Source organism: Cohaesibacter intestini (genome assembly GCF_003324485.1).
Taxonomy (GTDB): domain Bacteria; phylum Pseudomonadota; class Alphaproteobacteria; order Rhizobiales; family Cohaesibacteraceae; genus Cohaesibacter; species Cohaesibacter intestini.
Genome location: NZ_QODK01000006.1, coordinates 115,344 through 173,014 on the forward strand (window position 1 = coordinate 115,344; position 57,671 = coordinate 173,014).

Here is a 57,671-nt window from a genome sequence, read left to right on the forward strand (position 1 = left end):
GGTCGTTGGCGTTCAGCCTGCGCGTGGCTATAATATCGATCCGAAGGAAACCTATCACGATCCGGATCTGGTGCCACCACACAATTATCTCGCCTTTTATGTCTGGCTGCGCGAGAAATTTGGCATGCACGCGGTGATCCATGCGGGCAAGCATGGCAATTTGGAATGGCTGCCCGGCAAGGCCTTGGCCTTGAGCGAGGCTTGCTATCCCGAAGCAATTTTGGGCCCTGTGCCACATCTTTATCCGTTCATTGTCAATGATCCCGGCGAAGGCTGTCAGGCCAAGCGGCGGACCAGTGCGGTGATTATCGACCATTTGACGCCACCGCTGACGCGCGCCGAATCCCATGGGGCTGGCGAAGAACTCGAAGCCTTGGTCGATGAGTTTTACACCGCCCAAGGGGTGGATCCGCGGCGCTCGGAAAAGTTGCTCGAAGAAATCCGCTTTCTGGCCACCCGCACCGGCCTTGACAAGGATGCCGGGGTGGCGATGGATGATGACAATGAAGCCGCGTTGCAGCAGCTCGACGCTCATTTGTGTGACCTCAAGGAGCTGCAAATCCGCGATGGTCTGCATATTCTGGGGCAATCTCCGGAAGGCAGCTATCGCACGGACCTGATGGTGGCGATTGCGCGGGTGCCGCGTGGCAATGACGATAAGGATCATTCGTTGCATCGCGCGATCAGTGATGATCTGGGCCTTGTCCTTGCCAATGAATGCTTCAATCCGATTGACTGCGATTTTGCTGCCCCTTGGGACGGGGCAATGCCAGAGATCCTGCAACAACAGTCTGAAGCCCTGTGGCGTCATGCGGGGGATGCGGTGGAACGGATTGAGCTGTTGGCCCAAAAGCTGGTGGCCAAGGAAATCTCTTGTCCCGCTGATTGGCACAAGGCCAAAGCGGTGCTTGACTGGATCGATCATGAACTGACACCGACTATTGCTGCCTGTGGCGTCGATGAGTTTCGTCATTTGAAGGCTGGCTTGTCCGGAGCTTTCGTCCCTCCCGGTCCGTCGGGCGCCCCTACCCGCGGTCGTCCCGACGTTTTGCCGACAGGGCGGAACTTCTTTGCTGTTGATGTGCGCTCTGTGCCATCAAAAACCGCATGGACGATCGGTGAATTGTCGGCCCAGCGGCTTTTGGAACGGCATTTTCAGGATGAAGGCGAATGGCTTCAAGCAATCGTGCTGACCTGTTGGGGCACCGCCAATATGCGCACCGGCGGGGATGACATTGCCCAAGCGCTTGCCTTACTTGGGGTACGCCCGGTTTGGGAATCCGCTTCGGGCCGCGTGACCGGCGTTGAAGTGATCAAACTGTCCGAGTTGCAAAGGCCGCGCGTTGATGTGACCTTGCGAATATCCGGCTTCTTCCGCGACGCCTTCCCGCATCAGATCGACTTGTTTGACAGTGCGGTCCGTAAAGTTGCGGCGTTGGAAGAACCTGAGGATGCCAACCCGTTGGCTGCCCGTGTCAAACGTGAACGCGCCGAGGCTGAAGCCAAGGGCCTGTCTGGTGATCTGGCCCAACGGCAAGCGACTTTCCGGGTGTTTGGCTCAATGCCGGGGGCCTATGGTGCTGGCCTTCAGGCCCTGATTGATGAAAAGATCTGGGACAAGCGCTCTGACTTTGCCGAAGCGTTTGTTGCTTGGGGTGGCTTTGCCTATGGCGCTGGCGATTTTGGTGGTGAAGCAGCCGACCATCTCAAGACCCGCTTGTCCAAAGTGGATGCGGTCATTCAAAACCAAGACAACCGCGAGCATGATCTGCTTGATTCTGATGATTATTATCAGTTCGAAGGTGGTCTGGCAGCCAGTGTAGAGACCTTCAGGGGATCCGCGCCTAAGGTCTATCACAATGACCATTCGCGGGCTGAGCGCCCAGTCATCCGGACGCTTGATGAAGAAATTGCCCGCGTTGTGCGTGGTCGTGCCTCGAACCCCAAATGGATCGCAGGTGTCATGCGTCACGGCTATAAGGGCGCATTCGAGATGGCTGCAACGCTCGACTATCTCTTTGCCTTTGCCGCAACCACCAATGCGGTTGGTGACCACCATTTTGACCAATTGTACGAGTCCTATATCGAAGACGAAGAAGTCGCTGACTTCTTGAAAGAGAAGAACCGGCCCGCCTATGATGATATGGTGGACCGTTTTCTGGAGGCAATTGAGCGCGGCCTGTGGGTCCCTCGGTCCAACAGTGCCGCCTTCATGTTGGAAGACAGCCAGCAATCTCGACAATCCGCTGGCGCATTTGAGGAAATGAATGGATGATCAAAAAACAACTGACTGAAGAAGAGCAAAATGCCCGTCACGCAGAAAAAATGGCCAAGAAAAAAGCCGCTCGTGACAAGATTCTGGCAACCAAGACCATCGAGAAAGGTCTGATCATCGTGCATACCGGTAAGGGCAAGGGGAAATCCTCTGCCGCGTTCGGCATGGCGTTCCGGTCGCTGGGTCATGGCCACAAGATTTCGGTCATCCAGTTTGTCAAAGGGGCTTGGAATTCTGGCGAAAAGGTCATGCTCGAGAAGTTCCCCGATCAGGTAACCATCAAGTCGATGGGCGAAGGCTTTACCTGGGAAACGCAGGACCGTCAGAAAGACATCGAGAATGCGCAAGCTGCCTGGGCGGCTGCCAAGGCGGAAATTCTCAATCCTGAGAATCAGTTCGTGCTGCTTGATGAACTCAATATCGTCCTGCGATACGATTACCTGCCCATTGAGGAAGTGGTTGATTTTCTGGTCAATGACAAGCCTGAGGACACGCATGTGGTCATTACGGGCCGCAACGCCAAGGATGAGTTGATCGAAGTGGCTGATCTGGTGACAGAAATGACCCTGATCAAGCATCCATTCCGCGACGGAGTGAAGGCTCAGGAGGGCATTGAGTTCTGATCATATCGTATAATTTTCTGCGATTTGATTTCACTCAAGTCATAGGTTTGATCAATGGATTAAGCCTTAGTCTTAGGTAGTTACACGTTCAAAAACTATACCTAAAGATAAATGCAAATGGGATCGCCTTTGGTGCCGTTGACGGGACTAAGGGGCGGTTCTAAAAATGATCGCATGATGGTTCTTATTTGCCCAGGCGCGGCAATGAGATGAAAAGGGAACATGGTGAGGCGTACCCAACAGGGGCTGAATCCATGGCTACCCCCGTAACTGTAAACGGATAGCCGGCATCTCGGTATACCACTGATCCTTTCGGGATTGGGAAGGTGAGATGCTCGAGCCAAGACCCGTGAGCCAGGAGACCTGCCATCAGGCCGTCGCATGAGACAATCGTGTCGCATGTGGCACTCTTAACAAGACGCCGGGGTGTGCGTTTGGTGAAGAGCGGGTCTGGCAGCGTCACACTTGTCAGGGTCCTTCCCCAAGAAACTGAATACCTCCATCGCGTCTCCAATAATTGGCAAATTGCCAAAGGAGATTATCGTGCTTAAAACGCTTTCCGCTTCCTTCATAGCAGCGACCATGCTTCTGTCCTCAGCAGCGCAGGCTCACTTCCAGCTGGCGTACACGCCGGAAGTCAATCTGAAAAAAGCAGGCAATGTACCGTTCAAACTGATTTTTTGGCACCCGATGGAAAATGGCCATGCCATGGAAATGGGCAAGCCAAATGCCTTCTTTGCGGTTTTCAAAGACAAGAAAATCGATCTGATGGACAGCCTGAAGCCGATCACCTTTAAAGGCGCAAGCAACGAAGCTGCAGCCTTCGAAGGCACCCTGAAAGCCAAACGCAATGGCGACTATATCGTCGTTGTCGAGCCAGCGCCTTATTATGAAGGCAGCGAAGATATCTACATTCAGCAGATCACCAAGTCCTACATCAACAAAGGCGGCATTCCGACCAACTGGAACGAACCCGTTGGCCTGAAGACCGAAATTGTTCCGCTGAACAAGCCAACCAACATTCTGGCCGGATCGACCTTCACCGGCCGCGTTTTGGCCGATGGCAAGCCGGTCGCTGGCGCGGAAATCGAAATCGAATATCTGTCTGCTGAACCCGACATGGAAACAAATGCCGCAACCGAGCCAAAAGCTGGCGGCATGCCTGGTGGCGCAATCGTCGCACTCTCCGACGACAATGGCTATTTCTCCTTCGGCATTCCAAAAGCCGGTTTCTGGGGTTTTGCTGCTTTGGGGTCCGGTCCTGACACCGAGCATGAAGGCAAAGAAATGTCTCAGGATGCTGTCATCTGGATCCGGGCTTATGATGTCAAGTAGTCCCTCCTCATTGGTGAAGGAGCCAAGTCATGCATATCATTGATGGCGCCCTGACCAACGAAGTTGTCATTGCCGGTGCCGCCCTGTCTGTGGGCGGCCTGGTAATGGGCCTTCGCAAACTGGATATGGAACTGATTCCGGCAGCCGGTGTGTTGAGTGCGACCTTTTTTGTCGCCTCGCTCATTCACGTGCCGCTCGGATTCTCCAGTGTACACCTGATCATGAATGGACTAGCTGGTATCATTCTGGGCTGGGCAGCCTTTCCTGCCCTGTTTGTCGGTCTGTTGCTGCAAGCGGTGTTTTTCGCCTTTGGCGGCATCTCTGTACTTGGCGTCAATGCCCTGAATATTGCTGGTCCGGCGGTGATTGTCGGCTTGTTGGCCCGCCCAATGATCCTGCGTGCGGCCTCTGCCCGCTCTGTTGCTGTGATTGGTGGCATTGCCGGTGGGTTGGCTGTTTCGCTCACAACCTTGTTTGTGGCAATCAGCCTCGGCTTGTCGGGTGAGACATTTGTCGCCGCCGCCAAACTGGTTTTCATTGCCCATATTCCGGTGATGATCGTTGAAGGATTGTTGAGTGCTGCTGCGGTTTATCTGATCTATCGCGTCAAGCCAGAACTCTTCCATGTTATGAGCCAAAAATCATGAAACTGAACAAACACATAGTCTCGATTGCCGGTGGGGCGCTGCTGATGGCCAGTGTCATGGCACTGCCTGCACAGGCCCACAAGGTGGTTGTTTCCGCCTATGCCGAGGATACCTATATCGAAGGGGAAATCGGCTTTTCCAGCGGCGACATGGCGGTTGACACCGTTGTCGAAGTTTTCGACATGGACGGCAACAAGCTCGGCGAGACCAAGACCGATGAAGATGGTGTCTTCCAGTACACGCCAAAACAAGCCATTGCGTTGGAATTCCGCGCCAATCTGGGGCAAGGTCATATTGCCACCTACCAGATGGAAGTGGATGAATTGCCGGACATCTTTTCTTCTGACGATGTAAAGGCAGAGAACAAGCCAAACGACAAGATCGTTGCTTCGAGCACAACTGCCGAAGCAACTGCATCCCCAACTGCTGGTACAGCTGTAGACCCTGCCCTTTTGCAGGCGATGATCAGCCAAGGGGTGCAAAGCGAGTTGAAGGCCTTCAAGTCCGACATCGCCTCGGCGGTCCGCCGGGAAGTCAAACCCCTCTACAAGGAAGTCGCCGCCTACAAAGAAAAGAATGACATGCAGTCCATTCTTGGCGGTGTAGGTTATATCTTTGGTCTCTTCGGGGTTGGCTTCTATCTGGTTGCCCGCCGCAAGCAAACCAATAGCAACAACTGATGGCATTACGTGGAGCACGTGCATGAGTGATTTGCTGGAACAGGCCGGCCAGATCAAAACCGAACAGGGAATGTCGCAGGAGGCAATCAAGCTTGTCTCCAACCGACTATGGATCCGCCAATTGGATCCGCGCGTTCGGGTTGTCAGTGTCGCCGCTTTTGCGATCACTGCGGTTCAGCTGACCAGTATGTCCATTCTGGCATGTGCTCTGCTGTTTGCCGTCATTCTGATGACTCAGGTGCGGTTGCCCTTCTGGTCAACCGCCAAGCGGGTTGCAATGATGGATGGCTTCATCGCCTTTCTGCTGGTGATGTTGCCCTTCACCACGCCGGGCGAAACAATGTTTACGCTGTGGGGCTTTGCTGCCAGTTATGAAGGCCTGAATCAGGCGGTTGTCATCCTGCTCAAAGCCAATGCGATTGTGATGGTGACCATGTCGCTGGTTGGCACGCTGGAAGCGGTGACGCTCGGCCACGCTTTGGCACGTCTGAAAGTGCCTGAGGCGCTGGTCCATCTTCTATTGTTCACCGTGCGTTATATTGAAGTTCTGCATGCGGAATATCATCGCCTGCGGACAGCCATGAAATGTCGCGGCTTTGTGCCAACCAACAGCTGGCACACCTATCAAAGCGTCGGATATCTGGTGGGCATGCTGCTCATCCGGTCTTTCGAACGCTCTGAACGCATCATGAAGGCGATGAAATGCCGGGGCTTTCAGGGGCAGTTTCATCTGCTCGACACCATGGCCTTCACCCGGCGCGATGCTCTTTTCTTTTCTTTTGCCTGCTTGGTGATGATTTCCATGCTGATGATCGAGGTTTTAAATGGCCCCGTTGCTTGAAACCGACAATCTGCATTTTGGCTATCACGGCTTTGCGCCCTGTCTGAACGGAGTGTCCTTTGCTCTGCATGCGGGGGAACGGCTTGGACTGGTTGGTCACAACGGCGCGGGCAAAAGCACTTTGCTGCATGTGCTGGTGGGGCTGAACAAGGCCAGCGCCGGACGGATCGGCGCGTTCGGTCGTGACTATCAGACGGAAGAGGATTTTCGCCTGCTGCGCCGCCGGGTCGGGCTGGTCTTCCAAGATCCCGATGACCAGCTTTTTTGCCCCACCGTTGCAGAAGATGTTGCCTTCGGACCGCTTAATCTGGGCTACAGCAAGGAAGATGCAATGAGCATCGTCGATGAGACCCTTGCTGCGCTTAATCTGACGGAATTTCGCGATCGCGTCACCCATAAATTGTCTGGTGGACAGAAGCGGCTCGTGTCCCTTGCCACCGTGCTGGCAATGAAGCCGGACATCCTGTTGCTCGATGAGCCGACCAACGCCCTAGACGAAAAGACCCGTCTGCGTTTGATCGAGATCCTTGTGTCCCTGCCCCAAGCCATGATTGTTGTGTCTCATGACAGGGCGTTTCGCGAGGACGTAGTAACGCGTACTATTCTGATGGAGGGTGGACAAATCAGCTAAGGCCCTTTGCCTGTCAGTGCCGCAGCGTTATGCTTTGTCCAACTTTCGCAGTGCTTCCCGTGACGGAAGCTGAAAAACAAGTCAGTGCGGTTGATCCAAGTCGGAGACCAAGTCTGACCTGCAGGAATGATTACCGTGTGGGAAACACAGTCCCCATATGATGCTCTCTCCCTGCTTTTATGATTGATCAAGGTGCTCTGTGTCGAGTGCCCTTGGTTCCGTGCAACCCAATGTCGGCCGCTCCATCCGTGCGGTCCAAGGGATAGAGACCAAAGTTATGGCGATGCGCCACCTACATGATGCTGATATCGGACTAAGCCCACCTGGCGGCGTGCAAGTTGCCCGCTGTGAGGTGTTTGTTGATGGCTTGTGGGTATCTGCGCGTCTGGCTCCTCTCTCTTCCACGCTTTATCCCGCCCTTATCAACATGCCGTTCAATGGCAACCAAGACCGAGCATTTTGAGTTTGTAATGTCCCATAGTTACGAAAAAGATCCGTTTGCAATTTACGAGCAGTCCTTTCAGATCATCCGTGATGAAACAAGCGCAGCGCTCGCCAACCTGCCGGAAGATTTCGAACCGATTGCCGTGCGGCTGATGCATGCTGTAGGGATGACCGATCTAGTGCCAGATTTACGCTTTAGTGACGGAGCGGTCCAAGCGGGTCTGACAGCCCTGAAGGCGGGCAAGCCAATCCTTGTGGATACGCAAATGGTGGCTGGTGGCATCACCCGCCGGTTCCTGACCAAAGCCTATGGCGGGTCGGACAATGCAGTGATGGTGACGCTGAACGACCCTCAGGTACCTGGTTTGGCAAAGGAAATGGGCACGACCCGTTCGGCAGCGGCGATGGAGATGTGGCGTCCTCATCTGGAAGGTGCCGTTGTGGCGATTGGCAATGCACCGACCGCACTGTTCCGATTGCTTGAAATGGTTCGTGAAGGTGCTGGCAAACCAGCCCTCGTCCTCGGCTTTCCAGTTGGCTTCGTGGGAGCTGCAGAATCCAAACAGGCCCTAGTTGATGAAGCTGCCGGGCTCGGCCTTGATTACATGGCCCTTCTGGGGCGTCGCGGCGGAACGCCGCTTGCCAGTGCTGCGGTCAATGCCTTGGCCATCGCTGCCCTTGGAGCAAAGGATCAACCACGCGAAAATCTCGGTTGATTGAGTGATAGAATGAATGATGTAGCAAAAGAGCCCTGGTTGAGTGTGATCGGCATTGGCGAAAGCGGTGTCGAGGATATCAGCAAATTCGGCTGGAGCCTGTTGGCACAAGCTGAGTATATCCTCGGTGGTGCCCGCCATCTGGCGATGGTGCCCGATGACCTCGCCCCTGAGGCCGAACGCATTGTCTGGCCATCCCCTCTGTCGGAGGTTTTTGCCCGCCTTAAACGCCTGCGGGGCAAAAAGGTGGTGGTTCTTGCCAGCGGCGATCCGATGTTCTTTGGCATTGGCGGCACCTTCTCACGGCATTTCCCGTGGGAAGAAGTGCGGGTCCTGCCCTTCCCCAGTTCCCTGAGCTTTGCCGCCAGCCGGATGGGATGGCCGCTCAACAAAACCACATTGCTTACCATCCATGGCCGCAATCCGGCGGCCTTGCTGCCGCATTATCTGCCCGGCGCAAAGTTGCTGATCCTGTCCAAGGACGGCACGTCGCCGGCCACCGTTGCCAAGCAACTGGTGGAGCGCGGTCTTGAGCAAGCGTCCATTTCGGTGCTCGAGCATCTGGGTGGTGATGAGGAAAAGATCATTGCCAGCAACGCCACGGCCATTGCTGCGGGAGGCGACGCGTTCCGCTTTGCCGATCTCAATGTGATCGCCGTGTCTCTGCCGCAGGAAATGCCTTTCTGGCTGCCGGTTACACCGGGCCTGCCCGACGATGCCTTTGATCATGACGGCAAAATGACCAAACGGGATATTCGCGCCAGTGCAATGGCCAAGCTCGCCCCGCGCCCCAATGCGCTTTTGTGGGATGTGGGCACGGGCTGTGGCTCAATCGCCATTGAGTGGCTGCGGGCCCATCCGACCTGCCGCGCTGTTGGCATCGAACCTCAGGAAAAGCGGCGCGCCTATGCGCTTCACAATGCCGAAATGCTGGGCGTGCCCCATTTGCGGCTGCTAAATGGCACAGCCCCTGATGGTTTGCGCGGTGAAGAAGCCCCCGACGCGATTTTCATTGGTGGCGGGCTGAGTGCCGACGTCGTCAATTTCTGTCTCAAGGCCTTGAAGCCCGGTGGTCGTCTGGTGGCCCATGCGGTCACGCTGGGCTCCGAACAACTCCTGCTCAATCTTTATCAAAGCCATGGTGGTGATTTGACCCGTCTGTCGATCGCCAAAGCGGAGCCGGTTGGCCCGCTTCATGGCTGGAAATCTGCAATGCCCGTGACCCAATGGGTCTTTCTCAAACAATAGATGTGTCCTCCCAAGACCAGTTGATCGAAGAGAAAACAATGAACAAGAATGGTAATGGCAAACTTTATGGGGTCGGCGTTGGCCCCGGTGACCCGGAACTGATCAGCCTGAAGGCTGCCCGATTGATTTCTGCAGCCGACATTGTGGCCTATCCCGCACCAGAAGGCGGAGAAAGCTTCGCCCGGTCGATCGCGAAGGCCCATATTTCCACCGCTTGCGTCGAAATCGAAATGCCGGTGCCCATGAAAACCGAGCGCTTCCCAGCCCAGACGGTCTATGACGCAGGCGCCAAGGATATTGCCGAGCATTTGCGCGCCGGTCGCGACGTGGTGGTTCTGTGTGAGGGCGACCCCTTCTTCTATGGCAGCTTCATGTATTTGCATGATCGCCTGCATGATGAGTTCGAAATTGAAATCGTCTCTGGCGTCTCCTCGCTGGTGGCGTGCGCTGGTCGTCTGGCCCAGCCGTTGGCTGGTCGCAACGATGTGCTGACCATTCTGCCCGGACCGATGGAAAGCGACGAGTTGGAACGCCGTCTGGCAATGGGTGGGTCCTTTGTCATCATCAAGGTTGGTCGCCATATGCCACGCATCCGCGCCATCCTTGAAAAGCATGGTCTGTTGGCCAATGCCGGTTATGTTGAACGCGCCACATTGCCAACGGAAAAGGTCATGCGCCTTGCCGATGTTGATGACAGCTGCGTGCCTTATTTCTCAATGATCCTCATTTATGACGGAGGCGAAGCATGGAAAAAGTAAATCGCACCAATGTGATCGTCTGTGTCACTTCGGGCACGGCGGACCTCGCCAAATCGATCCGCAAGATCCTGCAAGGGGCGGGTGAAGTGGCCCTTGTCCACGGCAAGGAAGGCACCGATGGCGTGGATCAGGTCTTTTCTGACAGCATTCTTCACATTCGCTCCCTGTTTGCAGAAGGCAAGAATGTCATTGCCATTTGCGCCAGCGGCATTGTCATCCGGGCTGTTGCGCCTTTGCTCGACAGCAAGTTTGATGAACCCGCTGTTCTGTCCGTCTCTCGTGATGGGGCCTCTGTGGTGCCGTTGCTGGGTGGCCATCATGGCTCGAACGATCTGGCCCGCCTGATTGCGGAAGGATTGAAGTCCCACGCCGCTGTCACCACCGCTGGCGATTGTAAGTTCAGCATGGCAATTGATCATCCGCCAAAAGGCTGGAAGCTGCAAAATGCTCGCGCTGCAGGCCCGCTGATGGCCCGCATGGTCAATGGTGAAGCGGTTTCGGTTGCCGAAGGCCTTGATTGGGTCAAGAAAGACAAGTTGACCCTTGCCGACGACGCTGCCATCCGCCTTGAAAATAGTGTGAAGAAAGCCTCTGGCGCAGATGCGCTGGTCTATAGCGCCCAGAAGCTGGTGCTTGGGGTTGGCTGTGAGCGCGGCGTTGCAGCCGAGCATCTGATCGACCACATTACCAAGGTGCTGGACGACAACAATCTGGCCGTTGAAGCTTTGGGTTTGATTGCGTCCATCGACGTGAAAATGGATGAAGCAGCCATTCATGCGGCAGCCAAGCATTTTGGCGTCCCTGCCCGCTTCTTCCCTGCGGCGGAGCTTGAAGCCCAGAAAGATCGTCTGGCCAATCCATCCGATGTGGTTTTCTCGGAAGTTGGTTGCCATGGGGTGGCCGAAGGCGCTGCCTTGGCAGCAGTTGGGGCTTGCGGTTCCCTGCTGGTCGAGAAAGTCAAATCCGACAAAGCCACTTGTGCTGTTGGCATGGCGGTCGCTCCGTTCGTTGGCGATCTGCCGGGCAAAGCGCGCGGTCGTCTGTCTGTGGTCGGCATTGGGCCGGGCCAGTCGGAATGGCGCACGCCAGAAGCCACCAACCGGATTGCCGAAGCTGAAGAGCTGGTTGGCTATGGTTTTTATATCGACCTGCTTGGCCCGCTGGGTGAAGGCAAATCGCGCAGCGACTTCCCGCTGGGTGGCGAAGAAGATCGGTGCCGCTATGCGCTCGAGCAGGCAGGCAAAGGCAAAAATGTTGCCCTCATCTGCTCTGGCGACGCTGGCATCTATGCCATGGGCGCACTGGTGATGGAATTGCTCGACCGCGAAGCTGACAATGGTGGCGTGTCGGACGATGCCAAACGGGTTGAGCTGATCAATGTGCCGGGCATTTCGGCGCTTCAGGCCGCTTCTGTGCGGTTTGGTGCCATTCTCGGCCATGACTTCTGCACCGTGTCCCTGTCGGATCTGCTGACCCCTTGGGAAACCATCGAACAACGCCTTGAAGCGGTGGCTTTGGGTGACTTTGTGGTGGCCTTCTATAACCCGGTCTCAATGAAACGTCGGACCCAGCTGGCCCGTGCCAAGGAAATTCTGCTGACCAAGCGTCCGCCGGAAACCCCTGTATTGCTGGCCTCCAGCCTGGGCCGTCCGCAGGAAAATCTGCGCATTCGTACGCTTGGCGAGCTGGAAGTGGATGAAGTCGACATGATGACCGTTGTGTTGGTTGGCTCGTCCCAGTCCCGCATTTTGCAGAACGGCGACCGGTCGGTCGGTGACAATGGCTGGATGGCCTATACACCGCGCGGCTATGCCAAACGCATCGACGCCGACAAAGAATGAAACATGGACAGGAGACGGGCGGCAATTGCCCTCTCCCATCCCCTGACAGGAATTGAAACATGACAGTCTATTTCATTGGCGCCGGTCCCGGTGCGCCTGACCTCATCACCGTTCGTGGCCTCAAGCTGATCCAGTCTTGCCCGGTCTGCCTTTATGCCGGTTCGCTGGTGCCTGAATCCACCGTTGCTGAAGCTCCAGATGGCGCTTTGGTCAAGGATACGGCTCCGATGCATCTCGACGAGATCATTGCTGACATCAAGGAAGCCCATGACAAGGGTCAGGATGTGGCCCGGGTCCATTCTGGCGACCCATCAATCTATGGCGCGATTGCTGAGCAGATCCGCCGCCTTGATGACCTTGGCATTCCATTTGAAGTGGTACCAGGTGTGCCAGCCTTTGCTGCTGCGGCGGCTGCTTTGGGGACCGAGTTGACCGTACCGGGCATTGCCCAGACCATCATTCTAACCCGCACCGCAATGAAGTCTTCTTCCATGCCGGAAGGGGAAAGCCTCGATAAACTGGGCGCATCTGGTGCGACCTTGGCCATTCATCTCTCGGTCCGCAACATCCCGCAGATCGAGCGTGACCTGATCCCGCATTATGGCGAAGATTGCCCGGCTGTGGTTGCTTATCGCGTCGGCTGGCCAGACCAGTCCTTCATTCGCGGCACCTTGTCTACGATCCGCAAGAAAGTGCGCGAGGCCAAAATCACCCGCACGGCATTGATCCTTGTCGGTCCGGCCATGGGTGCCAAGGGGTTTGCCGATTCCAAACTCTATGACGCTGACTTCTCGCATGTCCTGCGGGTGGGAACAAAGGGCGCAGTCGAAGACGACGCGTAAAGCGGAAACCATCGAAAACCAGCAACGTTTTATGGGAACCAACTTCGACGCCCGGCCCCGGTGAGTTTTCTCTCCGGGGTTTTTTTACTCGCATGCCAGCGTTGGTCGTGCGTGAAACTGAAATGGTGCCGCGCAATCAAACGAAAACGGCCAATAAAAAGGGTCAACTCATCTGAGCTGACCCTTTTTGTGTAATTTTGACTGCGGCGCGGGGCATCTTCAGGTTTGAAGTCTCACGAATCTGCGTAACTTGGAGCGATGATATGGGCAAAGGATCCGTGCACCGATCCGACCTTTTGCCCCATGGCACCAACATCGCGACCCGTGGCTGCTTTCGCGTCGAACAGCGGCTCGGCCTCTCCCATCCAGGTGATCTGGGAGAAGTGGAACTCGTGGGCATTCAGGTCCTGTGGCCACGGTAAGTTTGATTTGTGACTAAGTTTTCTATAGCCTAATTTTAACTTAGGCTTATTAAAACTTGTGCTGATTGGCAGAAGGTCCAACATCGGGAATGCGACACCCTCTTTCGAGGTGATCTCACGCCCCAGCACCATATAGCCCCCGCATTCGCCAAAGATCAGGATATTGGCTTTAGCAGCAGCCTTCATGCTGGCCTTGAAATGGCTGGCAGCATCCAGCTGTTCAAGATAAAGTTCGGGGTAGCCGCCGGGCAGATAAATTGCATCGGCCTCAGGATTTGGAATTTCGTCGGCAAGCGGAGAAAAGAACGAGATTTCAGCACCTTGTTCCCGCCACTCAGAAATCAGATGAGGATAGATGAAGGTAAAGGCAGCATCCTTGGCGATGGCAATATGGCGCCCCAAAGGGGCCAACATGTGGTCGGGACCTGCTGACGCATGTTCATTGGCCAGCGCGCCTGTCTCGGCGATCGACAGCATGTGATCAAGGTCGACATATTGACCTACATGGTCGGCGATGCGATCAATTTTGTTGGACAATTCATGATGCTCGCTGGCCTGCACCAGCCCCAAATGCCGAGAAGGCAACGACAGATCATCCGACACGCGCACTGCGCCGACCACCGGGATGCCGATCTTGTCAAAGGAATCGCGCAGCATGCCTTCATGGATTTCGCTGCCAACACGATTGAGAATAACGCCGCCAATGGTGACATTTGGGTCATGCATCTTGATGCCATTGGCGATGGCGGCTGCGGTTTGCGCCTGCCCCTTGACGTCCAGTACCAAAATAACCGGCAGGTTGAGGATCCGGGCGAGCGACGCCGTTGACCCCTGCCCGTTGGCCGCGCCGTCAAACAGGCCCATCACGCCTTCGACAAACAGCATATCAAAGCCCTTGGCCTGCTTGTGACTGCGCGTACGCAACGCCTCTGGCGCCATCGCCCAAGGATCGAGATTGATGGAGGGACGGCCAGACGCAACCGCATGAAAGGCCGGATCAATATAATCCGGCCCGGTTTTCGCCGGCGCCACCTTCAAACCCTTGCGGATGAAGAGCCGCTGAAGGCCGAGCGACAGGGTTGTTTTGCCTGAATTGGAACTGCTTGCCGCCAAAATCAGACCGGGTGTGCCTGTCATTGGCCTCATGCGTCTACGGTCTCATGCAGAGCTGGCGCTGCCAGTGGATCGGAAATCAGCTCCTTGCCATATTGCACATGGCCGAGCCAATCGAGCCCTGCACGCAGTTTGACCACATCGCCAATGACAAACAGGGCTGGTGGTGCAAGATCGGTTTTCTCAAGGTCTTCAACGATTTCACCAAGCGTGGATACCAGAATGCGCTGCTCCGGTGTGGTGGCATTGCACACAACAGCTGCCCCCTCTTCGGGCCGACGGCCACCAGCGATCAACTTATCGACGATTGAGCTTAGATGCTTCATGGCCATATACATGACCAGGACCTGTGACCCCTTGGCCAGGGCATCCCAATCGAGCGCGGATGGCAATTCACCGGTCTGATCATGCCCGGTCAGGAAGGTGACCGACTGGTTTACTGCGCGGTGAGTCGCAGGGATACCCGCATAGCACAGCCCGCCAATGCCTGCCGTGATGCCCGGTACAATCCGGAACGGGACTTTCTCTTCGACCAACTGCAACGCTTCTTCACCACCACGGCCGAAAATCAGGGGGTCCCCGCCTTTCAGACGCAGGACACGCTTGCCCTCTTTGGCAAGGGCGATCAGGCGTAGGTTGATGTCCTTTTGCTTTGGTGAAGGCTTGCCGCCCCGCTTGCCAGCATATTCGGTCACGACGCCAGAGTGCGCCAAAGAGAGGATGGACTTATCGACCAAAGCGTCATACACGATCACATCAGCTTGCCGGATCGCATTGATGGCATGCAATGTCAACAAACCACGGTCACCGGGCCCCGCGCCCACGAGCCATACCCAGCCGGGAAGAAATTCCGGCATACCTTCAAAAAGGGACACACTGTCGGTATCGAGTTTCGGATCAGTCGACATCTTATTTCCTGTAATTTCATCTAAAGCGTGGTCACCACGCTCATATGCGGTGTATATCTGAGCCATGTCAGAAGTTGAAGAAAAACCAGAAGAAGGCACGGCACTGCGTAGAGGTTGGACGACTGGCGCATGTGCGACCGCAGCCACGAAGGCGGCGCTGACGGCCCTTGTCACTCGTGCTTTTCCTGACCCTGTAACTATCACTTTGCCCAAGGGTCAACAACCTGCCTTTACGTTGAGCTTTGAGCGTCTTGAGGATGATCTAGCTCAAGTCGGTATCGTCAAAGATGCCGGCGATGACCCCGATGTAACCCACGGTGCCCTTGTGCTTTCTCAAGTAACTTGGGGCCTCCCCGGCTCAGGCGTTACCTTCAAGGCGGGTGATGGTGTAGGCATGGTGACACGCCCCGGATTACCGATTCCTGCCGGAGAACCGGCCATCAATCCGGTACCACGGCAATTGATGCGCGAAGTGGTGATGAATTTATCACAAGAACATGGTTTCTCGCCAGATATCGAAATCACGATTTCGGTGCGGAATGGAGAAAAACTTGCCAAGAAAACATGGAACCCCAGACTGGGTATTGTCGGTGGTTTGTCCATCCTCGGCACGACGGGAATCGTTGTGCCCTTCTCCTGTTCGGCCTGGATCCATTCCATCCATCGCGGCATTGACGTGGCGCGCGCTGAAAAGCACGGGCATGTGACCGGCTGCACGGGATCGACTTCGGAAAAGGTGGTTTGCAGCCTCTATGACTTTCCCGATTTTGCCAAATTGGATATGGGCGATTTTGTCGGTGGCATGTTGAAATATCTGCGCAAAAATCCCATTCCACGCCTGACGATCGGCGGCGGCTTTGCCAAATTGTCGAAGCTGGCTCAGGGTCATATGGATTTGCATTCCGGCCGCAGTCAGGTGGATTTCGACTGGATGGCAGACTTTCTGGCCGACATGGGGGCGGATGCTGGTTTGGTCGAGCGATCGCGCACAGCCAATACGGCAATGGCCATATTGGAAGACGCGGAACGGTGCGGTGTTGATGTCGCCGGGGCTGTTGCCTTGCGGGCGCAACAGGAAGCCTTGCGGATACTTCGCGATGCTCCGGTGGGAGTCGACATTGTTGTGGTGAGTCGTGATGGCCGATTGCTGGCACGCACCCCGGTCGCGATGCCAGAGCAACGCCAATCAAGCGATCCGGCATAGGGTACGTGAACCATATGGGCAGAAGAATCCTCATACTGGGCGGCACGAGTGAAGCACGCGGACTGGTAAAGGGCTTGCTCGATGAAGGATTGCACGATGTCACCCTCTCTCTTGCCGGGGCCCTGGGAGATGGGACAGAGGCATCCTTTCGCGATCGCCTGAAAAAGACCGATCTTTCCCGACTGTATATCAGAATTGGTGGTTTTGGCGGCCCTGATGGACTGTCTGCCTATCTGCAGACTGAAGCCATTGATTTGCTCATTGATGCGACACATCCCTATGCAGCGCAAATCAGCCACAATGCCCATCAGGCCGCCAACAGGTGTCAAATAGGGTTTGTCCGTCTTGAGCGCCCCGCATGGGAGCCTCTTGCAGGAAAGAGCTGGATCGAAGCGAAAGACCTGAACGATGCGGCGACATGCATACCGCAGGGGGCGCGGGTTCTGTTGGCGGTCGGTCGACAATCCGCAAAGCCCTTTCAAGCCCGCACCGATTGTCATTTCCTCCTGCGTTCAATTGCGCCAGCCAACGTTGTTGACTTCGGGGGCAACTTTTCCTTTTGCCAAGCCATGCCGGGCAAGACTATCGAAGAAGAAATCCAGCTTTTGCAAGAAAAAGAAATTTCTTGTCTTGTGACCAAGAATTCCGGTGCCAAGCGATCCTATCACAAGATAGCCGCGGCCCATGCACTTGGTTTGGATGTGGTCATGATCAAGCGTCCAATTCTGCCGGATTGTCGTATATTCAACAATTTGGACACCATACTTGACTGGCTGAAGGGCTGACATTCGTCTGCAATATGCCTGAAAATTGCCTAAATTTATCGTTCAGCAGTGGCAAAATTTGTGGCAGAAGGCCCATATTTTGTCAGTTTGAGCGCTCCATTTCGGTTTTGATTGCATTGATACAAAAAGGTTAGATGTCGTTTTCCCTCTATATTTCATTGGGATAGCGCCCATTAGTCTTGGGTCAAATGGTATAAATTATTTCAATTTCATGAAACTTAGTTGCAGATGAAATTCTATTCTTCCGAAAACGTAATTCTTGATGTACTCTTTTCGTGTTGATTTTTCATCAGGCACCGGACATATGCGGATCGACGGAGAGGGTTTGTTGTTCTGGCGCTCGTGAAATAGACATCCCAACGTATATGAGGTGCGTAGGGGAAGGCCCACAAGTCAAAAGGAAATCGAAGATGGCAACCGGAACTGTTAAGTGGTTCAACCCAACAAAAGGCTATGGCTTCATCGAGCCGGCCGAAGGTGGCAAAGACGCTTTTGTTCATATTTCTGCGGTTGAACGTTCCGGCCTGACAACCCTAACCGAAGGTCAGAAGGTTGAATATGAAATGGTCGAAGGTCGCAACGGCAAGGAAAATGCTGACAATCTGAAGGTTGTCGGTTAACCGACAGACTCCGGCCATTAAGGCTCCAAAAATCGAACCCTGGTGCTTTGTAGCATCGGGGTTTTCTTTCGTGTTTCACACAGGGTTTGGATAAGTCCAACTTCGGTTTAAAAAAGTCACTTTGACGCTTGCGCTTTGCGACAAAGCCTCATATAAACCGCCTCACCGATAGCGAGCGCCCTTCGTCTAGCGGTTAGGACGCCGCCCTTTCACGGCGGTAACACGGGTTCGAGTCCCGTAGGGCGTGCCACTTTCGACGAAAAGGCCCCGCAATTCAATGAGTTGCGGGGCCTTTTGTTTGACTGGGCAGCGAGGCTCGCTATCATTTCAGCCGCGCCATCGCGTTGTTTGCCATTGTTTTCTGGGTCGCGTTCATCCCATTTTGCGGGCTTCCAGTAGCGTTTCAGCGTTCCGCTATTCATGCCAGTTACGTCCGACGTTTGTGAAATCGGACGGGATATGGACATGGCGTCGTCTGACGGCTGACCCGCCGCTAATTCCGGTTTGTTTTCGGTGCGGCGGTTGACTGTCGCACCACCAGTTCCGTTGGCAATGTGATCTGGTTGAATGGAACGTCCAGCCCGGAAATCATAGCCATCAACATGTTTACGGCAGAGCGCCCCATCTGTTGTAGGGGCTGGTGCACGGTGGTCAGGGTTGGGTGCATCTGCTCGCACAGACCGATATCGTCGAACCCGACCAGTGAAATGTCGTCCGGAACAGAAAGTCCCCCTTCACGGATGGCGGACATGGCACCCTGTGCACTGACGTCATTGGAGGCAAAAATCGCGGTCGGGCGGTTCTCAAGGGCGAGCAACTGCTTGGCAGCATCATAACCGCCCAGTTGCATGTAATCTCCCTCACAGATCAGGGCCGGGTCGTCGTCAAGGTCATATTGCGCGACCATGTCCTGATAAGCCTTCAATCGGCTGCGGGCCGATAGAAGCTTTAGATTGCCGGTGATGAAGCCGATGCGCTTGTGGCCAAGTTCAATCAGATGTGTCATGGCTTGCCGCCCTCCTTGATAGCCATCGGTGATGACAGCTGGGAAGGTCGGTTCGTCAAACACGGTCTCTACCGTCACGACAGGCAGGGAGGCATCGCGCAATTTTTCAAGATAGTCCGCTTCATAGGGCAACAGCACAATGATGCCGTCCGCCACTTGCTGCAACAAATTGACCACGCTGGACGGAGGTTGGGTGTCATTGTCCGACAGGGAGTAGACCAGCATTTCATAGCCAGCACCCCGGATGGTGGTGCCGATGCCCATCACCATCTCTCCGGTGAAGGAGGTGTGCAACTGGGCGATAACGCCGATGATATGCGTGCGACCACTCGAAAGCTTTCGCGCCATCGGATTGGCAACATAGCCCATTTCGCTGGCAATGCGCTGAATGTCTTCTCTTGTCTTGTCAGACATGCCCGGTTTGTCATTGAGTGCGCGAGAGGCTGTCATCCGGGAGACACCTGCTACTCTTGCAACATCAGCAAGGGTGGGTCTTGGCATTTTCACTGGCGCAACCTCATTTGGTCTGGCTTGCTCGTTGCATTCTAAGGCAACGATATCCTGTAACGTTACTTTTGGGTCCGGCGAAGCTCACTGCGCTGGACTTTGTCATTCAAAACAAGGTTTCTTGTGCATTGGCCTTTTTGGTCAACGAACATTTTCTTGTGGTTCCTTGTCAAGAAAGTCCCGGACTTCACAGCAGAATCCCGCATTTTCCTGCTCTTCTTACTACCTTTTTGAGCAGATTCAAATCCATTGACAAAACACTACGTTACCGATAACGTTACTGATGTAAACTTGTGCGATCGTATCATGATCCCGACAAGTCTCGAACGATGGGAGGACATAATGCAGTTAACGCTGTCAAACCGTATCACCAAACTACTCTGCGGCGTCGCCGTTGCTGGTCTGCTGCCTGTTTCAGGCGCACTGGCCGACGATGCCAAAGTCATCACATCCTGGGATTTGCAGACTCAGGAACGCACCGTCGCGACCATTCGCGATGCTGCAGATCGCTTTGAAGCCGCCAATCCCGGTTTCAAGGTCGAGGATTCCCACATTGCCAACGACGCCTACAAAACCAAGCTGAAAATTGCCTTCGGTGCCAATGAGGCACCTTGTGTCTTTACCAGTTGGGGTGGAGGTCCGTTGCGTGAATATATCAAGGCAGGAAAAGTCACCAACCTGACGCCCTATCTTGAAAAGAACAAGGACTTCGCCGACCGCTTCCTGCCCGCCAGTTTCTCACCCGCCAAATATCAAGGTGACATCTATGGCCTTCCGGTCATGGGCACAGCTGTCGCGGTTGTTATCTACAACAAGGATATCTTCAAGAAACTCAACATCGAGCCTCCCAAGACCTGGACAGAGCTGATGGACGTGGTCAAAGTTCTCAATGAGAACAAGATCGCTCCATTTGCTTTGGCCAACAAGGCAAAATGGCCGGGCTCCATGTTCTTCGTTTATCTGGCCGATCGCATTGGCGGTCCGGAAGTCTTCCAGAAAGCTGCTGATCGTGAACCCGGCGGCTCCTTCGAAGATCCAACCTTCATCAAGGCTGGCGAGATGCTTCAGGATCTTGTCAAGGCTGGTGGATTTGCCCGCGGATACAACGGACTTGATTATGATATCGGCGGTTCCCGTCGTCTTCTCTATTCGGGCCGTGCCGCAATGGAACTGATGGGCAGCTGGGAATTTGGCTCAATTGCCAACGAAAATCCCGAATTTGCCAAGAATGTCGGCTTCTTCACCTTCCCGGCGGTTGAGGGTGGCAAGGGCAATCCCAACAATGCCATTGGCACCATGGGCGATAACTACATCTCCATCAACGCCGATTGCCCTTATCAGGATGCCGCTTTCGACCTGCTGAAATTCTCGACCGATGATCGTGCAGCGGAACTGAAGATGGAAGATAACAAGATCCTGCCGATCAAGAACGCCAAGGTGGAAGATCCCTATCTTGCAGGGGTGATGGAAGCCGTTGGCAAAGCACCAAGCATCCAACTCTGGTACGATCAGGAACTGGCTCCGGCTCTTGCTGAGGTCCATAAGGACACCACACAGCAATTGCTTGGCCTTTCCATAACGCCTGAGGAAGCCGCAGCCAAGATGGAAGCGGTCGCCAAAGGGCTTGCCAACAAATAATCTCTCCTCAGAGACACCCGTCGACTTGTGATCGATCTTTCCGGCCGCTGCTCCCCAGGGGCAACGGCCGGTTGCTGCCAAATGAAGGGACCTTCCCCATGTCGGATGGATCTGTGCAATCCATGACACTTCGCTCAAGGCAATCCTACCGGCGGGCGCAGAAGCTGGCCCCGATCGTCTTTCTTGCCCCGGCGATCATTCTCTTGTCGGTTTTTCTGCTGTACCCGCTGATTTATAGTTTCGAGCTGTCGTTCCTCGATTGGAACGGGCTGGGTGACGGTGCGCGCTTTACCGGGTTTGACAACTGGGAGAGACTGCTCTCAGATGCGGTTTTCTGGCAATCAGCGCTCAACAATATCTATCTTGCGGTTTTCTCCGTCCTGATCCAGTTGCCGATTGCCGTTCTTCTGGCCGTGGTTCTGGACGAGGCATCAAAAGGATCCCGGATCCTCAAGATCCTCTATTTCATCCCGCTTTTGATGTCGAGCGTCGCGCTTGGCGTACTGTTCAAAAATATCTTCGACCCCAATTTCGGCCCCATCAATTCGATCCTCACCGAGCTTGGGCTTTATGACTGGACGCAAGATTGGCTGGGCGACCCGGATTTTGCGCTTGGCTCTGTCATTGCCGTCGTCTGCTGGCAAAATGTGCCTTTCTATATGGTGCTGTTCCTTGCTGCCCTGTCCTCATTCCCCCGCGAGATCGTTGAGGCGGCCAATCTGGATGGTGCCAGCCAGTCCACCATCTTCTGGCGCCTGAAGCTGCCCCATTTGCAGGGCACCTTCCGCACCGCCGTGTTGCTCGCGGTTATCGGCTCCATGCGTTACTTCGACCTCGTTTATGTGATGACGGACGGCGGGCCGGAGCATTCTTCGGAAATGATGGCGACCTACATGTACCACACCGTCTTCAACTCCTTTGAGATGGGGTATGGCAGCACCATTGCCTCGGCAATGTTCATCATCATCACGGTGATCGCCGCCGTTTCCATGCGCCTGTCCAAACGCTTCGAAACGGAGATCTGAGCGATGCAGAAGAAAGCCTTCAAAATCTCGAAAGTTGCCTTTCCCGCGCTTGGCCTGTTCTGGCTGCTGGTGACCACGCTGCCCTTCCTTTTCGTGGCCTTTACCAGCTTCAAGGGATTGCAGGAAACCTATACCAATCCGGTCTGGATGCCGCCCGAAAGCTGGAATTTTGACAATTACCTCCAGCTTCTCAATAGCTCCTTCCTGATCTATCTGCGCAACTCGGTGTTCGTCATATCCGTATCGGTTGCGTTGATCGTGCTGGTCAGCTCCATGGCAGCCTATGCGTTGGCGCGGCTGAAATTCCGCTTCAACGGCCTGCTGTTCGGGTTGATCGTCGCGGGCATGATCGTGCCACTCCACGTCACTCTTGTGCCCATTTATCTGATGATCCGGAATATGGGTCTGTATGACACCATGTTCGCCCTTATCGGTCCTTATGTTGCCTGCAGTTTGCCGATTTCGGTGTTCATTCTGACCGAATTTATGCGTCAGGTGCCTAAAGAACTGGAAGAAGCAGCCTTTCTTGACGGCTGCGGCCCGTTCAAGATTTTCTTCAAGATCTTCTTCCCTCTCTCCGGGCCGGGCATCTCAACGGTAGCCATCTATAATGGCATCATGCTGTGGAACGAATTTGTCTTCGCTTATGTGCTGACCAGTTCGCCGGACACCCGCACCCTGCCGCTCGCCGTTTGGGACTTTCAGGGCCAGTATGCAGCCGACATCCCGGCGATCCTTGCTGTGGTGACCCTCAGTACGCTTCCCCTGATCATCGTCTACGCCATCGGTCAGGAAAAGATCGTCAACGGCATGATGGCCGGATCCCTGAAAGGATAAGCCATGACAGAGATCTGCGCCCAGCCTACCCACATCCCCTTCCCGCTCCTCCGCTCAACGGGCTGCGTTCCCTGCGGTTTCTTGGGGCCGAACACAGACATCTCTGCAAAGAGGATCTTCCAGTCATGACCAGCATTCACCTTGACAATGCAGCGAAACGGTTCGGCCGTGCCACCGTCCTCAATGACATCAATCTGGAAATCGAAGATGGCGAGTTCTGCGTCTTCCTTGGGCCATCGGGCTGCGGCAAGTCGACCTTGCTGCGCATGATTGCTGGCATAGAAACCCTCACACAGGGCGAGTTGAAAATCGGAGACCAGCGCATGAACGAAGCTCTGCCAGCAGAGCGTCGCGTCGCCATGGTGTTCCAGAACTACGCGCTCTACCCTCACATGTCGGTCTATGAGAATATGGCCTTTGGCCTCAAACAGGCAAAGACACCCAAAGATCAGATTGTTGCGCGCGTCGGTGAGGCGGCTCGCATCCTGCAGATCGAAAATCTGCTGGAACGCAAGCCCAAAGAACTCTCGGGCGGTCAGCGTCAACGCGTTGCCATTGGCCGGGCCATTGTGCGCCAGCCTGCCGTCTTCCTGTTCGATGAACCGCTCTCCAACCTCGATGCCGCCTTGCGGGTGCATATGCGCACCGAGATTGCCAATCTGCATCGCAAGTTCCCCGAAGCCAGTATGATCTATGTAACCCACGATCAGACCGAAGCGATGGCCTTGGCGGACAAAATTGTCCTGCTGCGGGCGGGCGATGACGTGATCACGAAAGGCTCGATCGCCCAAACCGGTTCACCGCTTGAACTTTACCATCGGCCCAAAAATCTGTTTGTAGCGGGTTTTCTTGGCTCCCCGTCGATGAACTTTCTGCCCGTTACCCTTGTGGCGGCCAGCGAGGATGGTGCTCGTGTCAAGCTTGATAGCGACGAGGAATTGTTTGTTCCGGTCTCTGCTGGACATTTGCCGATCGGTTCAAAATTGACGCTCGGAATCCGCCCCGAGCACATGACACCGGTTGGTGAAGCGGTAACAGAGCAGGTCTTCTCGCGCGCCCTCAACGCCGTTGAGAATTTTGGCGAATACAGCTTCCTCTATCTCTCTGAAAGCACGGATGCTCCGATGATCGCCAAGGTTTCGGACGAAACGGAGGTCAGTCTTCGTGGCGCGATCAAGTTCCAGATCCGGCCTGAGCTTTGTCACCTGTTCGACGAGGCTGGTGATGCGCTCACACACCTCAATCCCGCACCAAAATCCATCAGCTTTGATGCCACGGCGCTCTGAAGCGCGCATTAAAGGACCCCACAAAGATGACTGAACTCTATAAAGATCCATCCCTCAGCCCCGAAGCCCGCGCCGATGACCTTCTCTCCCGCATGACCCGCGCAGAAAAGATCGGGCAAATGCATGCCGTCTGGTTGTTTCTGAACGAAAATGGCGACCATCAGGTGCGCAGTGATCAATTTACCGGTGAGAGCGATGCCGACACCCTGCGCGAGATGCTCTCGCACGGGCTGGGCCAGATCACACGCCCGCTCGGAACCCGCAGCATTGATCCGGCTGAAGGTGTTCGCGCCCTCAACAATTTACAGAAATTCATGCTTGAGCAAACCCGTCTCGGTATCCCGGTGATGTCGCACGAGGAATGCCTTTCTGGCCTGATGATCAAGGGAGCAACGCTGTTCCCCTCTTCGCTCAACTATGGTGCCACCTGGAACCCGGCGCTCATCGAGAAAGTCGGTGAGCAGATCGGCAAAGAAGCACGCATGATCGGCTGTCATCAAGGTTTGGCACCGGTGCTCGATGTGGCCCGTGATGCCCGCTGGGGCCGCACCGAGGAGACCTTTGGCGAAGATCCCTATTTGTGCGGTCTGATGGCCACCCACTATGTCAAAGGTTTGCAGGGCGAGAAGCGCGACTTGTTGGCGACCCTCAAACATTATGCCGGCCATTCAGCCAGTGAAGGCGGCCGCAATCACGCACCGGTCCATATGGGCTGGCGTGAGCTCAACGACATGTTCCTGCTGCCCTTTGAGATGGCGGTCAAGCTGGCAAATGCCGGTTCGGTCATGCCTGCCTATCATGACATCGACAACGAACCCGTTCACGCGTCACGTCATCTGCTGACCAAGGTGCTGCGCGAGGACTGGGGCTTTGACGGTTTGATCGTTGCGGACTATGTGGGCGTTTCGCTTCTCTATCAACATCATGGCATTGCAGCCGACACCGCAGAGGCTGCCGCGCTTTCCTTCAATGCCGGTCTCGATGTCGAATTGCCCGGTGATGATTGCGCCAAGGACCTGGCGATTGCCGTCGAACGCGGCCAGATCACCGAGGAGACCATTGACGAAATTGTTCGGCGGGTGCTTGTCGAGAAATTCCGCATCGGTCTGTTCGAAAAGCCCTATGCCGATGACAGCGCCATTCAGTTGCAAAGCAAACAAGCCGTTGACGTGGCGCGTGAGGTGGCTGAACAATCCGTCGTCATCCTCTCCAATGACGGCATCCTGCCCCTTAAAGACCAAAAGAAGATTGCCGTGATCGGCCCGACCGCCGACGACCCGCTGGCCCTTCTGGGAGATTATAGCTTCCCTGTCCACCTGATCCATAACGAGGAAGAGGAAGAAATCGGCAATGTCATCACGCCGCTTGCGGGTCTCAAGACCCTGATTGGCGACAAGGTCGAGATCACCTATGCTCGGGGCTGCAACATTCTTGATGAGCGCAAGGCCGGAGCCCCTGTCTTCCCAGGCGATGTGGACGATAGCACCAGCCTGGAGCAGGCGTCTTCCCTGTCAACGCGCCTTGACATGATCCCGGAGGCCGTAACGAAGGCCAAGGATGCCGATCTCGCCATTGTCTGCGTCGGCGATCTGTCCGGTATCTTCCAGACGGGCACCGTTGGCGAAGGATCCGACGTCGACAGCCTGCAGCTGCCTGCAGTTCAGCAGGACTTGCTAGAGGCCGTCGTTGCGACTGGCAAACCGGTCATCGTGGTGCTTTCTTCGGGCCGCCCTTACAATCTGGGTGGACTAGAAGGCAAGATTGCTGCGCAAGTCATGACCTTCTTCTCGGGACAACAGGGTGGTGTGGCGTTGGCCAATATTTTGACCGGCGCGGTGGAACCTTCAGGCCGCCTGACCATCTCCATCCCGAAAAGCGCTGGTGCGGCTCCCTATTTCTATAACCACAATTTCAAGGCCTCTGGCACACCAATTGCCCGCCACTTCGGATCGTCCTACCCGTTTGGCCATGGCCTTGGCTACACCGAATTCACCTATTCGGATATCGTGCTGGCGGAAGATCAAACGGACTGCAAAACCGGTGAAATTCGACTGTCCTTTTGTGTCACCAACACAGGCAACCGCGCCGGGGTCGCTGTGCCACAGCTCTATGTTCGTGACGAACTGGCCACGGTTGTGCGCCCGGTGAAAGAACTCAAGGCTTTTGCGCGCGTGTCGTTGGAGGCCGGTCAAAGTCAAACGGTCACCTTCATTGTGCCAACCGACATGCTGAGCTTTACGGGGGCTGAGGGAAAACGAATGGTTGAACCAGGTGCCGTTACCCTGATGATCGGCGAGTCAAGCGGTGATATTCGCCTCAAGACCAGAGCCATTCTGACAGGGTCCGCCAACTTCCTCGAAAGCAATTGGCGTATGCAAAGCGAAAGCGTCATCGGTTCGGCAACCTAGCCTCGCCACTCTCTCCCTTGCGCTTCGACACAATGAAGGTGCCCGCACTAGGCAGTGGGCACCTTTGCCTTTTTGATCGAAAAACAAGCTCTGTCCAGCGCGATGTTTGCTGGCGCTAAAGCTTCAATCCGTTGAAAATAAAAGTACGAATGGATTGAATGCCGTTCTCGTTTGGCGTCTTGTTGGACAATCGGCGCAGGCCCAATCCTTCAAGTGCGTCCAACATCATACAGGCCACAGCATGCGGGTCGTCATAAGGGACAAATATGCCTGCCTCGGCACCCTTGTTCAGACAACAAACCAAGGCATCGCTCAAGCGGTTTCGATTTTTGCCAAAGACGTCGGCAATCATCGGATTGCGCAGGGCTTCGGTCAGAATTTCCACGCCCAGCAGCGCATTTTCCGGGTGAGAGACATAGACTGCATAGTCATCAATGAATTGCTCTATTGCAGCTCGTGGGTCATCTGGATTTGATAATAAATCGATATATCCGGCCAGCTCCTTGCCTTCCAACTCGGCGATGAAAGCCAAAACGGCATCCTTGCCGGAGAAGTGGTTGTAAAGGTTGCCAAGGCTGATCCCGGCCTGTCTGGCAATATCGCGAACACCAGTTTGGTGATAGCCACGCTCCAGAAAACAGATCACAGCAGCCTGTGTGATCTCGAACTTGCGCGGATCGATGGGCGGTTCATTTTCGGGCAAAGGCTTGACACTCCAACACTCGCTTCCTAACTATGAACGATCGTTCGTTCATAGCATCAAACCCGTCGTGTGGAAAGGGCGAACCATGACATTTGCGAAGTGTTGGTTTCTTGGGCTTTTCGGTCTGATGAAGGTCTTTTCAACCGGCTCTGATCTGTCAGACCCTGTGCTCTGAACCCGCCCTTGTCACAGAGTACCAGTGACTTTCGCCTTCCGACAGATGCCGGACACCCCGTCCTTCACACCAAATATGCGAAGCAGAAAGCAGCGATGGAAGAAATGAAGAAAACTCCTGCATCCAACCGGCTCGACGGTCTCGATCTGGCCCGCTTTGTGGCTTTTGCTGGCATGGTAATTGTGAATTTCAAGATCGCCATGGGGGCGGAAGGAGGCAACGGATATCTATCCTTTCTGACGACGGCTCTTGAAGGGCGCGCTGCCGCCACCTTTGTCGTTCTGGCAGGAATCGGCCTCGGTTTGGCAGGGCAGAACAGGCTTGATCAGACGATCTCGGTCACCATCAAACGAGCTATTTTTCTGTTGGTAATCGGTCTGTTGAACATGACGATCTTCGAAGCCGATATCCTGCATTATTATGCATTCTATTTTCTGTTTGGCGTGTTTCTACTGCCGCTCAGCTCACGTGCACTTTTTTGGATATTGCTTGGTATCAACGTCGCCTTTCCGTTCATGATCCTGACCCTGAACTATGATGCAGGCTGGAACTGGAGCGACTACAGCTATAGCGGCTTCTGGACGCCCGTTGGCTTTGTCCGAAACCTGTTCTTCAATGGCTGGCACCCCGTTATCCCGTGGATCGGCTTTTTGCTGTTCGGCATTGTCCTCAGTCGCGCATCGCTGGCCAAACGGGCAACGCAATGGAAACTGGTCATCGGTGGTGCAATTGCGTTTGCCGTGGCGCAGGGCGTAAGTGCTTTACTGATAGCCCAGCTCGTACCAATTGCTCCAGAGTTCTCGGCACTTGTGACGACCTCCCCTGTTCCTCCGATGCCACAATACACGCTCGCGGGTGTTGGTACGGCAAGCATTATTGTCGGGGCCTGTCTCTTGCTCTCCAATAGCCTTAGGGCGATAGGGGTTCTGCAATTGCTGCTACCAGCAGGGCGACAAACTCTGACGCTCTACATTGCCCATATTCTGATTGGCATGGGAACACTTGAAGCGCTCGACAAGCTTGGCGGGCAAACTGTTGCACAAGCCTTTGGCGCATCTCTCTTGTTCTGTTTGGTTGCCATTGTCTTCGCCCTCATCTGGACGCGTTGGTTCAAGCGGGGCCCAATAGAAGCCATCATGCGCAAACTGGCGGGCTGACACACATCCACACGTCAGATGGCGGACAAGCCAAAGCGATCACAGGCCCCACTGCGGCCAATGTCGGGTTGGCGAAACTTGTCTTTTTGCCAGTCCTCATCGTTACTCCGTGGGGCGAGATATTTTGGTCAAACAACGCACCCTTGAGGTGCCTTGCAGATTTCATCTGGTGTCGGTGAACAGGGTTCAAAGGACAGTAAGTGGCAACAATAAAAGGATCTGTTTTTTGCGAATGCGCGTTTTTATTCGGGAGCAATTCAACTGTCTCCAAACACCTTAACTGAATGATTGCACTTTCCAGATAGTCTGGCCGCTCCAAAACTGGAGTGAGGAACTTTTCATTATGAATAAGTCTTGTGATTTGGCAGACAAGCAAATTGCCTACAAGCCACAACAAAGTAGTTTTGTCCTTCTGGCCGTTTTCTCGGTGTCGATCTTCCTTAGTGCATTTCTGCTCTTCTCAATCCAGCCCTATTTTTCCAAGCTCGTTCTACCCAAGCTTGGTGGTTCTCCCGGCGTTTGGTCTGTGGCGATCGTTTTCTTCCAAGGCGTTTTGCTGCTCGGCTACAGCTATGCGCATGCGCTTACCAAGTGGGCCAGCACAAGAAGTGCTTTGATCATTCATAGTCTTCTGGCGATTGTCGCCTTTGCCTTTCTTCCAATCTCCATCACTTCGGTCATGGGGTCCCCCCCGGCTGAAGGGCAAGCAATGTGGCTTTTCGCTCTGTTTGCATTGTCCGTGGGCGTTCCGTTTTTTGCGGTTTCAGCAAACGCTCCCCTGCTGCAAGCATGGTTCTCGCGAACGGACCATCCACACGCAGCAGACCCTTACTTTCTCTATGGATCCAGCAATATCGGCAGTTTTGCGTCCCTGTTCCTGTATATCATTTTGATAGAACCCTCTTTTTCCCTCACAGATCAGGGCGTGCTTTGGATGTACGGATTTGGAATTCTGTCAGTGATGATTGCCTCATGTGGGTTGCTGGTCATCAATGGCAAGAAAAGATCCTCTCCATCTGAAACAGAATTTGCAAATCCCAAGAATGTGGATGTCGCCAAGACCGACGTCATCTGGTGGATCGTTCTGGCGGCCTTGCCATCTGGACTTCTGGTTTCTGTAACGGCGCACATATCAGTTGATATCGCATCAGCACCGTTTCTCTGGGTCATTCCTCTGGCCCTGTTCTTATCGACGTTTGTTTTCGTGTTCCGGCAAGAACCATTGGTCTCTTACAAGACATTGTCCAGATACCTGCCCTTCATCATCACGGCGATCATCGTCAGCTCATTCTTGCCCGCAGCATTGCCGGTCTGGTTTTCCCTGATATTGCACCTGTCGGCCTTCTTTTTTATCGCGCTCTATTGCCATTTGCTGCTGTTCCAAAAACGACCCGACGCACGTCATCTCACAGCCTTTTATCTTTGGATGTCTTTCGGAGGCTTTCTGGGCGGGTGCTTCACTTCGCTTCTGGCGCCAGCGGTCTTCAATTGGGTTGCGGAATACCCACTCTTTCTTTTGGCTGTTTTGGTATTGAGCCTCTCAATGCGCCTCGAGAATAAAAATGAGCTGAAAGTGTCGGCGCTTGTCTCGCTCATTTTCTGTCTTGGATTTCTGGGTTTGACATCAACTGGCCTCATCCCGGCATTTCAGTCCTACGGCACCAATGTGGTCTTTGCCATTTTGGCCTTTGTCGTCGCCTCGGTTTTGCAAATCAAGTCCATCCCCCTTGCCGTGATTTTCCTGTCATTGGGAGCCACAGCAACTTTCTTTAATCATCAGTTCAAGGTGGAAAGCTCTTTCGACCGTTCCTTTTTCGGTGTCGTGAAAGTTCAACAGAGCGAAGAAGGCCCGTTTCGTCTGATGATGCATGGAACGACCGTTCACGGCGCCATGTCCACCAAACCGGAAGATCTCAAGCATAAGCCGGTTCCCCTCACCTACTATCATTCGTCTGAAGGCATGGCTCAATCTCTTGGCGCAATGCAGGCACGCAGAGGAGGTTCGATCGAGCATGGAGCCATTATCGGTCTTGGAACCGGCAGCATGCTCTGTCACACCAAGCCTGATGAAAAATGGACAACATTCGAAATTGATAGTTTGGTCGTCAAAATTGCGAAAAATCCGGACAAGTTTCGCTTTGTGTCTGACTGTGCGCCCAATTCCGAAATCATCATTGGCGATGCCCGTCTGACCCTTGCAGACATGCCTGATGGCGAACTTGATTATCTTCTTGTCGATGCCTTCTCATCAGATTCCATCCCGGTTCATCTCATGACGCAAGAAGCCATTCGACTCTACTTCCGCAAGCTGAAGCCGGATGGCATTCTTACGATGCATATCAGCAACCAGAATATGAACCTCGAAGAAGCGGTGGCTGCAACCGCAAAATCAGAAGGTCTTGCTGCAGTGTTCAATCCAGCGACAACAACCAAACTGATCGCAAGTCATCCGCACATCCATCCAAGTGCTGTGATCGTCCTGGCTCGTGATGAGGCGCATTTTGGAAAGCTGCTGGACAGTGACCGTTGGATCAAGCCGCAGGCAGGTGATATGCGCCCGTGGACGGATGACTATTCAGATGTCCTTAGCGCGGTGCTCAAGGCCGTTGATTTTGACAAGATTAAATTCTGGAACTAACGAGCCCCCGGCATGCTCGGTTGCCATCTGGTGAACCAGTACCACTTACAGAAATAAGCCCCCGCACTTCATTGCGTTGCGGGGGCTTATATTTTTTTCTAAGCGATGAATGGTACCGTCTGGACCAATCTGGCAGCGCTTGTATTGGCACGCTCCTCGCACGGACCGCCCTCTAGGGCCGCCCCACCCGACTGACCAGAACCGCCATCAGGCGCTGATAGAGCGCGGGGCCCAAGACACTGTCTTCTATGCCGAAGTCGATGCTTGGATTGTCGTTGATTTCAATGATTGACGGACCGAGGGCGGTTTCCTTTATGTCGACGCCGTAAAAGCCGTTGCCGATCAACTGGGTACCGCGCAAGGCAACATTGAGAACATCTTGCGGAACCTCTGCGATGGGCAAGGTTTCGGAGTCGCCAGAGCTGACCGACCCGTCCCTTTCATATTCGTAGATCTTCCAATTGCCGCTGACCATGTAGTATTTGCAGGCATAAAGCGGTTGGCCATCGAGAACCCCTATGCGCCAATCAAAGTCTGTCGGCAGAAATTCCTGCATCATCAAAAGGTCGGTTTGCTTGAACAACTCCTTGCCGAGCGCCTTGAGTTCCGAGGCATCCTTCACCTTGTGCACGCCGCGCGAGAAGCAGCCATCAGGGATTTTGACGATACCGGGAAATTGCAAATCATCAGCCAGTTGTTTCATCCGTTGACGATCAAAAACGATAGTCTTGGGAGTGAGAACCCTATTTGAACGCAGCAATTCGGCCAAAAAGATCTTGTTGGTGCAACAAAGAATAGAATGCGGATCGTCGATGACGGGTATGCCTTCCTGCAAGGCCCGTTTGGCAAAACGATAGGTGTGATGATTGAGCGCTGTCGTTTCGCGAATGAAAAGCGCGTCAAACTCCATCAGACGGCGATAGTCCTTGGCGGTGATCAACTCGGCACGCGCATCGACGCTTTCCGCTGCGGAGACGAAGGATTCAAGTGCCTTTGCATCGCTCGGCGGGCTTTCCTCATCGGGATTGACCAAGATGCCGACAATGGTGCTGGGGATCTTGCGAAGCGCCGGTTTCGGCAGGCTGCCTTTGACAAAGGCCTTGAGCGCCGCATCGAAGACGGGTTGGGCCTCTTCGGTCAGACGATGGATGGCAAGCGCTTCGATGTCCCTGATTTTGACCTTCGGCTCAAGCTGGAGGTTAATCCGGATGATCGGGCAACGGAACAGATCAAACGCCTGACGCGCAATGGCTTTGAAGCGCTTGTCCGTAGTGCCGCCAAAATAAATGTCTATCGCGTCGGGATAGATGTCCTCGCCTTTTTCATCGAGCAACGCCTGAAGGCTCAGCAAAGCGCGTTTGTGGATCCGTTTCCAGTTGATGTCGAGAAGGGCGTCGGCTTCGGGCAGACAACGTTCCTTGCGGGCGCTGGCAAGCAGACTGCAATAATAACCAAGGGACAAAGGTTCATAGGAGCGAGACAGATTGATGACACGACGGCCCGGCACCCCATATTCAAGGGCCAAATAATCGCGCACAGTCATGGCGTGGCAGCCCTTGGGCACTGTTGCCAAATCCTTCAACCGATCTACCAGAATGATCGGCAATCGGGACCGGTTGGCCGGGCTGGAGCCTTCTGGCATATGATCGATATGGCGAACCAGCCGAACACCATCTGCACCGTCTTCATAATAGCCAGGCAACTCGGTCTCAACCTCATAGCCATGCTTGACATAGAGGGCGATGGCACGGTCATTGTCCTTGCGCACTTCAAGCGAAAGACGATCACACGCCTGTTCACGGGTGATGGCTTCGGCCCCGCCGAGCAACTGGGTGCCGATGCCGAGGCTCGATTTTTCAGGATCCACTGCCAATGAGTAGAGCCGCGCCACGCTTGAGCCTTCTCGCAGCAGAATGGCCGCATATCCCAGAATGGCATTATCCCTGTCGACCGCAACAATCAGACGGGAGGAGTCGGTTTTGAAAAAGGAGCGAAAAGACCGTGCAGAGATGCGGTCTCCGGCAAAGCATCGGATTTCAAGTGCCATCAACTGCTCAAGATCTTCGATCTTGGCGGTGCGCAGAAGCGTCGGCAGAAGCGTGTGTGTGGCCATGACTGGCTTTCAGCAAGATTTGGGAAAAGGGAAATACTGGAACGCGTGACGGTTCATTCATTCCGGGTGTCGGCTGCTATATACCAGCGGACCTGCCGTGCCTAGAAGAATTGTTGCGGAACGCCTCGAAAGTCAATCAAAAGTGCACAGAAATGAAGTGTTTTTTTTGCGACCAAACCATGCAGCCGGTACCGGGAGGAGAGGCCCTGCGTTGCAACAAAAAAGGCGAGGTTTCCCTCGCCCTTTTGCTTGCCGATTGGCAATAGATCCTACTGGCCGTTTTTGTCTCGCTGCACAAAGATCGAGATGAAGGCCAGGGTGGCGGAAACGATCATCAGGACTAGCGAGATGGCATTCAGCGCCGGTGTCGAGCCCTGCTTCAGACGGTCAAACATGGTGATGGTCAGCGGTGAATCCGAGCCGGTCAACATCAGCGTGGTGTTGAAATTCTCGAACGACATCAGAAAGCAAATGATCCCTGCCCCAACCAGAGCCGGTTTCAGAAAGGGAATGGTTATGGTGCGCACGGCTTCCAGCTTGGTTGCGCCAAGATTGAGCGCGGCCTCCTCCAGAGAGATGTCGAACTTGCGCAACCGGGCCGAGATGACCAGCGTTGTGATGGTGGTGATAAAGGCGAATTGACCCAAAATCACCAGCACCAGACTTGGGCGCAAAGCTTCGATTTCATAGCCCCAGGCATCCTCGATATTGTTGACGATGGAATTGGCAAAGATGAGGATCGAAATACCCAGAATGACACCGGGAATGACCAGAGGTGTCAGCGCCAGCACATAAAGCATGTTCTTGCCGGGAAAGCTGGTGCGTTCAAACAGGAAGGCATTACAGGTGCCGACAAACAGCGACAGAATGGTGACCCAAACCGCGACAAAGGCTGAATAGCCAAGGCTCTCCATCAGGGCACCGTCATTGAAAATACCGAGACGTGGATCGCTATCACCGATGAACCAGTCGAGCGTGAAGCCTTCCCAAGGCATGGACGGGAACAGGCTATCATTGAAAGCAAAGACACCGACCACGATCAGAGGGGCAGCCAGATAGATGAAAAACAGCGCGACATAGGCCTGATAAAGCCGGACGCCTGCCTTGGGTTGTGGAATGGACGGGATCATGCTGGCCTCCTATTTCACTGTATCAGCAAGGGTCTGGCGGCTCAGCTTAAGACCGACCCAGACGATGAGGGAAGACAGGATCAACAGCAAGAAACCGAAAGCAGAGCCGGATTCCCAGTTAAACCGGGTGATGAACTGGTTATAGATCTGTTCGGTGAACCAGAGGCTGTCCTTGCCACCCAGAAGCGTCGGGGTCAGGTAATTGCCAAGGGTCAGCATGAAGACGACGATGCAGCCCGATGCGATGCCCGGCATCGCATGGGGAATGACGATGTCGCGCAGAATGGTAAAACCGTTGCCTCCCAGATCATAGCCCGCTTCGATCATGCTGTCGTCGAGGGTGTCGAGCACAGTGACGAGCGGCACGATCATGAAGAGCATCGATGTATAGACAAGACCGGTCATCAGTGATGCATCATTGTAAAGCATCTCAACCGGGCCGGAGACGATCCCGGTCCATTGCAGGAACGAGCTGATGACCCCGCTTTCGCGCAGCAAAATCATCCAGCCAAAGGTACGCACCAGTTCCGATACCCAGAAAGGCAGCAGGCAGGCCAGAAACAGCAGCGCCCGAAGACGACCCTTGGCTATTTTGGCGATGTAGTAAGAAATCGGAAAGCCAATGATTAGGGTTATGATGGTGGCAATGATCGACATGATCGCCGTCCGCAGGAAGGTGTTCCAATAGAGCGGCTCGGTGAAGAACTCGGTATAGTTCTGAAGGCTGAAGACATAGTTCCGATAGCCTAGTTTTTCCCGCAGGGAAACGATCAGAAGATCCACATGGGGCAACAAAATCAGAAAAACCAGCCAGATGAGAAGTGGCAGCATCAAGAGCAATGTGCTCGCCTTGAAGGCCATCTTGCTTGAAGATGTCATATCACGACCCTCGCCTTATGCTGTTTTGGATTGGCTGGGATAGGCACGAGATTTCTCGATCTTCCATGCCAACTGCACGGTTTCGCCGCGCTTGAGATCAGCGAATTCCCCCGTCTGCGGCAAGGTCACCAAAACGGTATGGCCGGAGAGTTCATCATAGACCTCAACCCGGCTGTTGGCACCGTCAAACAACAAGTTGGTGACATGACCAACCAAACCATTGTGGTCATCTTCGATATGGGTGCGGCTGACTTCGCCGCTGGATCGTTCGATTGAAATGGCTTCTGGACGGACGAACAATTCGATGTTGCCACCCACCTGAAGCGGCGCGTCGGTTGCCGCCTCAACGGCCACTTCACCGCCTTCATCAAGGGTGACCACAGCCTGATTTCCCGACACCGACAAAACCTGACCAGACCAGCGGTTGGCATCGCCGACAAAACCGGCCACAAAAGCGGTTTGAGGATTGTAATAGAGATCTTGCGGTGTGCCGACCTGCTCGAATTTACCCTCATTCATCACAGCCACATGATCAGACATGACCAAGGCTTCGGACTGGTCGTGGGTGATGTAAACAAAGGTGGTGCCGATCTGGGCCTGAAGCTGTTTCAGTTCCACTTTCATATGCTCACGCAGCTTGAGATCCAGCGCACCGAGCGGTTCGTCGAGCAGAAGAAGCGTTGGTTCAAGGACCAAGGAGCGGGCAATCGCGACACGCTGCTTTTGACCACCGGACAGCTGATCAATCGATTTCGAGCCGGCATCAGGCAGGGAAACGCGCTCCAGCACATCTTTAACGCGGCGATCAATCTCGCTGGTGGCCATCTTCCGACGCTTCAGGCCATAGGCCACATTTTCGGCGACATTCATCATTGGAAACAAGGCAAGATGCTGGAAGACCATATTGACCGGCCGCTTGTTGGGCGGCACGCCGAGCATCGACTTGCCCTTGATGTCGAGATCTCCTGAAGTCGGTTCCAGAAAACCAGCCAGCATGCGCAAGAGCGTGGTTTTGCCACAACCACTGGGTCCGAGAATAGAAAAGAATGAGCCCTGCGGCACCTGAAGCGACACATGGTCGACGGCAGTGAATGCGTCGAAGGTCTTGACGAGATTTCGACATTCAAGGTCTAGCGGTTGGCTCATGGCAAGGTCTTCTCTTTTTGGCTTCGGCGGGATTTCAGAACAGTTTGCAGGATGCGGCCTGAAGGATACGGACGCACATAAGCACCCCACGGCCGAGCCGTGAGGTGCCTTACTCTCAGATCAGGATCTTAGTTGCTGGAAGCCGCTTTAACGCGGTCGAGCACTTTGCCTTCGATGGTTTCCAGACCAGCCGGAACGGTCGGATACCATTTGATATTGTCCAGATCTGCCGCTGGGAAGGAAGCCTTGAACTGGGCTTTCAGCTTGTCTTCGGCATAATCGTCAGCGCCTTTGGACGCGGTGAAGTTGCCTGCGGACGCGGTGATCATGGCTGCCACTTTTGGCTGCATCACAAAGTTGATCCACTTATAGGCAGCGTCGTCATTCTTGCCTTTTTTCGGCAGAACAAACGTGTCGATCCAGCCCAGAGCGCCCGATTTTGGCGCAACGAAGGTTACATCAGGATTGTCACCGTTCAGCTTCCAACCGCCGGTATCCCATGCCATGGCAGCAGTGACTTCACCAGACCGGACGAGGTTCAGCAGCGAGTCGCCGCCTTCCCAGTAGGTTTTGACGTTGGACTTACAGGAAATCAGTTTTTCCTGAACCTTGTCCATGATCGCCTGATAGGCGTCTTTGTCACCATATGCAGCGAACGGATCTTCGCCCATGGCAAAAGCGAAACCGATCAGGGTTGGGCGCTTCAGGCGATAGGAAACCTTGCCTTTGACTTCGTCAGAGCAAAGATCGGTATAGTCCTTGACCATGCCAGCCTTTTTGGTGTCGAGCACCAGACCAGACGTCCCCCACACATGCGGCACACCATAAACCTCACCTTCAAAGGTGGTGTTGGCCTTGGTGGCCTCGAGCATCGAGGTGATGAACTGGCTTGCGTCGATCTTGGAGAGATCCATCGGCTTGTAGATGCGGTTCTCAGCCTGAGCCCCGGCAACACGGTCCTGAGAAGGCTGGGCCAGATCGAAGCCGCCACCACCAGTTGCACGCAGTTTGGCGATCATTTCTTCGTTGTTCGACTTGGTGACCTTCACGTCGATGCCGGTCTCTTCCTTGAACATCTTGACCACTTCGTCCGGCGCATAGCCACCCCAGGTCAGCAGACGCAATTCTTCGGCCTGGGCGGCGCTGGAAACGATAGCAAGGCCAGCGAGTGCAGTCACACCCAGCATAGCGGATTTAATGGTAACAGACAGTTTCATAGGATTGTTCCCCTTGGTGTCGTTGCAAATGTCACTTGCGGAAAGGTTTGCGGTTTTTGGGCCGCGCAAAGGATTGCTGATATGTTGTTATTAAACAGTCTGGAAATGTAGACATATTTCCTACCAGCTGACAACGCAGTAACAGGGAATTGTGTAACTTTTTTTTCACTCCAGTAAGAAGCTTACAATTTTTTTCACACCTCAGAGGCGTGTGAAGCCATTCACCTTTGAATGACAAGCCCAACTTGTTCGCTTCTGCGCAACATTCTGATGCTGTGCATGATTTTTTGTGAAACGGTTCGGACTGTTTCAGCCGGGTTCCCGGACTGGGTCGGCTTCACTCTGTCAGAGCGACAACTCGAGATAGCTTTCCGCCTGCAGATCACAGAAGTCGAATGCCCGGTCAGAACAGCCTTGTCCGACGGCATAGACGGCCAAACCCGCCTTGTGAGCGGAGTGCGCACCGGGGATGGAATCCTCGAAGGCACAGGCTTCGTGCGGCTGAAGATTCAAGGCTTGAAGCGTGGTGAGATAGGGCAAAGGATCCGGTTTGCCGATTGGCAACTCGGCACCAGACACGATCAGTTCCACATGGTCGCTGATTGTCAGCGCATCCATGGCACTCAGGATGTGGCGACGGGGTGCAGAAGAGCAAATCGCAATGCGCAATCCCCTGCCCGCCAGATCCTTCAGCAGATCCGAAGCCCCGAGCACTGGTTCACGCATGATGGGAAGCAGGTCATCGGCCAACGCGCCGACCTGATTGCTGATTTCGGTTTTCTGGGCGTCGGTTGCGCTTTCATCAAGCAGTTCGTTGAGAAAATCTTTCATGCCTCGGCCAATGTAGGCATTGAGAACAGCCTGATCCGGCACGATGCCATAGCGGGCCAGCACATCGATTTTGGCCTTTTCCCAGGCATGTTCGGAATGAATGAGCGTACCATCCAGATCAAAGATGGCTGCCTTGAAGGTGGTAAAAGTCTGAGTGTTGTTCATAGCAGTCATCTTCTGATCCAGTTGGTCTCTCAATCCACAGGCACAAGGCGCAAGTCGTCAATCGACATGCCAATACCAACGGACTGACCGACCTTGATGGGCTGCCCGATGGACTGAGCAATGACGAATAACTCGCCGAACGCCCCTTCGACCGTATATTGCATCTCGTTGCCGAGATAGGCAGCATAGGTGACTTCACCGATCAAGGCGTCCTTTTCCGTGGCCGGATGCAGGTTGATGTGATGAGGCCGCAACACGGCTTTGGCTTGTCCTTTGAGATTCGTTTGCAGTGGCAGCATCAGTTGTTGCGCACCAAGTTGAATTTCTGTGCCATCGGATCCGGACTTGAGGATGTCGCATTCAACCAGATTGGAATCGCCAATAAAGTCGGCGATGAAGGCAGAGTTGGGGCTTTCATAGAGATCGTGCGGAGTTCCCTCTTGTGCGATCTCGGCGTTTTTCATGACGATAATCCGATCCGAGACAGCCATGGCCTCTTCCTGATCATGGGTGACATAAACGGCCGTCAATTGCAGTTCCTGCTGGATCTTGCGGATTTGTTCGCGCACATGGCGGCGCAGCTTGGCATCAAGGTTGGAAAGAGGTTCATCGAGCAAAAGAACCTCGGGTTCCAGCACCACGGCACGGGCGACGGCCACGCGCTGCTGCTGACCACCAGACAGTTCGCTCGGCAGACGCTCGCCAAAGCCCGTAAGCCCAACCATTTCCAGTCCCTGCTCGGCTTTTTCGATCGCTTGCTTTTTCGGCATGGATTTAACTGTCAGGCCATAGGCGACATTTTCCGCGACGGTCATATGAGGGAACAGAGCATAGGACTGAAACACCATCGAGACCTTGCGGTAGGTGGCGGACAGATGGGTGACATCTTCGCCGCCGATAAAGATCTTGCCGTCGGTGGCTCCTTCCAAACCCGCAATCAACCGCAAGGTGGTGGTTTTGCCGCAACCGCTTGGGCCCAGCAACGTGACCAGTTGGCCCGGTTCGATCGACAGGTCGAGTTGCTTGAGGGCGGTCACGGCGCCATATTTCTTGACCACAGCGTCGAAATGCACGGAGCCCTTTTCAAATTGTGACATGGTTATCTCCCTTTGGGGTCAGACTGCGGGATCGACGCGATCGGTGCGGCGCAGTTTGCGTTTGCCAATGATGGCCTGCATGAGAAGGATTGCGGTGAGCATGGTCAGGATGAGGACAGCTGAATAGGCAATTGCCAGACCGAATTCCCCATGTTCGACACGACCGACGATGAAGGAGGTCGCCATGTTATGGTTCGCACTGACAAGGAAAATGACAGCACTGACCGAAGTGATGGCCCGCACGAAACTGTAAGTGAGCGCAGCCAAAACGGCAGGCCCGAGCAATGGGGCGATCACCCGCCTCACAGTCGTGAAGCTGTTGGCACCCAGCGTGATCGAGGCTTCATCAAGGCTTTTGTCCAATTGGGACATGGCCGCGATGCCGCCGCGCACACCCACTGGCATATTTCGGAAGACGAAGACAACGATCAGAATGATACCGGTGCCGGTCAACTCAATCGGCGGGAAGTTGAAGGCCATAATATAGCTGACACCGATCACCGTACCGGGAATGGCAAAACTGAGCATCGTGCTGAATTCAAAGGCGCTCTTGCCTGCAAATTTCTGCCGCACCAGAAGGTAGGCCGTCGCCAAGCCCACCAACGCCGTCAAAGGTGCAGCGATGGTTGAGATGGTGAGCGTGGTAAAATAGCTGTCCCATGCCACCCCGGACCATCGCCAGCCATGGCTCAGGTCAATCTTGAAGGCGCGGATATAGTGATGCAGGGTGAAACTGTGATCATAGCCCCACAACTTCACAAAGCTGCCAAAGACAATCATCGAATAGACAATTGCGGTGAAGGCTGCCCACGGCAAGGCAGTCGCATAGCATGTCCATTTAAGACCCTTGTTGAGGGCCGCATGACGGCCCGAATCTGCCTTGCCTGTGACCGTGGCATAGGACTTCTTGCCAAGCCATTGACGTTGAACCAAAAAGGCAGAAAGGGTCAGCGTCAGGAGCGCGATGGCGAGGATCGCCGCTTTGGCAGGGTCTGCCACAGTCCCAATGATGGCAAAATAGATTTCCGTCGACAGGACATTGAAATTGCCGCCCAGAACCAGCGGGTTGCCGAAGTCGGCGATACTCTCGATGAAGCCGAGCAGAAAGGCATTGGCAAGACCGGGGCGCATCAGGGGCAAGGAGACATGGCGGAAGGTTTGCCAACGGTTGGCATTGAGCGTTTGGGACGCCTCTTCCATCGATGGGCTGATGCCTTCCACGACACCGATCAGCACCAGAAAGGCAATCGGCGTGAAGGAGAGCAACTGGGCAAGATAGACACCGCCAAAGCCGTAGATCCAGCGTGACGCTTCAAGGCCCAGCAAATCAGCCAGAACCTGGGTGATCGTGCCCGTGCGTCCAAACAGCAGGATCAAAGCCAGACCGATCACGAAGGGCGGGGTGATGATGGGGATAATCGTCAACACCCGTAACAGCTTCTTGGCGCGGAAATCCGTGCGGGTGAAGATCAAGGCAAATGCGAGGCCAAGCAAGGTCGTACCAAGACCGGTCGAAACGCCCAAGAAAACAGAATTGACCGCCGGACCACATGAGCCGCCGGTCAAGCAACCCAGTCCCCAAATATCGGAGGAAAAGAAACGCGGGAAGAATTCCCACAAGGACCAGTCACCGCCCTCAATTTCGAAGGCGCGGACGAGAATATGCAGAACCGGATAAAAGACAAAGACACCGACCAGAGATATGATCAGGCCGATCAGACCAATGATGAAGGCGTCGCCCCGCCCCTTGCCCATGGCCGAGATGGCCGTGGTCAGCAGAAACAGCAGGGCCAGCAAGGTCACCATGGCTCCGGCACCGAACCCTGCCTGTCCATCTTGCCCCCCAAGGGCAACAAACAGATCACTCAGAATGCGAGGACCAGCGCGCACCACGATCAGGCCCTGCATGGCAGTGGCCAGAATGCCGAACACCGCAATGAGGCTGTTCACTTTGGCGCGCGTCACCCGATTGATTGGTGCGAGCAACAGAGCGGCGATCATAAAGAAAGCAAGGATGGGTGCGAGCAGATAGAGCTTGCCATAAAGAAGAACCTGCAACAAAGCCGGCGCCATGTCCGGGTCCGTTGCGGTACCGATCCAGCCAAAGGACCAGAAAGGATCTTCAAGGCTGTACCATGGCAGCAGACAATAGCCGATCGCTCCCACAATCAGCCAGAGACCGGTTGTGCGTGACATTGATTTTTCCTTGGTTGGATACGGCGTCAATAGCCCCTGTCCGTTCGGGACGGGAGAGCAATCCCGCCTCGAACGGACCTTTTTAGGGGAGCGAAGCCTTAGCTCTGAGGCTTGACGTCCTTGTCCCAACGAGCCAACAAGCGCTTGCGGGTTTCCGAGGCGCCGTAGGTGGCAAAGTCATAATCGATCAGCTTGATCGTTTCGAGCGCTGGAGACTCTGGTGGTACGGTCGCTTTGCTGTTGGACGGCACGTTGTAAACGCCCACTTCGGGTCCACGGGACTGCGCCTCTGCACTGATGGCGAAATCGACCCATTTCTTAGCGGCTTCGACGTTGCGGGCGCCCTTGATGACGCTGACGCCGCCGACTTCATAGCCAGTGCCTTCGCATGGGGAGACGATTTTCAGCGGGAACCCCGCTTTGGCGAGTTTCACCATGTCATGCATGAAGCCGATGGAGATGCCGGTTTCACCACGGGCAGCAGCTTTTGAAGGCGCCGAGCCTGACTTGGTGTAGGAATTCACATTCTCGCCAATTTCGGCCAGAAGCTTGAAGGCATCATCTTCGCCGAACAACTGAACGAGCGTGGCCAGTTCGGTGTAGGCCGTGCCGGAGCTGTTGGGATTGGCAACCTGAATTTCACCCTTGTAGGCAGGGTCCTTGAGATCATGCCAGCAGGATGGTGGCTTGATGCCTTTTTTCTTCAGAAGGTCGGCATTGTAGGCGATGCCCAGAGCACCGGCATGGATGCCGATGGTTTTGCCTTCGGAAATATCGGCCATGTTGACGGCCCAGCCGAGCAATTCACTGGTGTCGGCACCGGATGGCTGGGTCAGATCTTCAGCCGCTGCGATCAAGTGCGGATCGCCCGTACCACCCCACCAGACGTCAATCTTCGGGTTGCCAGCTTCAGCGCGGATCTGGGCGAGGGTTTCGCCGGTTGACTTGCGCACCATGGATACGTCGATGCCTGTGGCCACTTCAAAATTGTCAGCCATCAGCTCACACCAGTCCTGCTCGTTTGAGCAGACAACATTGAGCTTGTCGGCAGCCAAGGCGCCACCAGCATAAAGACCAAAGGTGAGCGTTGCGACGCCCAGCAGCATCTGTTTTTTCATGTGATCCTCCCGATCAAGAAAATTGCTTTCCAACCACCTGCCCCTTTCTCTCATCCCGGATATCCTATCCAAGGCGCAGGAAGTCTTGTCAGAAGGCTAGCCTTTGCTCGATAGCATATGCGACTGTTCGCCGGTTAACAGATCTTATCGAAACGACGATTCGTGTTAACAATGTTTCATTCCTATCCAAATTGCTTGAAAGCTGTAACCAAATGGCTGACCAAAGAGGAAGGCAGGTGTGACATCTTGGGAGGGTGTCACGTCCAGCCATCCGGTTTTCAGCGCCGCTTGGTGCAGGAAAGCCAAGTCTCAGGAGGAGTGAGATGGAAGACATGATGGGGAGGAGAGCACGTGTCGCCATTGTTGACGACGATGCGGAGATCCGCGCGTCTCTGTCCAGCCTGCTGTTTGAAAATGGATTTGAACCGGTGCCTTTGCGCGGCAGCGAAGACTTCATTGCGCTGGGCAGCGACCCGAAACTGGATCTTGCCCTGATCGATTTGCGTCTTGAAGGAGAATCCGGTCTGACGTTGACCTTGAACATTCGACAGAAGCAGGATTTGCCCATTGTCATGTTGACGGGCGTTGGCGACGAGACCGACAAAATTGTCGGGCTTGAAACAGGGGCGGACGATTACATCCTCAAACCCTTTAATCCGCGTGAATTGATTGCCCGCGTGCGGGCCGTGCTTCGTCGCTACGGCCACCGGCTCGAGCCACCAGCTCCGGCTCGGACCTCCGATGACATCCTGGCCTTTGGCTGCCGTCATCTTGACCGGGACAATCGACAGGTCTTTGATGGTGACGGGGAAGAAATCCACCTGACAAACGCGGAATATCGCCTACTTGAATATTTCCTGCTGCATCCAAACGAAATCATCTCCCGGCCCCGCCTGCTAGAGGAAATTGGCAGCGATCTGTCCCACTATGTTGACCGGACCATTGATGTGCTCATTTTGCGCCTGAGGCGCAAGATCGAACCGGTACCAGCCAAACCTGTCCATCTGCAGACCCGTCGCGGCCAAGGCTATGTCTTCGTGCCACAGCCTGACGATGAGACGGCGTGATGACCTTCCTCCCGCCGCTCGACATCAAGGGGCGTTTGTCGATGGCGCTCGCCCTTTTGACGCTGTCCACCATCAGCGTCGGGGCCATCGCATGGTATGGTCTTGACCGCGCCAACACGCAAATGCAGGCGCTGCACAGCCAGACATTGGCGCAAGTGGCAAAGTCGCTCGAACTGTCCAAACGCTCGTCTGACATCGCAACCTCGGCGCCGTTCCTGCTCAATTATCGGTCCCAGTATTTGATCGACCGAGAAGGCCAGTCCCTGATCACGACGCTGGAGCATATTGTCAGCAACTGGCCGTCACAGACGGGTGGAGCATCCTCGCCCATCTATGCGTATGAGGCAGAAATATCGGATGCCATCGGGCAAATGCAAGCAGCAACCAAGGACCTGATCGGGTCGGCCAATGGATTGAACTATGAGCGCAATGTGACGCAGATCCGGGTGGATTCCATCCGCAAGCTGGAACGGGATTTTTATGGCCATGCCATTGCCGATGATGCAATCGACGGGGACCGCTCGACATGGTTCCTGCTGCAGGCCTTGAGCAACGCCCTGTCTGGAGCGGCGCATTCCAAGAATTTGCTCGGTGTCGGGGAATATCATCGCCGCTATCAGACCCTGCTGACGCAAATGCGCAACAGATCCTTGCGACAATCTCAGACAAAAGCCATCGCCAGATTGGCTTGGTTGGCGGATGGGTCCCAAGGCCTGTTTGAAATCCGCAGACGTGAATTGAGTCATCGGCTGGCGGCGCAAAATGCCTTGTTCCGCATTCGATTGCAGGCCGTCTATATCAGCGACCTCTCCGCTCGCTTTGCCGAGAATGCAGAAAACTTTCTCTCTCAGGGACGACGGGAAACCTCCAACAATCTCGATGTGATCAAGGTACTGATCCTGTTTGGCGGCTTACTGAGCATCGGAATTGCCTTGGCTTCAGCCTTTTTCGTTTCGCGCTATGTGACTGCGAATATTGAAGCCATCACCCATGCCATGGTGCGATTGGCCCGCGGTGATCGGAGCACCAAATTGAGCCTCAAGATATCGGCCAATGACGAGATCGCCAAACTGATCCATTCCTTCCGAAAATTCCGCGCCACCACTTTGCGCCTTGACCGCAGCAACAGGCAGCTGAAGCTGAAAAATGCCCTGTTTGAGCGCGTTTTTGGCAACATCACCGATGGTGTGGCAATTACCTCTGAGGACGGCCGGATCACGGCGGTCAATGACAGCTTTGCCAACGTCTTGAAACTGTCTCACGGCGAGCCAATCGGCAACAGAAGTCTGGATGGTCTGCTCGCCCAAACTGTTTTTGCTGAGGATGTTCCGGACTGTCTCAGACTGGACGCTTTCGAGGGCTTTTCTGTGCTCGCCGGGTCGGATGGTTCGATCATAGAGGTGCGACACAGCCCGTTGGTGGATGGCGGCGGCGTTTGGCTGTTCTCTGATGCGACGGAGCGCAAACGGGTCGAGGAACGGCTCACGCAAATTCGCCATATCGAAGGTCTTGGCAAGGTCAGCGGTGAAGTGGCCCATGATTTCGGCAATGTGCTATCCAGCATTACAGCCAACATCCATTTGTTCGAACGGCATCCGGACCGCGACAAGGCACAGGACTTCATTGATCGGATCAAGAATGCAACGGAAATTGGCACATCGCTGGTTCAACGGCTGCTGGCCTTTGCCCGCAAGCAGGCTTTGGCACCGGAATTGCTGGATTTGACGGAGTTGATTGAGGGTCTGTCGGACTTGATCAGCGTCGGGTTGAAAGAAGACGTGTGTTTTGAAACGCGGATTGCCCCTTCCCCCCTGATGGTCAAGGTGGATCCCGGGCAGCTTGAGAATGCCGTGCTGAACTTGTGCATCAACAGCAATCAGGCAATCGATCAATCGGGCAAAATCGTACTGGAAGTCGGGCAGGACGACAATGGCAACGCCTATATCGAGGTCAGTGACAATGGTGTCGGTATGTCGAACAACACCAAGGAGCGGGCTTTTGAACCCTTTTATTCCGAACGGTCAGATGGTTCATCGGGCACCGGTCTTGGTCTTGCTATGGTATATGGCTTCATAAAGCAAAGTGGTGGGGACATCGAGATTGACAGCGCTCCTGAGAAAGGCACGAAGATCCGGCTTATCCTTCCGCTCGCATGCCCTGAGACGGTCGTACCCGATTTTTCCGCACAAGAATTGCGGGCTCTGGTCATTGAAGATAATCCGTCGGACCGTCACTTGGCCGAGCGTCTGTTGTCTTCACTGGGTGCCTCGGCGCAGAGTGCCCCGACCTATTCTGACGCCGAAGCAGTCATTGTCTCGCAAGAGGGGTTTGATCTGCTGATCAGCGATTTGCATTTGAACGATGACAGACTGGCGTGGCCGTTGATTGAGCAGGCATTGCAAACACGGCCCGGTCTATCTGTGCTCCTCATTTCTGGCCATTTGCCCGCTCACCATCCGTTTCAGGATGCCAACAAATTCCCCACCGTGCATTGCTTTGCCAAGCCTTTGAATAGTGAGATATTGATAGACATTCTGTCATCTCTCACATCAGGCACAGATTAAATTTTAGCGCATATTTTCAAACATTTAAGCTCTGACACTAACGGCATGTCTGCCCTCGGAGCCTGTTCTCTCATGCCCCATATTCAACATCTGTCGTCCAGATTCTGGGAACCAATTTGGTTTCTATCGCGTTGACGACACGAACAGGACGACGAACCGCTTAATCGCAGGTTAGTGATCCAAACACGAATTTGTTGACCAATGATCTGGAGTTTCGAACCATGAATCGCATGCTAAAAAGTCTTCTTCTCGCCGCCCTGCCCGTTTTTGCTCTTGCGACTTCCAGCGCGGCAAAACCGATTGATCGTGTTGAGATTGGCAAGCTTGATTGCGTTGTGAAGGGTGGCAAGGGCTTTATCATTCAATCAACCAAGGATCTGTCCTGCACCTTCAAATCGGCCAAAAGCGGTGTGCCGGACGAAGCCTATTTCGGCGTCATCAACAAATTCGGCATTGATATTGGCTCGACCGATCACGGCGTGATCTCGTGGCTGGTTCTGGCCCCAACCACCGACCGCTATCGCCCCGGCGCTTTGGCAGGTGACTATCGCGGCATCAGTGCGCAGGCCACGGTTGGCGTGGGGGCTGGTGGCAACCTGCTGATTGGCGGCTCTCGCGAAACCATTGCCCTGCAACCGTTGAGTGTTTCGGTGCAGACCGGGCTCAACTTCGCGCTGGCAATCAGTGAGATTGAACTGCGCACCCTCGCTGACTGACCGCCCATTTTTGGTGATAACGACGAGGTCGTATCAGACTGAGTGTTGAATGCGGTCTCGACAACCCAAACTGATTATCCATTTTGACACGCGACAGGAGTGTGTAATGTTTTCCGGCTATGGCCTTGCGGGCCTTCTCATCCTCTTTCTCGACATCTATGCCATCATCAAGGTGATTGGCAGCTATGAAAGCACGGGTGTCAAACTGCTTTGGATTCTGGGTATTCTGCTCTTCCCGCTCCTCGGACTCATTGTGTGGTTTTTTGCGGGACCAGGCGGCCGCCGTCCAGCCCGTCTCTAACGGGCTGATTTTTTCTCCCTCGGCGCCGTGATCGGCACTGTGATCAGAACCAACAACCCATTTGCCTCATAACGCCGCTCAATCGCGCCGCGCAACTCACCCCGGATATTGGCATCAATCAGCTTGGTGCCAAATCCTTTGTGACTTGGCGCTTCAACCGGTGTCTCGCTTCTTTCCTGCCAGACCAAAGACAAAATCTGTTCCTTGCCTTTGGGCTCCAACGACCAACTGACCCGCAATGCGGTGTTGTCTTGCGCTACATCACTATATTTCAACGCGTTGGTGGCAAGCTCATGAAAGGTCAGCGCGAAGGCCTGTACCATGCTTTCATCAAGCTCGATTGTCGGCCCGGAAATCATACCCTCATACTGGCTGTCCCCCAGTACCTGTCCCAATTCCCGCGTTAGCAACTCCGCCAGATCCGCCCGCTGCCAGTGAGAGCGTGTCAGGGCATCCTGCGCATTGGCCATTGCTTGCAGGCGCGCGGTGAAACTCTCGGAAAAATCATCCAGATCATCGGAATGATGCGCTGTTTGCCGCGCCATTGCCAGAATGCGGGCAATGGAGTTTTTGATCCGATGCTTCATTTCTTGCAGCAACAGATCTTTTTCCGACAGGTTCTTCTGGGTCAGGCGCTGCATGGTGTGGGCGGTTTGCACCGCTCTCAATTGCGAATGCGTAATCCAGGCCAACATTGAGGCCATCAGGAAAAAGAGCCCGATCGCCGTATAAGGTGCGATATCCTGAATGTTAAGCGCAGTCTTTGGTTCCACCCGAATATCCAGCACCCACTTTCTGCCCGCCACATCGATCACCCGCGTGACCTGGGATGCAAATCGTTCCTTGTCATCGTAAAAGGCAGACTCGAACAGAATCCGGGATTTGTCATCCAGATCCTGCGCTTTTACGGCAATCGGCAGACGGGGGCGATCACCAAGAGCCGTTAGAAACAGATCCCCAGCCCTCAAGGGCGCATAGATCACACCGCGCAACGGTTTCTGCGCGATCAAGAGCGGTTGATCGTCGGGGGATTTGCTCCGCTCGGTCTGCTTTGACTGATCGCTGAGATAACGGCTATAGACCAAAAAGCCGGACTGCTTGATCGACGTGATTTCCTGCACCAGCTCGACGGGACCAGATGCGACCAACTCTCCGGTTTCATATGCTTTCTGAATTGCTTCCCGGCGCACGGCTTCGGAAAACATGTCGTAGCCGATGGCAGCATGGTTGCGGGCATCAAGGGGTTCAAGCAGGGTAATGGTTGCGCGCTCGGACTGATCCGTCTCCGGCCAAACCTTGACGTCATAGTCATAGTCGCGCTGCAAGAGCGCATTCATGCTGGCATCTTGATCGACAGATATAGCTTCGGCAAAGCCGATCCCCTGCAGGCCGGGATAGTTTTCTTGCAGCCCCACACCGTCAATCATCCGGGCGAACCGCTCATGCTTGATGCGTGAAGGTGATGCGGAGAAAAATGCGTTGGTTGCACGCAACAGGGCAAAATGCTGCGACAAACGCAATGAAACCCGGTCAACCAACTGGCCGGCGAGATCTTCGGCCCGCATTTCCCGTGCCTGCTCAGCGCCATCATACAGCGTGAGCGAAATGCCGGTTCCGATTATCATGACCGTCGAGAAGACAATTGGGGCTATCAGTCTGTGCATGCAGTGTCCATTTCCGGGGCAGTCCTACCCGGGCATGAAGTTTCCCGACTGTCCCTAGCAACTGGTCGATTATAGTAACTACGCAACCAAATTGGCATTTAAAATTGCCTCAATCCCCGGCAAGTCGCGTTTTGTTGCCAAGGCTACAAATTCCAGAAATTTAACTTGAATTCAGGAACTTTGCTCCTTCTCACACGTTGATTGAATGAGGGTCACGCAGTGGTCCGTATCACCAACTAAGAATGGAGATCTGCTATGAACTGGAATCAGATTGAAGGCAATTGGGAACAATTCAAAGGCAAGGTGCAAGCTGAATGGGGTCGCCTGACTGACGACGAACTGGATGTGATCGATGGCAACCGCAAGCAGCTTGCCGGTAAGTTGCAGGAACGCTATGGCAAGCGTGAGGAAGAAATCGAACGCGATATCGAGCACTGGATTTCGCGGCAATAGACACTTTCTCACACTGTGACAGACCGAGTGTCTGAGAAGAAACGGAGCCATTTTGGGCTCCGTTTTCTTTTGTCTTTCTTCGTTTTTGTCCCAGCGTTAGGTCAAAACTATTTCATTTCCAAAGATTGGATATGCCGATCAGATACGAAAAAAGCGTTTGTGATCTTTGTCACAAACGCTTTTTGAGGTCTCTTATGTGGGATCAAGGCCTAACGCCCGCGCACCAGATGCATTATCACGGACACGGCAAGGAAGGCAAGAAACAGGAAGAACAGGATTTGAGCAATACCGGCGGATGCACCTGCAATACCACCAAACCCAAGCACGCCTGCGATGATCGCCACGACGAAAAACACCAAAGCATAATAAAGCATGTCATTTCTCCTTTGTGATACATATATGTAACGTTCAGACCGGAGAAATTGTTCCCTATTCCTTGGTATTTTTACTATACCCTTCCCTCAAAAAACAGTGCCTGACTAATCAGTGCCTTCACCATGTCTTCGTTGAAGGGCTTGGTGACCAGGAAGGTTGGTTCAGGGCGCTCACCGGTGAGGAGTCGTTCCGGATATGCCGTGATGAATATCACCGGAATATCACTGTCGAGCAGAATATCATTGACGGCATCGATCCCTGACGACCCGTCGGCGAGCTGGATATCGGCGAGAACCATTTTGGGCTTGTCATTGCTGTAAAGCACCATCGCTTCGGCGTGGGTGCGTGCAATGCCGGTGACGCGATGGCCAAGGCTTTCGACCATATGCTCGATATCCATGGCGATGAGTGGTTCATCCTCGATGATCAAGATGTCGGTTGCAACCTGCTTGGAAATCAGCTCGGAGGCCTCGGCAAGGACACCGGAAACGGCCTCATTCTCAATCCCCAGGACCGTGGCGATTTCCTCTGGATTGAAGTCCTCGACCACAGACAAGAGGAAGGCCTGACGCGGCACGGGCGGGACATTCTGCAAATTGGCCTGTGCCCGGCTTTCCCAACCAAAGGGCGAGTTTGCTAGCGGTACCTCAACATTGGCGCTACGATACAGATCGGAAAACAGCTTGTAGAGAGAAACTCGATCATTGCCAGTGTCGGGAAAGAGTGTCACATCCGCGATCATGGCTTGCAGAGTTGCGGCCACGAAAGCATCTCCGGATGTTTGGGATCCCGTCACGGACCTTGCGTAGCGACGAAGAAGGGGAAGATGCGCGGCAACACGGCTAGAAAGCGTCATCTGGAACAGTCTCCTTGATGCAATCGATCAGAAAATCGAAATTGGATTATAATGTCTCAATTCGCCAGCCGAAAAAAAGTTCCACGCCTAAGGGAACTTTTTTGCAAATGGGGCGTTTTTCAAGCAAGACCAAGCCAATTTTGTGGCCGGAGAAGGTGTTGTAAATGACAGACGGAAACAAAAATCCAGGCATCTTGACTGCTTCCGACATGCTGGGACGGACGGGACCGGGCAGAGATGCTCTGGATCCCAACAGTGCCATCGCTCAGAAGCTCAAGGCGCTCTATACACAAACTGAACAGGAAGCCATTCCGGATCGCTTCCTCGACTTGCTCGAGCAACTGGACGAAGCAGAACGTGCTGCCAATGCAAGTGGTAAGGGGTAAAAGATCCAATGGAAAAGACGGATATGAGCTTCAAACGGGAGATGCTTTCCGTACTCCCCAGCCTGCGGGCTTTTGCCATGTCGCTGTGCGGCAAGCATGATCGGGCCGATGATCTGGTTCAGGATACGGTGATGAAAGCGTGGTCGAAGCAGTCCAGCTTTGAACCCGGCACCAATATGCGGGCCTGGTTATTCACCATCCTGCGCAACGAATATTACAGCCAGATGCGCAAGGCCGGGCGAGAGATACAGGATAGTGAAGGCACCTTCACCAACAATCTTTCCATTCAGCCCGCCCAGCATGGCCAAATGGATCTGAAAGACTTCCAGCAGGCACTGGCCCAGTTGCCGGACAATCAACGCGAGGCGATCATTCTGGTGGGAGCTTCGGGCATGTCCTATGAAGAGGCCGCAGCCATTTGCGACTGCAAGGTGGGAACAATCAAAAGCCGGGTCAATCGGGCCCGTACCCATTTGCAGGAATTGCTCTCGCTGGATGAAGACGGAACCTACCAACCTGACAATTCATCTGCCTCGGTGGTATCGCAGCCCTTTGCCAGTTAGTGACTGATATTCCCAATCCTCCCTTTGATGACAGATCAACCCGATGGCCGTTTCTGGCCATCGGGTTATTTTTGTACCCAAACATGATGCGGCTGTTACCGACAGGCAAAAAGAAGCCTTCCATGCTGCACGCAACAGGAAGGCTCAAAGGAACAGACTGCCGTTGTTATGTCGTTGGTCGATGGCTGGAATGGCTATTCGCTATCGATGGCGCGTAACATCCAGAGGGCTTTTTCATGGAAGGAGAGCCGCGCAGTGAGCATGTCCTCCGTTACCAAATCATCGTTGACGCCGGCAAGTTTTCCTGCCCGGCGCATTGTACGGACCAGATCCTCATGCATGGCGATGAGGTCTTCCACCATATCCTGCGCCTTGAGATCGCTGATATCGTCTCGATCCGGGGTGAAACTGTCAAAGCTCACGCCCTTCACCGGAGCAACCGCATCCAAGGCACGAATGCGCTCGGCAATCTCGTCTGTTGCGGCAAACAGGTCGGTGTAATGATCCTCCGTCAGTTCGTGGAGGGATTTGAAAAGCGGACCGACAACATTCCAGTGATAGATGTGGCTGACCACGGTCAGCTTGTAGGTCGAGCCAAGAATGTCGGACAAGGCTTCGGCCATGTCTTTGCGATAGGTGTCATCAAGGCCGTTATTGATGGGGGACGCCGAGGGGGACACTTGCAATACAGCTTGTACTGTCATGATCTTCCGTCCTTTCTAAGTATGCATTCCACGCTGGATCTGCGGGCGATGAACGCCGCAACCGATGGAATGCCGAATAAAAATTCGGGTTACTGAACCGGTGCGTGACTGGTTCATTTGGGGTCCGGGCGCTTCCGGCTGACATAACCGGCGGCAGCTATGCCGCTTCCCAGCGCCATCATCAGCAAGGGGGATGAACGAACCACCCGCAGAAGGATCTGCAGGGTTGCGATATCGCTGCTGGTAGCGGAACGCGCTGCGGCACGGATGCGCGCCCGTCGTTTGCGCCTTTTCGCAAGGGCATAAAGGACCAACGCGCAGGCAAGAAATGCGATTGCCGCCATGATCAGCAGTGCTTGCATCAGGCCAAGAGCCTGTTCCAGCCAAATGAACAATGCGAGCATCGCGAAGGCCAGTCCCAAGAGGCCGGCGAGGATGGCTGCCATCATCAGCAGCCCGTCCTCGACACCGCCCTTGAGCTCTCGCCTCATGCCAGGGCCGAGCATTTCGCCCAATATGGAGACAAAAGCCTGCATGATTTACTTACGCACCAAGAGGGCTGCCAGAAAACCGACACCTGCGGCCACCCCGACGGCGGCGAGCGGTTTCTTGCGGATTTCAAGCATCATACGGGCTTCGGCACGACCGACATCTTCATTGAGGTCCGTCAGTTTATCCTGAGCCTTCTCAACGGCGACCTTGGCGGCACCACGCGCTCGATCCTGAAGATTGATTACATCCTCGGTTCCGTGCTTTGCAAGCAGATCAGTGATCCCTTCGATATCACTGCGAAGCTGTTCGATCTCTTTGCTCAGATCAACTTCTTTGGCAGAATTGGTTTTGTTGGCAGCAGTAGCCATAACACACTCTCCTTTTTCGATATCAAGTTTTCACATCTGTCGTCTTCGTTGTTCGTCAGACACCCAATCAATGCGGAAGTGCTGCCCATAGTTCCGAGAAATGCGCCGAAAATATTTTTGATTTTGTTTGGAACCTTCGGCCTTTTGGCGCGTTAAAAACAGGACTCACGCGCGCACGCTCATCCATGATGGACCTCGGCAGACAGGCATTGTGTTTGTTGCGAGTGGGACCGAAGCACTCCGAACGCTGATCATTTTCCGACTTGAGGCCACCCAAAGGATGATCCATTTTTCAGACCTGACAGAAGACCAGCGCGCCTTGGTGCAAGATCCAGCCCGTTTGAGCATTGCGCATCAGATCACTGGATCCGGCATCATTCCAGACACCGACTTTGACACGTTGATCGAGTTGATCCGCGTACAGAATGGGGCTGACAAGGCGTTCATTGCGCTGGTCGGGGCGACAACCGTTTCCTATCAGGCCTTCGCCAAAACGAAGGATTGCGAGATTAATCTGGCGGACGGCAGAGACATGATTGCCGTTGCCTGCCTGAAGAAGCAAGCGGGTTGGCAGCCGCCCTTTTTGGTGTCTGAAACGCAGCCATTTCAGGTCTGGGGTGAGCCAATCACGGTCGCGGCTCATGCCATTGGCTGTCTTTGTCTCGTATTTCCGGTCGACGCCTCTGGCCCTGATGACGAGCAGTTGATGCGCTCCACCCTGCTTGTTGCGTCGCTATATGAGATGAAAAAGTCGGCCCGTACTCGCGTGATGGAAAAATTCGACCTTTCCAGATCCAATATACGCTATGCGTTGGCGCTCAAGGCAGGCCAAGTGGCAACCTGGAGCTGGGACAAGGGCGAACAGGTCGTCGAATGCGATGCGAGTATGCGAGAGCTGATGGGCATCAAGGATGTCGGCACCATCACGACCCGGTCTTTTCTCCAACATATAGACCGGAATGATCTGGCTCGCCTGAAGGAAGAAGCGAGTAAAATTGATGCCACGAAAGAAGACCTGATCTTCGAGTTTCGAGCAAGATACACCAACAACTACATTATGGTGATGGGGCATTTGTTCGAACGGGACGAAGATGGCCTGCCAAAGAAAGTCTTGGGTGTGGCCATTGACCTTACAGAGAGCAAGCGCAATGAGGCAAAGACACGCCTGTTGCTTCGGGAAGTCAACCACCGGGTGAAGAATATGCTGGCCATCCTTCAGTCTCTGGCCAGCCAGTCGTTGCGCAACACCCAGTCTCCGGAGCATTTCACACGTGCCTTTTCAGGCCGTCTTGCGGCGCTGGCAACATCCCACAGTCTGTTGTCTGATCAGGAATGGGACGATATCGATCTCGTCAGTCTGATCAAGACGCAGGTCAAACCCTATGCCAGCCATTATGCCGAACAGGTGTCCATTGAAGGGCAGCCAATCGCCATCAATGCCGATGCGGCCATTGCGCTCGGGCTTGTCATGCATGAACTGGCGACCAATGCCATGCAATTTGGCGCCCTCTCCTTGAGAGATGGAAGGCTTGAGATCTGTTTGAGCGCCCAATGTCTGCCATCAGGCGAACAGGCGGCCACCATCCTCTGGAAGGAAAGTGGTGGTCCAGTGGTGAGAGAAGACAGGCGCAATGGGTTTGGGTCTGTGCTGATCGAACACAGCCTCAACAAAGTGGTTGGTAGCCATGTTGACATCGCCTATCCCTCAAGCGGATTTGAAGCAAAAATCACACTTCCCATATAATTTCCCGCTCATTTAAAAATAAAAAATTTCAGAAATTCGGAACCATCTCCAATCCAGTTCGTTTTACTCCTGCAAGTCGAGAGGACATGACGTTTACTTTTGAAAATAAACGTTTCGTTTTCTTGATATTCGCAAATAAATACAAGGAGAGAGATGATGAAGAATATTCTTGTTGCTACGACTGCTTTGGCCTCTGTGCTGGCGACCAACGTGTATGCGATGGACAACACGGCAAAAACCAAAGAAATGGACAAGGGTACCAAGATGGAAATGTCCGAGCCCATGGCTGGTACGGCCATGCAGTTCAGCATCTTTTCCAAAGACGTATCCAAGGATGCAACCAAAAGCCAGAACGGCTATCTGGCTGCCACGCCGGGCCAGATTCTGGCTAGTGGCCTGATGGGCAAGACCGTGTATTCAACGATGAAGAACGAGTCTGGCGAACATCTGGTCATCGGTGATGTGAACGACATCGTTCTGGATGGTGACGGCACCGTGGATGCCGCAGTTGTCGGCGTCGGTGGGTTCATTGGTCTGGGCGAAAAAGACGTCGCGGTGAATTTCGACCGCCTGCAATGGATGAGTTGGGATGGCGAGCGTCGTCTGGTGATGGCATCCACCAAGGAAGAGCTTGAATCCGCACCTGAATTCAACCGTGACGGTGTGGAGAAAATGACCAATGCGAACTTGTTGGTGATCGACCAGAACAAATTGAGTGCCGAACAGCTGATCGGGACTGCCGTGTATGGTGAGAAACTGAATGAAATCGGTGAAGTCGGCGATGTCATTTTGGATTCCGACGAACAGGTAGACGCTTACATCGTTGACGTTGGCGGTTTCCTTGGCATCAACACCAAGCCGATTGAACTGGAAGCGGACAAGCTGAATGTCTATGCCGACGCCAAAGGTATTCTGCATGTCTATACCCCGTTCACTCAGGAGCAGCTGGAAAACATGCCTTCTTATGAGGAGACAGACCAGATTAGCCTCCTGAAATAACATCACCGGGCCATGTGCCCGTCGATGAAATGCTCTAAAGCATGAGAAAGAAGGCGCGGTCCGCGAAATGGTGGACGGCGCCTTCTTCTTGTTTGAGGCAAGCGGAATCAGACCGTAACTTTGGCCGCGTCGATAATCCTGAGTTGCACCGAGGGACGCCCCTGCCAATAGTCAAGGGACAGGTTACCAGCGATATGAAGGGTCTGACCTCGATTGTCTAGCAACATCGCACCGATCGGCTCGTCGGCGGCGCGGAAGCAGATGGCTTTCAGTTTGCCGCCCGATTGATTGGCAATGGTACAACGCACATGCCCGCCCTGCCCGACCACATCGGCAAAAGCGATCTTGTGGGACGGAAAGACAAAAACCGGTTCAGGATTGCCTGCTCCAAAGGGGCCTGCCTTTTCCAGCAGATGGATCAGATCTTCTGTTGCACCGCTTGCGGTTAGCGCCCCGTCGATCTTCAGGTCATCGAGCGCTCGGGCTTCTTTGACCTGCGTGCGGAGCTTTTGATCGAGATAACTCTTGAAGGGATCAATATCGTCCTTTTGAATGGTGAGACCGGCCGCCATGGCATGGCCGCCCCCCTTGACCAACAATCCATCTTCCATAGCCGAGCGGACTGCGGCCCCCAGATCCGTACCAAGGATCGAGCGTCCGGAGCCGGTTGCCGTTCCATCCGGGTTGATGGCAATGGCAAAGGCGGGACGACGGAACCTTTCCTTGAGACGGGATGCCAACAGACCGACAATGCCCGCATGCCAATCGGGACTTGACGTTACAAGCCCAGCTGCATCCGGGTCGGACATCAAGATGTGGTCGGCCTGTGCGATGGCTTCCTCGAGCATGATCTGTTCCAGGGCCTGCCGCTCCTTGTTGAGACGCTCAAGCTCGGCCGCCAGATGTTCAGCCCGCTCCGCGTCATCACAGGTCAACAAAGTGGCACCAAGGGCCGCGTCGCCAATCCGGCCTCCGGCATTGATCCGCGGTCCCAGCAGAAAGCCCAGATGATAGGGCGTCACGGGTCCGGAAATGCGCGAGACAGCCTGCAAAGCTGACAGGCCGCGATTTTTGTTGGCCCGGATCACCATCAGACCCTTGACGACAAACGCCCGATTGAGACCTTGCAACGGTACGACATCGCAAACCGTGCCAAGCGCTACCAGATCGAGCCAGCTCAAAAGGTCTGGCGGGGCACAACGGGATTGGTAAAA

At 54.4% G+C, this 57,671-nt stretch carries 51 protein-coding genes, 1 tRNA gene and 1 riboswitch (2 of these 53 cut by a window edge); of the genes, 32 read left to right on the plus strand and 20 right to left on the minus strand.

The window, feature by feature from the left end; translation table 11 throughout:
- The 12 genes from cobN to cobM all read left to right on the plus strand — a co-directional run.
- Positions 1–2,275, plus strand: partial view of a cobaltochelatase subunit CobN gene (gene cobN / locus DSD30_RS18530; RefSeq protein ID WP_114011235.1) — the 3' portion only. The gene continues 1,523 nt to the left of window position 1, outside the view; only the last 2,275 of its 3,798 coding nucleotides appear in the window; its start codon lies beyond the left edge, outside the window; it ends in the stop codon at positions 2,273–2,275.
- The gene (gene cobO / locus DSD30_RS18535) at positions 2,272–2,898 is read left to right on the plus strand and encodes a cob(I)yrinic acid a,c-diamide adenosyltransferase (protein WP_114011236.1); all 627 of its coding nucleotides are present in this window, start codon (positions 2,272–2,274) and stop codon (positions 2,896–2,898) included. The genes cobN and cobO overlap by 4 nt, the downstream gene beginning before the upstream one ends.
- A gap of 161 nt (positions 2,899–3,059) precedes the next feature.
- Positions 3,060–3,283: riboswitch (cobalamin riboswitch) on the plus strand.
- 158 nt (positions 3,284–3,441) lie between these two features.
- Positions 3,442–4,233, plus strand: coding sequence for a DUF4198 domain-containing protein (locus DSD30_RS18540; RefSeq protein WP_245418537.1), 792 nt, complete (start codon positions 3,442–3,444; stop codon positions 4,231–4,233).
- 29 nt (positions 4,234–4,262) lie between these two features.
- Positions 4,263–4,880, plus strand: coding sequence for a cobalt transporter CbiM (gene cbiM, locus DSD30_RS18545; protein WP_114011238.1), 618 nt, complete (start codon positions 4,263–4,265; stop codon positions 4,878–4,880).
- A complete protein-coding gene (locus tag DSD30_RS18550) occupies positions 4,877–5,560 on the plus strand; it encodes a cobalt ABC transporter permease (RefSeq protein WP_198663044.1) in 684 nt (227 codons plus the stop codon). The genes cbiM and DSD30_RS18550 overlap by 4 nt, the downstream gene beginning before the upstream one ends.
- Before the next feature lie 22 nt (positions 5,561–5,582).
- The gene (gene cbiQ, locus DSD30_RS18555) at positions 5,583–6,401 is read left to right on the plus strand and encodes a cobalt ECF transporter T component CbiQ (protein ID WP_198663045.1); all 819 of its coding nucleotides are present in this window, start codon (positions 5,583–5,585) and stop codon (positions 6,399–6,401) included.
- Positions 6,385–7,032, plus strand: a complete 648-nt coding sequence (locus tag DSD30_RS18560) for an energy-coupling factor ABC transporter ATP-binding protein (RefSeq protein ID WP_114011239.1) — start codon at positions 6,385–6,387, stop codon at positions 7,030–7,032. The genes cbiQ and DSD30_RS18560 overlap by 17 nt, the downstream gene beginning before the upstream one ends.
- A 470-nt stretch (positions 7,033–7,502) precedes the next feature.
- Positions 7,503–8,192, plus strand: coding sequence for a precorrin-8X methylmutase (locus DSD30_RS18565; RefSeq protein WP_114011314.1), 690 nt, complete (start codon positions 7,503–7,505; stop codon positions 8,190–8,192).
- Between the two features lie 12 nt (positions 8,193–8,204).
- On the plus strand, positions 8,205–9,440 hold the full coding sequence (gene cbiE / locus DSD30_RS18570) for a precorrin-6y C5,15-methyltransferase (decarboxylating) subunit CbiE (RefSeq protein ID WP_114011240.1): 1,236 nt from the start codon (positions 8,205–8,207) through the stop codon (positions 9,438–9,440).
- A 38-nt stretch (positions 9,441–9,478) separates the two neighbouring features.
- Positions 9,479–10,198: a precorrin-2 C(20)-methyltransferase gene (gene cobI, locus DSD30_RS18575; protein ID WP_114011315.1), complete on the plus strand. Its 720-nt coding sequence runs from the start codon at positions 9,479–9,481 to the stop codon at positions 10,196–10,198.
- Positions 10,186–12,039 (plus strand): precorrin-3B C(17)-methyltransferase, encoded by a 1,854-nt coding sequence (gene cobJ / locus DSD30_RS18580; RefSeq protein ID WP_114011241.1) that lies wholly within the window; start codon positions 10,186–10,188, stop codon positions 12,037–12,039. Before cobI ends, cobJ begins: the two co-directional genes overlap by 13 nt.
- A gap of 59 nt (positions 12,040–12,098) precedes the next feature.
- Complete coding sequence (gene cobM, locus DSD30_RS18585; protein WP_114011242.1) at positions 12,099–12,881, plus strand: precorrin-4 C(11)-methyltransferase; 783 nt, start codon at positions 12,099–12,101, stop codon at positions 12,879–12,881.
- 233 nt (positions 12,882–13,114) lie between these two features.
- On the opposite strand, the gene DSD30_RS18590 is transcribed toward cobM, so the two are convergent.
- Together DSD30_RS18590 and cobA are read right to left on the minus strand one after the other, a co-directional pair.
- Positions 13,115–14,449 (minus strand): cobyrinic acid a,c-diamide synthase CobB, encoded by a 1,335-nt coding sequence (locus tag DSD30_RS18590; RefSeq protein ID WP_342635058.1) that lies wholly within the window; start codon positions 14,447–14,449, stop codon positions 13,115–13,117.
- Positions 14,446–15,324: a uroporphyrinogen-III C-methyltransferase gene (cobA, locus tag DSD30_RS18595; RefSeq protein ID WP_114011243.1), complete on the minus strand. Its 879-nt coding sequence runs from the start codon at positions 15,322–15,324 to the stop codon at positions 14,446–14,448. The genes DSD30_RS18590 and cobA overlap by 4 nt, the downstream gene beginning before the upstream one ends.
- A gap of 64 nt (positions 15,325–15,388) precedes the next feature.
- On the opposite strand from cobA, the gene DSD30_RS18600 reads away from it, so the two are divergent.
- The 4 genes from DSD30_RS18600 to DSD30_RS18615 all read left to right on the plus strand — a co-directional run bounded on the left by DSD30_RS18600 (position 15,389) and on the right by DSD30_RS18615 (position 18,183).
- The gene (locus DSD30_RS18600) at positions 15,389–16,528 is read left to right on the plus strand and encodes a cobalt-precorrin-5B (C(1))-methyltransferase (protein WP_114011244.1); all 1,140 of its coding nucleotides are present in this window, start codon (positions 15,389–15,391) and stop codon (positions 16,526–16,528) included.
- A 14-nt stretch (positions 16,529–16,542) separates the two neighbouring features.
- A complete protein-coding gene (gene cobK, locus DSD30_RS18605; protein WP_114011245.1) occupies positions 16,543–17,313 on the plus strand; it encodes a precorrin-6A reductase in 771 nt (256 codons plus the stop codon).
- 410 nt (positions 17,314–17,723) lie between these two features.
- Complete coding sequence (locus DSD30_RS18610; RefSeq protein WP_114011246.1) at positions 17,724–17,933, plus strand: cold-shock protein; 210 nt, start codon at positions 17,724–17,726, stop codon at positions 17,931–17,933.
- A 175-nt stretch (positions 17,934–18,108) separates the two neighbouring features.
- Positions 18,109–18,183: transfer RNA gene (locus DSD30_RS18615), tRNA-Glu, on the plus strand.
- A gap of 243 nt (positions 18,184–18,426) precedes the next feature.
- Here the strand turns inward: DSD30_RS18615 and DSD30_RS18620 are convergent.
- Positions 18,427–19,440: a LacI family DNA-binding transcriptional regulator gene (locus DSD30_RS18620; RefSeq protein WP_114011247.1), complete on the minus strand. Its 1,014-nt coding sequence runs from the start codon at positions 19,438–19,440 to the stop codon at positions 18,427–18,429.
- A gap of 348 nt (positions 19,441–19,788) precedes the next feature.
- On the opposite strand from DSD30_RS18620, the gene DSD30_RS18625 reads away from it, so the two are divergent.
- The 5 genes from DSD30_RS18625 to DSD30_RS18645 all read left to right on the plus strand — a co-directional run bounded on the left by DSD30_RS18625 (position 19,789) and on the right by DSD30_RS18645 (position 26,640).
- The gene (locus DSD30_RS18625; protein ID WP_114011248.1) at positions 19,789–21,084 is read left to right on the plus strand and encodes an extracellular solute-binding protein; all 1,296 of its coding nucleotides are present in this window, start codon (positions 19,789–19,791) and stop codon (positions 21,082–21,084) included.
- Positions 21,085–21,182: 98 nt separating this feature from the next.
- Positions 21,183–22,109, plus strand: coding sequence for a carbohydrate ABC transporter permease (locus tag DSD30_RS18630; protein WP_198663046.1), 927 nt, complete (start codon positions 21,183–21,185; stop codon positions 22,107–22,109).
- Between the two features lie 3 nt (positions 22,110–22,112).
- Positions 22,113–22,946 (plus strand): carbohydrate ABC transporter permease, encoded by an 834-nt coding sequence (locus DSD30_RS18635; protein WP_114011249.1) that lies wholly within the window; start codon positions 22,113–22,115, stop codon positions 22,944–22,946.
- Between the two features lie 125 nt (positions 22,947–23,071).
- Positions 23,072–24,232 carry an ABC transporter ATP-binding protein gene (locus DSD30_RS18640; RefSeq protein ID WP_114011250.1) on the plus strand — a complete coding sequence of 387 codons (1,161 nt, stop codon included), beginning with the start codon at positions 23,072–23,074 and terminating at the stop codon, positions 24,230–24,232.
- A gap of 26 nt (positions 24,233–24,258) precedes the next feature.
- Positions 24,259–26,640: a glycoside hydrolase family 3 N-terminal domain-containing protein gene (locus DSD30_RS18645; protein WP_114011251.1), complete on the plus strand. Its 2,382-nt coding sequence runs from the start codon at positions 24,259–24,261 to the stop codon at positions 26,638–26,640.
- Positions 26,641–26,755: 115 nt separating this feature from the next.
- On the opposite strand, the gene DSD30_RS18650 is transcribed toward DSD30_RS18645, so the two are convergent.
- Positions 26,756–27,343 carry a TetR/AcrR family transcriptional regulator gene (locus tag DSD30_RS18650; RefSeq protein ID WP_198663047.1) on the minus strand — a complete coding sequence of 196 codons (588 nt, stop codon included), beginning with the start codon at positions 27,341–27,343 and terminating at the stop codon, positions 26,756–26,758.
- Between the two features lie 279 nt (positions 27,344–27,622).
- Here DSD30_RS18650 and DSD30_RS18655 point away from each other — a divergent pair, with 279 nt between their 5' ends.
- Complete coding sequence (locus DSD30_RS18655; protein WP_114011319.1) at positions 27,623–28,675, plus strand: DUF418 domain-containing protein; 1,053 nt, start codon at positions 27,623–27,625, stop codon at positions 28,673–28,675.
- 343 nt (positions 28,676–29,018) lie between these two features.
- The gene (locus DSD30_RS18660) at positions 29,019–31,313 is read left to right on the plus strand and encodes a fused MFS/spermidine synthase (protein ID WP_114011252.1); all 2,295 of its coding nucleotides are present in this window, start codon (positions 29,019–29,021) and stop codon (positions 31,311–31,313) included.
- Positions 31,314–31,485: 172 nt separating this feature from the next.
- Here the strand turns inward: DSD30_RS18660 and DSD30_RS18665 are convergent, their stop codons facing one another.
- The 9 genes from DSD30_RS18665 to DSD30_RS18705 form a co-directional block, all read right to left on the minus strand.
- The gene (locus tag DSD30_RS18665; protein WP_114011253.1) at positions 31,486–33,426 is read right to left on the minus strand and encodes a GNAT family N-acetyltransferase; all 1,941 of its coding nucleotides are present in this window, start codon (positions 33,424–33,426) and stop codon (positions 31,486–31,488) included.
- Positions 33,427–33,695: 269 nt separating this feature from the next.
- The gene (locus DSD30_RS18670) at positions 33,696–34,556 is read right to left on the minus strand and encodes an ABC transporter permease (protein ID WP_114011254.1); all 861 of its coding nucleotides are present in this window, start codon (positions 34,554–34,556) and stop codon (positions 33,696–33,698) included.
- Between the two features lie 9 nt (positions 34,557–34,565).
- Positions 34,566–35,435 (minus strand): ABC transporter permease, encoded by an 870-nt coding sequence (locus DSD30_RS18675; protein WP_198663048.1) that lies wholly within the window; start codon positions 35,433–35,435, stop codon positions 34,566–34,568.
- A 15-nt stretch (positions 35,436–35,450) separates the two neighbouring features.
- The gene (locus tag DSD30_RS18680; protein WP_114011256.1) at positions 35,451–36,581 is read right to left on the minus strand and encodes an ABC transporter ATP-binding protein; all 1,131 of its coding nucleotides are present in this window, start codon (positions 36,579–36,581) and stop codon (positions 35,451–35,453) included.
- A 128-nt stretch (positions 36,582–36,709) separates the two neighbouring features.
- Positions 36,710–37,798, minus strand: a complete 1,089-nt coding sequence (locus tag DSD30_RS18685; protein WP_245418538.1) for an extracellular solute-binding protein — start codon at positions 37,796–37,798, stop codon at positions 36,710–36,712.
- 345 nt (positions 37,799–38,143) lie between these two features.
- Positions 38,144–38,794 carry an HAD family hydrolase gene (locus tag DSD30_RS18690; protein WP_157967771.1) on the minus strand — a complete coding sequence of 217 codons (651 nt, stop codon included), beginning with the start codon at positions 38,792–38,794 and terminating at the stop codon, positions 38,144–38,146.
- A 29-nt stretch (positions 38,795–38,823) separates the two neighbouring features.
- On the minus strand, positions 38,824–39,891 hold the full coding sequence (locus DSD30_RS18695; protein ID WP_114011259.1) for an ABC transporter ATP-binding protein: 1,068 nt from the start codon (positions 39,889–39,891) through the stop codon (positions 38,824–38,826).
- 18 nt (positions 39,892–39,909) lie between these two features.
- Positions 39,910–42,087 carry an ABC transporter permease gene (locus tag DSD30_RS18700; RefSeq protein ID WP_114011260.1) on the minus strand — a complete coding sequence of 726 codons (2,178 nt, stop codon included), beginning with the start codon at positions 42,085–42,087 and terminating at the stop codon, positions 39,910–39,912.
- A 98-nt stretch (positions 42,088–42,185) separates the two neighbouring features.
- Positions 42,186–43,205, minus strand: coding sequence for an ABC transporter substrate-binding protein (locus tag DSD30_RS18705; RefSeq protein WP_114011320.1), 1,020 nt, complete (start codon positions 43,203–43,205; stop codon positions 42,186–42,188).
- Between the two features lie 323 nt (positions 43,206–43,528).
- Here DSD30_RS18705 and DSD30_RS18710 point away from each other — a divergent pair, with 323 nt between their 5' ends.
- From DSD30_RS18710 to DSD30_RS18725, 4 genes are all read left to right on the plus strand, one after another.
- Entirely contained in the window at positions 43,529–44,272 is a 744-nt protein-coding gene (locus DSD30_RS18710) for a response regulator (protein ID WP_198663049.1), read from the plus strand.
- Positions 44,272–46,836 carry an ATP-binding protein gene (locus tag DSD30_RS18715; RefSeq protein ID WP_114011261.1) on the plus strand — a complete coding sequence of 855 codons (2,565 nt, stop codon included), beginning with the start codon at positions 44,272–44,274 and terminating at the stop codon, positions 46,834–46,836. The genes DSD30_RS18710 and DSD30_RS18715 overlap by 1 nt, the downstream gene beginning before the upstream one ends.
- A gap of 221 nt (positions 46,837–47,057) precedes the next feature.
- Positions 47,058–47,552 (plus strand): DUF992 domain-containing protein, encoded by a 495-nt coding sequence (locus DSD30_RS18720; RefSeq protein ID WP_245418539.1) that lies wholly within the window; start codon positions 47,058–47,060, stop codon positions 47,550–47,552.
- Between the two features lie 106 nt (positions 47,553–47,658).
- Positions 47,659–47,853, plus strand: a complete 195-nt coding sequence (locus tag DSD30_RS18725) for a PLDc N-terminal domain-containing protein (protein ID WP_114011262.1) — start codon at positions 47,659–47,661, stop codon at positions 47,851–47,853.
- Here the strand turns inward: DSD30_RS18725 and DSD30_RS18730 are convergent.
- Entirely contained in the window at positions 47,850–49,517 is a 1,668-nt protein-coding gene (locus tag DSD30_RS18730) for a CHASE domain-containing protein (protein WP_114011263.1), read from the minus strand. The two genes, DSD30_RS18725 and DSD30_RS18730, sit on opposite strands and share 4 nt — an antisense overlap.
- 255 nt (positions 49,518–49,772) lie before the next feature.
- On the opposite strand from DSD30_RS18730, the gene DSD30_RS18735 reads away from it, so the two are divergent.
- Positions 49,773–49,970 carry a CsbD family protein gene (locus DSD30_RS18735; RefSeq protein WP_114011264.1) on the plus strand — a complete coding sequence of 66 codons (198 nt, stop codon included), beginning with the start codon at positions 49,773–49,775 and terminating at the stop codon, positions 49,968–49,970.
- A 209-nt stretch (positions 49,971–50,179) separates the two neighbouring features.
- On the opposite strand, the gene DSD30_RS18740 is transcribed toward DSD30_RS18735, so the two are convergent.
- Both DSD30_RS18740 and DSD30_RS18745 read right to left on the minus strand, forming a co-directional pair.
- Positions 50,180–50,344 carry a DUF1328 domain-containing protein gene (locus DSD30_RS18740; RefSeq protein ID WP_114011265.1) on the minus strand — a complete coding sequence of 55 codons (165 nt, stop codon included), beginning with the start codon at positions 50,342–50,344 and terminating at the stop codon, positions 50,180–50,182.
- A 74-nt stretch (positions 50,345–50,418) separates the two neighbouring features.
- Positions 50,419–51,201: a response regulator gene (locus DSD30_RS18745; RefSeq protein ID WP_114011266.1), complete on the minus strand. Its 783-nt coding sequence runs from the start codon at positions 51,199–51,201 to the stop codon at positions 50,419–50,421.
- Positions 51,202–51,410: 209 nt separating this feature from the next.
- Here DSD30_RS18745 and DSD30_RS18750 point away from each other — a divergent pair, with 209 nt between their 5' ends.
- On the plus strand, positions 51,411–51,587 hold the full coding sequence (locus DSD30_RS18750) for a NepR family anti-sigma factor (RefSeq protein ID WP_157967775.1): 177 nt from the start codon (positions 51,411–51,413) through the stop codon (positions 51,585–51,587).
- Positions 51,588–51,595: 8 nt separating this feature from the next.
- The gene (locus tag DSD30_RS18755) at positions 51,596–52,150 is read left to right on the plus strand and encodes a sigma-70 family RNA polymerase sigma factor (protein ID WP_114011268.1); all 555 of its coding nucleotides are present in this window, start codon (positions 51,596–51,598) and stop codon (positions 52,148–52,150) included.
- Positions 52,151–52,344: 194 nt separating this feature from the next.
- Here DSD30_RS18755 and DSD30_RS18760 read toward each other — a convergent pair whose 3' ends face one another.
- The 3 genes from DSD30_RS18760 to DSD30_RS18770 form a co-directional block, all read right to left on the minus strand.
- Positions 52,345–52,854: a Dps family protein gene (locus DSD30_RS18760; protein ID WP_114011269.1), complete on the minus strand. Its 510-nt coding sequence runs from the start codon at positions 52,852–52,854 to the stop codon at positions 52,345–52,347.
- A 113-nt stretch (positions 52,855–52,967) separates the two neighbouring features.
- Positions 52,968–53,390 carry a phage holin family protein gene (locus tag DSD30_RS18765; RefSeq protein ID WP_114011270.1) on the minus strand — a complete coding sequence of 141 codons (423 nt, stop codon included), beginning with the start codon at positions 53,388–53,390 and terminating at the stop codon, positions 52,968–52,970.
- A 3-nt stretch (positions 53,391–53,393) separates the two neighbouring features.
- Entirely contained in the window at positions 53,394–53,714 is a 321-nt protein-coding gene (locus DSD30_RS18770; protein WP_114011271.1) for a glycine zipper domain-containing protein, read from the minus strand.
- A gap of 280 nt (positions 53,715–53,994) precedes the next feature.
- Here DSD30_RS18770 and DSD30_RS18775 point away from each other — a divergent pair, with 280 nt between their 5' ends.
- Together DSD30_RS18775 and DSD30_RS18780 are read left to right on the plus strand one after the other, a co-directional pair.
- A complete protein-coding gene (locus tag DSD30_RS18775) occupies positions 53,995–55,458 on the plus strand; it encodes a sensor histidine kinase (protein WP_114011272.1) in 1,464 nt (487 codons plus the stop codon).
- A 156-nt stretch (positions 55,459–55,614) separates the two neighbouring features.
- Positions 55,615–56,457 (plus strand): PRC-barrel domain-containing protein, encoded by an 843-nt coding sequence (locus tag DSD30_RS18780; protein ID WP_171021964.1) that lies wholly within the window; start codon positions 55,615–55,617, stop codon positions 56,455–56,457.
- A gap of 107 nt (positions 56,458–56,564) precedes the next feature.
- On the opposite strand, the gene recJ is transcribed toward DSD30_RS18780, so the two are convergent.
- Positions 56,565–57,671, minus strand: the 3' portion of a protein-coding gene (gene recJ, locus DSD30_RS18785; RefSeq protein ID WP_114011274.1) for a single-stranded-DNA-specific exonuclease RecJ. 705 nt of this gene lie beyond the right edge of the window; only the last 1,107 of its 1,812 coding nucleotides appear in the window; its start codon lies beyond the right edge, outside the window; the stop codon is at positions 56,565–56,567.

Coding starts and splice junctions, on each gene's coding strand:
- cobO (WP_114011236.1), top strand. CDS start 2,272: ATGATCAAAAAACAACTGACTGAAGAAGAGCAAAATGCCCGTCACGCA.
- cbiM (WP_114011238.1), top strand. CDS start 4,263: ATGCATATCATTGATGGCGCCCTGACCAACGAAGTTGTCATTGCCGGT.
- DSD30_RS18550 (WP_198663044.1), top strand. CDS start 4,877: ATGAAACTGAACAAACACATAGTCTCGATTGCCGGTGGGGCGCTGCTG.
- cbiQ (WP_198663045.1), top strand. CDS start 5,583: ATGAGTGATTTGCTGGAACAGGCCGGCCAGATCAAAACCGAACAGGGA.
- DSD30_RS18560 (WP_114011239.1), top strand. CDS start 6,385: ATGGCCCCGTTGCTTGAAACCGACAATCTGCATTTTGGCTATCACGGC.
- DSD30_RS18565 (WP_114011314.1), top strand. CDS start 7,503: ATGTCCCATAGTTACGAAAAAGATCCGTTTGCAATTTACGAGCAGTCC.
- cbiE (WP_114011240.1), top strand. CDS start 8,205: ATGAATGATGTAGCAAAAGAGCCCTGGTTGAGTGTGATCGGCATTGGC.
- cobI (WP_114011315.1), top strand. CDS start 9,479: ATGAACAAGAATGGTAATGGCAAACTTTATGGGGTCGGCGTTGGCCCC.
- cobJ (WP_114011241.1), top strand. CDS start 10,186: ATGGAAAAAGTAAATCGCACCAATGTGATCGTCTGTGTCACTTCGGGC.
- cobM (WP_114011242.1), top strand. CDS start 12,099: ATGACAGTCTATTTCATTGGCGCCGGTCCCGGTGCGCCTGACCTCATC.
- DSD30_RS18590 (WP_342635058.1), bottom strand. CDS start 14,449: ATGAGGCCAATGACAGGCACACCCGGTCTGATTTTGGCGGCAAGCAGT.
- cobA (WP_114011243.1), bottom strand. CDS start 15,324: ATGTCGACTGATCCGAAACTCGATACCGACAGTGTGTCCCTTTTTGAA.
- DSD30_RS18600 (WP_114011244.1), top strand. CDS start 15,389: ATGTCAGAAGTTGAAGAAAAACCAGAAGAAGGCACGGCACTGCGTAGA.
- cobK (WP_114011245.1), top strand. CDS start 16,543: ATGGGCAGAAGAATCCTCATACTGGGCGGCACGAGTGAAGCACGCGGA.
- DSD30_RS18610 (WP_114011246.1), top strand. CDS start 17,724: ATGGCAACCGGAACTGTTAAGTGGTTCAACCCAACAAAAGGCTATGGC.
- DSD30_RS18620 (WP_114011247.1), bottom strand. CDS start 19,440: ATGCCAAGACCCACCCTTGCTGATGTTGCAAGAGTAGCAGGTGTCTCC.
- DSD30_RS18625 (WP_114011248.1), top strand. CDS start 19,789: ATGCAGTTAACGCTGTCAAACCGTATCACCAAACTACTCTGCGGCGTC.
- DSD30_RS18630 (WP_198663046.1), top strand. CDS start 21,183: ATGTCGGATGGATCTGTGCAATCCATGACACTTCGCTCAAGGCAATCC.
- DSD30_RS18635 (WP_114011249.1), top strand. CDS start 22,113: ATGCAGAAGAAAGCCTTCAAAATCTCGAAAGTTGCCTTTCCCGCGCTT.
- DSD30_RS18640 (WP_114011250.1), top strand. CDS start 23,072: ATGACCAGCATTCACCTTGACAATGCAGCGAAACGGTTCGGCCGTGCC.
- DSD30_RS18645 (WP_114011251.1), top strand. CDS start 24,259: ATGACTGAACTCTATAAAGATCCATCCCTCAGCCCCGAAGCCCGCGCC.
- DSD30_RS18655 (WP_114011319.1), top strand. CDS start 27,623: ATGAAGAAAACTCCTGCATCCAACCGGCTCGACGGTCTCGATCTGGCC.
- DSD30_RS18660 (WP_114011252.1), top strand. CDS start 29,019: ATGAATAAGTCTTGTGATTTGGCAGACAAGCAAATTGCCTACAAGCCA.
- DSD30_RS18665 (WP_114011253.1), bottom strand. CDS start 33,426: ATGGCCACACACACGCTTCTGCCGACGCTTCTGCGCACCGCCAAGATC.
- DSD30_RS18670 (WP_114011254.1), bottom strand. CDS start 34,556: ATGATCCCGTCCATTCCACAACCCAAGGCAGGCGTCCGGCTTTATCAG.
- DSD30_RS18675 (WP_198663048.1), bottom strand. CDS start 35,435: ATGACATCTTCAAGCAAGATGGCCTTCAAGGCGAGCACATTGCTCTTG.
- DSD30_RS18680 (WP_114011256.1), bottom strand. CDS start 36,581: ATGAGCCAACCGCTAGACCTTGAATGTCGAAATCTCGTCAAGACCTTC.
- DSD30_RS18685 (WP_245418538.1), bottom strand. CDS start 37,798: ATGAAACTGTCTGTTACCATTAAATCCGCTATGCTGGGTGTGACTGCA.
- DSD30_RS18690 (WP_157967771.1), bottom strand. CDS start 38,794: ATGAACAACACTCAGACTTTTACCACCTTCAAGGCAGCCATCTTTGAT.
- DSD30_RS18695 (WP_114011259.1), bottom strand. CDS start 39,891: ATGTCACAATTTGAAAAGGGCTCCGTGCATTTCGACGCTGTGGTCAAG.
- DSD30_RS18700 (WP_114011260.1), bottom strand. CDS start 42,087: ATGTCACGCACAACCGGTCTCTGGCTGATTGTGGGAGCGATCGGCTAT.
- DSD30_RS18705 (WP_114011320.1), bottom strand. CDS start 43,205: ATGAAAAAACAGATGCTGCTGGGCGTCGCAACGCTCACCTTTGGTCTT.
- DSD30_RS18710 (WP_198663049.1), top strand. CDS start 43,529: ATGGAAGACATGATGGGGAGGAGAGCACGTGTCGCCATTGTTGACGAC.
- DSD30_RS18715 (WP_114011261.1), top strand. CDS start 44,272: ATGACCTTCCTCCCGCCGCTCGACATCAAGGGGCGTTTGTCGATGGCG.
- DSD30_RS18720 (WP_245418539.1), top strand. CDS start 47,058: ATGAATCGCATGCTAAAAAGTCTTCTTCTCGCCGCCCTGCCCGTTTTT.
- DSD30_RS18725 (WP_114011262.1), top strand. CDS start 47,659: ATGTTTTCCGGCTATGGCCTTGCGGGCCTTCTCATCCTCTTTCTCGAC.
- DSD30_RS18730 (WP_114011263.1), bottom strand. CDS start 49,517: ATGCACAGACTGATAGCCCCAATTGTCTTCTCGACGGTCATGATAATC.
- DSD30_RS18735 (WP_114011264.1), top strand. CDS start 49,773: ATGAACTGGAATCAGATTGAAGGCAATTGGGAACAATTCAAAGGCAAG.
- DSD30_RS18740 (WP_114011265.1), bottom strand. CDS start 50,344: ATGCTTTATTATGCTTTGGTGTTTTTCGTCGTGGCGATCATCGCAGGC.
- DSD30_RS18745 (WP_114011266.1), bottom strand. CDS start 51,201: ATGACGCTTTCTAGCCGTGTTGCCGCGCATCTTCCCCTTCTTCGTCGC.
- DSD30_RS18750 (WP_157967775.1), top strand. CDS start 51,411: ATGCTGGGACGGACGGGACCGGGCAGAGATGCTCTGGATCCCAACAGT.
- DSD30_RS18755 (WP_114011268.1), top strand. CDS start 51,596: ATGGAAAAGACGGATATGAGCTTCAAACGGGAGATGCTTTCCGTACTC.
- DSD30_RS18760 (WP_114011269.1), bottom strand. CDS start 52,854: ATGACAGTACAAGCTGTATTGCAAGTGTCCCCCTCGGCGTCCCCCATC.
- DSD30_RS18765 (WP_114011270.1), bottom strand. CDS start 53,390: ATGCAGGCTTTTGTCTCCATATTGGGCGAAATGCTCGGCCCTGGCATG.
- DSD30_RS18770 (WP_114011271.1), bottom strand. CDS start 53,714: ATGGCTACTGCTGCCAACAAAACCAATTCTGCCAAAGAAGTTGATCTG.
- DSD30_RS18775 (WP_114011272.1), top strand. CDS start 53,995: ATGATCCATTTTTCAGACCTGACAGAAGACCAGCGCGCCTTGGTGCAA.
- DSD30_RS18780 (WP_171021964.1), top strand. CDS start 55,615: ATGAAGAATATTCTTGTTGCTACGACTGCTTTGGCCTCTGTGCTGGCG.